Annotated in this window: 60 protein-coding genes and 1 other annotated feature (1 of these 61 cut by a window edge); of the genes, 35 read left to right on the plus strand and 25 right to left on the minus strand. The window is 60.1% G+C overall.

Going from position 1 to position 55,264, the window contains the following annotated elements; all coding sequences use genetic code 11:
* The 7 genes from istB to NMC31_RS14360 all read right to left on the minus strand — a co-directional run.
* The coding region (gene istB / locus NMC31_RS14330) for an IS21-like element helper ATPase IstB (RefSeq protein ID WP_174330005.1) at nt 1-597 on the minus strand (597 nt) is incomplete at its 3' end.
* The gene (locus NMC31_RS14335) at nt 594-911 is read right to left on the minus strand and encodes a hypothetical protein (protein WP_058656922.1); all 318 of its coding nucleotides are present in this window, start codon (nt 909-911) and stop codon (nt 594-596) included. The genes istB and NMC31_RS14335, both read right to left, overlap by 4 nt.
* Complete coding sequence (locus NMC31_RS14340) at nt 911-1,477, minus strand: TnsD family Tn7-like transposition protein (protein ID WP_077909720.1); 567 nt, start codon at nt 1,475-1,477, stop codon at nt 911-913. The genes NMC31_RS14335 and NMC31_RS14340 overlap by 1 nt, the downstream gene beginning before the upstream one ends.
* A 97-nt stretch (nt 1,478-1,574) precedes the next feature.
* The gene (locus NMC31_RS14345; protein ID WP_000134171.1) at nt 1,575-1,781 is read right to left on the minus strand and encodes a hypothetical protein; all 207 of its coding nucleotides are present in this window, start codon (nt 1,779-1,781) and stop codon (nt 1,575-1,577) included.
* Between the two features lie 60 nt (nt 1,782-1,841).
* A complete protein-coding gene (locus NMC31_RS14350; protein WP_020833804.1) occupies nt 1,842-3,167 on the minus strand; it encodes a type II toxin-antitoxin system HipA family toxin in 1,326 nt (441 codons plus the stop codon).
* A gap of 4 nt (nt 3,168-3,171) precedes the next feature.
* On the minus strand, nt 3,172-3,465 hold the full coding sequence (locus tag NMC31_RS14355; protein ID WP_058656924.1) for a helix-turn-helix transcriptional regulator: 294 nt from the start codon (nt 3,463-3,465) through the stop codon (nt 3,172-3,174).
* Between the two features lie 400 nt (nt 3,466-3,865).
* Nucleotides 3,866-5,134: a hypothetical protein gene (locus NMC31_RS14360; RefSeq protein WP_228288646.1), complete on the minus strand. Its 1,269-nt coding sequence runs from the start codon at nt 5,132-5,134 to the stop codon at nt 3,866-3,868.
* A gap of 165 nt (nt 5,135-5,299) precedes the next feature.
* On the opposite strand from NMC31_RS14360, the gene NMC31_RS14365 reads away from it, so the two are divergent.
* Nucleotides 5,300-6,540, plus strand: a protein-coding gene (locus NMC31_RS14365) for an IS3 family transposase (protein ID WP_165590718.1) whose coding sequence is annotated in 2 segments (ribosomal slippage) — nt 5,300-5,615 and nt 5,615-6,540 — 1,242 coding nt in all. Because the reading frame shifts where the segments join, the coding sequence is not laid out codon by codon here.
* Nucleotides 5,608-5,724 (plus strand) — a sequence feature (AL1L pseudoknot). It overlaps the preceding gene by 117 nt.
* A gap of 57 nt (nt 6,541-6,597) precedes the next feature.
* On the opposite strand, the gene NMC31_RS14370 is transcribed toward NMC31_RS14365, so the two are convergent.
* The 7 genes from NMC31_RS14370 to NMC31_RS14400 form a co-directional block, all read right to left on the minus strand.
* Nucleotides 6,598-7,095 (minus strand): membrane protein, encoded by a 498-nt coding sequence (locus NMC31_RS14370; protein ID WP_000340139.1) that lies wholly within the window; start codon nt 7,093-7,095, stop codon nt 6,598-6,600.
* 202 nt (nt 7,096-7,297) lie between these two features.
* Nucleotides 7,298-7,954 (minus strand): trypsin-like serine protease, encoded by a 657-nt coding sequence (locus NMC31_RS14375; protein WP_059509512.1) that lies wholly within the window; start codon nt 7,952-7,954, stop codon nt 7,298-7,300.
* A gap of 165 nt (nt 7,955-8,119) precedes the next feature.
* Nucleotides 8,120-8,299, minus strand: coding sequence for a hypothetical protein (locus tag NMC31_RS14380; RefSeq protein ID WP_071685142.1), 180 nt, complete (start codon nt 8,297-8,299; stop codon nt 8,120-8,122).
* A 315-nt stretch (nt 8,300-8,614) separates the two neighbouring features.
* Nucleotides 8,615-9,007: a hypothetical protein gene (locus tag NMC31_RS14385; protein WP_022652193.1), complete on the minus strand. Its 393-nt coding sequence runs from the start codon at nt 9,005-9,007 to the stop codon at nt 8,615-8,617.
* Between the two features lie 527 nt (nt 9,008-9,534).
* The gene (locus tag NMC31_RS14390) at nt 9,535-10,608 is read right to left on the minus strand and encodes a competence protein CoiA family protein (protein WP_022652192.1); all 1,074 of its coding nucleotides are present in this window, start codon (nt 10,606-10,608) and stop codon (nt 9,535-9,537) included.
* Nucleotides 10,609-10,899: 291 nt separating this feature from the next.
* Nucleotides 10,900-11,541: a hypothetical protein gene (locus NMC31_RS14395; protein WP_015063153.1), complete on the minus strand. Its 642-nt coding sequence runs from the start codon at nt 11,539-11,541 to the stop codon at nt 10,900-10,902.
* 176 nt (nt 11,542-11,717) lie between these two features.
* Nucleotides 11,718-11,930: an Hha/YmoA family nucleoid-associated regulatory protein gene (locus NMC31_RS14400; protein WP_022652191.1), complete on the minus strand. Its 213-nt coding sequence runs from the start codon at nt 11,928-11,930 to the stop codon at nt 11,718-11,720.
* 313 nt (nt 11,931-12,243) lie between these two features.
* On the opposite strand from NMC31_RS14400, the gene NMC31_RS14405 reads away from it, so the two are divergent.
* The 3 genes from NMC31_RS14405 to radC all read left to right on the plus strand — a co-directional run bounded on the left by NMC31_RS14405 (nt 12,244) and on the right by radC (nt 15,365).
* Complete coding sequence (locus NMC31_RS14405; RefSeq protein WP_014603550.1) at nt 12,244-13,443, plus strand: tyrosine-type recombinase/integrase; 1,200 nt, start codon at nt 12,244-12,246, stop codon at nt 13,441-13,443.
* A complete protein-coding gene (locus NMC31_RS14410; RefSeq protein ID WP_016487843.1) occupies nt 13,440-14,504 on the plus strand; it encodes a PDDEXK nuclease domain-containing protein in 1,065 nt (354 codons plus the stop codon). The genes NMC31_RS14405 and NMC31_RS14410 overlap by 4 nt, the downstream gene beginning before the upstream one ends.
* Before the next feature lie 351 nt (nt 14,505-14,855).
* Nucleotides 14,856-15,365, plus strand: coding sequence for a RadC family protein (radC, locus tag NMC31_RS14415; protein ID WP_016487841.1), 510 nt, complete (start codon nt 14,856-14,858; stop codon nt 15,363-15,365).
* Between the two features lie 66 nt (nt 15,366-15,431).
* Here the strand turns inward: radC and NMC31_RS14420 are convergent, their stop codons facing one another.
* On the minus strand, nt 15,432-17,888 hold the full coding sequence (locus NMC31_RS14420; protein ID WP_016487840.1) for an ATP-binding protein: 2,457 nt from the start codon (nt 17,886-17,888) through the stop codon (nt 15,432-15,434).
* Nucleotides 17,889-18,280: 392 nt separating this feature from the next.
* On the opposite strand from NMC31_RS14420, the gene NMC31_RS14425 reads away from it, so the two are divergent.
* The 4 genes from NMC31_RS14425 to NMC31_RS14440 all read left to right on the plus strand — a co-directional run bounded on the left by NMC31_RS14425 (nt 18,281) and on the right by NMC31_RS14440 (nt 22,614).
* Nucleotides 18,281-19,108, plus strand: a complete 828-nt coding sequence (locus NMC31_RS14425) for a DUF932 domain-containing protein (protein WP_003092327.1) — start codon at nt 18,281-18,283, stop codon at nt 19,106-19,108.
* A gap of 80 nt (nt 19,109-19,188) precedes the next feature.
* On the plus strand, nt 19,189-21,258 hold the full coding sequence (locus tag NMC31_RS14430) for a ParB/RepB/Spo0J family partition protein (protein ID WP_006379606.1): 2,070 nt from the start codon (nt 19,189-19,191) through the stop codon (nt 21,256-21,258).
* A gap of 61 nt (nt 21,259-21,319) precedes the next feature.
* Nucleotides 21,320-21,529 carry a hypothetical protein gene (locus tag NMC31_RS14435; RefSeq protein WP_016487839.1) on the plus strand — a complete coding sequence of 70 codons (210 nt, stop codon included), beginning with the start codon at nt 21,320-21,322 and terminating at the stop codon, nt 21,527-21,529.
* Nucleotides 21,530-22,299: 770 nt separating this feature from the next.
* The gene (locus tag NMC31_RS14440; protein WP_001273857.1) at nt 22,300-22,614 is read left to right on the plus strand and encodes a DUF736 domain-containing protein; all 315 of its coding nucleotides are present in this window, start codon (nt 22,300-22,302) and stop codon (nt 22,612-22,614) included.
* Nucleotides 22,615-22,926: 312 nt separating this feature from the next.
* On the opposite strand, the gene NMC31_RS14445 is transcribed toward NMC31_RS14440, so the two are convergent.
* Complete coding sequence (locus NMC31_RS14445; RefSeq protein WP_006379425.1) at nt 22,927-23,220, minus strand: helix-turn-helix domain-containing protein; 294 nt, start codon at nt 23,218-23,220, stop codon at nt 22,927-22,929.
* Between the two features lie 287 nt (nt 23,221-23,507).
* Between NMC31_RS14445 and NMC31_RS14450 the strand changes: the two genes are divergently transcribed.
* From NMC31_RS14450 to NMC31_RS14490, 9 genes are all read left to right on the plus strand, one after another.
* On the plus strand, nt 23,508-23,855 hold the full coding sequence (locus NMC31_RS14450) for a DUF2958 domain-containing protein (RefSeq protein WP_016487838.1): 348 nt from the start codon (nt 23,508-23,510) through the stop codon (nt 23,853-23,855).
* A gap of 342 nt (nt 23,856-24,197) precedes the next feature.
* The gene (locus NMC31_RS14455) at nt 24,198-24,968 is read left to right on the plus strand and encodes a DUF2285 domain-containing protein (RefSeq protein WP_006379424.1); all 771 of its coding nucleotides are present in this window, start codon (nt 24,198-24,200) and stop codon (nt 24,966-24,968) included.
* Nucleotides 24,969-25,079: 111 nt separating this feature from the next.
* Nucleotides 25,080-25,364: a helix-turn-helix transcriptional regulator gene (locus NMC31_RS14460; RefSeq protein WP_001247107.1), complete on the plus strand. Its 285-nt coding sequence runs from the start codon at nt 25,080-25,082 to the stop codon at nt 25,362-25,364.
* Between the two features lie 26 nt (nt 25,365-25,390).
* Nucleotides 25,391-26,236: a replication initiator protein A gene (locus NMC31_RS14465; RefSeq protein WP_022652188.1), complete on the plus strand. Its 846-nt coding sequence runs from the start codon at nt 25,391-25,393 to the stop codon at nt 26,234-26,236.
* 241 nt (nt 26,237-26,477) lie between these two features.
* Nucleotides 26,478-27,116 carry a ParA family partition ATPase gene (gene parA / locus NMC31_RS14470; RefSeq protein WP_003092312.1) on the plus strand — a complete coding sequence of 213 codons (639 nt, stop codon included), beginning with the start codon at nt 26,478-26,480 and terminating at the stop codon, nt 27,114-27,116.
* The gene (locus NMC31_RS14475; RefSeq protein ID WP_022652187.1) at nt 27,113-27,376 is read left to right on the plus strand and encodes a hypothetical protein; all 264 of its coding nucleotides are present in this window, start codon (nt 27,113-27,115) and stop codon (nt 27,374-27,376) included. The genes parA and NMC31_RS14475 overlap by 4 nt, the downstream gene beginning before the upstream one ends.
* A complete protein-coding gene (locus NMC31_RS14480; protein ID WP_006379346.1) occupies nt 27,373-27,930 on the plus strand; it encodes a DUF2840 domain-containing protein in 558 nt (185 codons plus the stop codon). The genes NMC31_RS14475 and NMC31_RS14480 overlap by 4 nt, the downstream gene beginning before the upstream one ends.
* Nucleotides 27,927-28,514: a S26 family signal peptidase gene (locus NMC31_RS14485; RefSeq protein ID WP_006379345.1), complete on the plus strand. Its 588-nt coding sequence runs from the start codon at nt 27,927-27,929 to the stop codon at nt 28,512-28,514. The genes NMC31_RS14480 and NMC31_RS14485 overlap by 4 nt, the downstream gene beginning before the upstream one ends.
* A 448-nt stretch (nt 28,515-28,962) precedes the next feature.
* Nucleotides 28,963-30,957: a relaxase/mobilization nuclease and DUF3363 domain-containing protein gene (locus NMC31_RS14490; RefSeq protein WP_016487835.1), complete on the plus strand. Its 1,995-nt coding sequence runs from the start codon at nt 28,963-28,965 to the stop codon at nt 30,955-30,957.
* A 75-nt stretch (nt 30,958-31,032) separates the two neighbouring features.
* Here NMC31_RS14490 and NMC31_RS14495 read toward each other — a convergent pair whose 3' ends face one another.
* From NMC31_RS14495 to NMC31_RS14520, 6 genes are all read right to left on the minus strand, one after another.
* Nucleotides 31,033-31,638, minus strand: coding sequence for an ABC-type transport auxiliary lipoprotein family protein (locus NMC31_RS14495; protein ID WP_223231737.1), 606 nt, complete (start codon nt 31,636-31,638; stop codon nt 31,033-31,035).
* Between the two features lie 92 nt (nt 31,639-31,730).
* The gene (locus tag NMC31_RS14500) at nt 31,731-32,660 is read right to left on the minus strand and encodes an MlaD family protein (protein ID WP_016487833.1); all 930 of its coding nucleotides are present in this window, start codon (nt 32,658-32,660) and stop codon (nt 31,731-31,733) included.
* A 91-nt stretch (nt 32,661-32,751) separates the two neighbouring features.
* Nucleotides 32,752-33,573 (minus strand): ABC transporter ATP-binding protein, encoded by an 822-nt coding sequence (locus NMC31_RS14505; RefSeq protein ID WP_016487832.1) that lies wholly within the window; start codon nt 33,571-33,573, stop codon nt 32,752-32,754.
* On the minus strand, nt 33,570-34,727 hold the full coding sequence (locus NMC31_RS14510; protein ID WP_016487831.1) for an MlaE family ABC transporter permease: 1,158 nt from the start codon (nt 34,725-34,727) through the stop codon (nt 33,570-33,572). The genes NMC31_RS14505 and NMC31_RS14510 overlap by 4 nt, the downstream gene beginning before the upstream one ends.
* A complete protein-coding gene (locus tag NMC31_RS14515) occupies nt 34,724-35,344 on the minus strand; it encodes a DUF3313 family protein (protein ID WP_016487830.1) in 621 nt (206 codons plus the stop codon). The genes NMC31_RS14510 and NMC31_RS14515 overlap by 4 nt, the downstream gene beginning before the upstream one ends.
* A gap of 15 nt (nt 35,345-35,359) precedes the next feature.
* On the minus strand, nt 35,360-35,848 hold the full coding sequence (locus NMC31_RS14520; RefSeq protein ID WP_022652185.1) for a TetR family transcriptional regulator: 489 nt from the start codon (nt 35,846-35,848) through the stop codon (nt 35,360-35,362).
* Nucleotides 35,849-35,949: 101 nt separating this feature from the next.
* Here NMC31_RS14520 and NMC31_RS14525 point away from each other — a divergent pair, with 101 nt between their 5' ends.
* The 4 genes from NMC31_RS14525 to NMC31_RS14540 all read left to right on the plus strand — a co-directional run bounded on the left by NMC31_RS14525 (nt 35,950) and on the right by NMC31_RS14540 (nt 39,020).
* A complete protein-coding gene (locus tag NMC31_RS14525; RefSeq protein WP_016487825.1) occupies nt 35,950-37,353 on the plus strand; it encodes an efflux transporter outer membrane subunit in 1,404 nt (467 codons plus the stop codon).
* An 89-nt stretch (nt 37,354-37,442) separates the two neighbouring features.
* The gene (locus NMC31_RS14530) at nt 37,443-38,348 is read left to right on the plus strand and encodes a LysR family transcriptional regulator (RefSeq protein ID WP_006378999.1); all 906 of its coding nucleotides are present in this window, start codon (nt 37,443-37,445) and stop codon (nt 38,346-38,348) included.
* Between the two features lie 32 nt (nt 38,349-38,380).
* A complete protein-coding gene (locus NMC31_RS14535; protein ID WP_016487824.1) occupies nt 38,381-38,644 on the plus strand; it encodes an EexN family lipoprotein in 264 nt (87 codons plus the stop codon).
* A gap of 58 nt (nt 38,645-38,702) precedes the next feature.
* Nucleotides 38,703-39,020, plus strand: a complete 318-nt coding sequence (locus NMC31_RS14540; RefSeq protein ID WP_000539741.1) for a DMT family transporter — start codon at nt 38,703-38,705, stop codon at nt 39,018-39,020.
* Between the two features lie 335 nt (nt 39,021-39,355).
* Here the strand turns inward: NMC31_RS14540 and NMC31_RS14545 are convergent, their stop codons facing one another.
* From NMC31_RS14545 to NMC31_RS14555, 3 genes are all read right to left on the minus strand, one after another.
* The gene (locus NMC31_RS14545; protein ID WP_006378996.1) at nt 39,356-39,862 is read right to left on the minus strand and encodes a type 1 glutamine amidotransferase family protein; all 507 of its coding nucleotides are present in this window, start codon (nt 39,860-39,862) and stop codon (nt 39,356-39,358) included.
* 44 nt (nt 39,863-39,906) lie between these two features.
* Entirely contained in the window at nt 39,907-40,437 is a 531-nt protein-coding gene (locus NMC31_RS14550) for an SRPBCC family protein (protein ID WP_016487823.1), read from the minus strand.
* A gap of 280 nt (nt 40,438-40,717) precedes the next feature.
* Nucleotides 40,718-41,623 carry a LysR family transcriptional regulator gene (locus NMC31_RS14555; RefSeq protein WP_006378991.1) on the minus strand — a complete coding sequence of 302 codons (906 nt, stop codon included), beginning with the start codon at nt 41,621-41,623 and terminating at the stop codon, nt 40,718-40,720.
* Between the two features lie 306 nt (nt 41,624-41,929).
* Between NMC31_RS14555 and NMC31_RS14560 the strand changes: the two genes are divergently transcribed.
* The 14 genes from NMC31_RS14560 to NMC31_RS14625 all read left to right on the plus strand — a co-directional run.
* Nucleotides 41,930-43,927, plus strand: a complete 1,998-nt coding sequence (locus NMC31_RS14560; RefSeq protein ID WP_016487822.1) for a conjugal transfer protein TraG — start codon at nt 41,930-41,932, stop codon at nt 43,925-43,927.
* Nucleotides 43,924-44,400: a CopG family transcriptional regulator gene (locus NMC31_RS14565; protein ID WP_006378865.1), complete on the plus strand. Its 477-nt coding sequence runs from the start codon at nt 43,924-43,926 to the stop codon at nt 44,398-44,400. Before NMC31_RS14560 ends, NMC31_RS14565 begins: the two co-directional genes overlap by 4 nt.
* Nucleotides 44,397-45,476, plus strand: coding sequence for a P-type conjugative transfer ATPase TrbB (gene trbB / locus NMC31_RS14570; RefSeq protein WP_022652184.1), 1,080 nt, complete (start codon nt 44,397-44,399; stop codon nt 45,474-45,476). Before NMC31_RS14565 ends, trbB begins: the two co-directional genes overlap by 4 nt.
* Nucleotides 45,463-45,849: a TrbC/VirB2 family type IV secretion system protein gene (locus NMC31_RS14575; protein WP_006378803.1), complete on the plus strand. Its 387-nt coding sequence runs from the start codon at nt 45,463-45,465 to the stop codon at nt 45,847-45,849. Before trbB ends, NMC31_RS14575 begins: the two co-directional genes overlap by 14 nt.
* The gene (locus NMC31_RS14580) at nt 45,846-46,115 is read left to right on the plus strand and encodes a VirB3 family type IV secretion system protein (protein WP_006378802.1); all 270 of its coding nucleotides are present in this window, start codon (nt 45,846-45,848) and stop codon (nt 46,113-46,115) included. Before NMC31_RS14575 ends, NMC31_RS14580 begins: the two co-directional genes overlap by 4 nt.
* 12 nt (nt 46,116-46,127) lie before the next feature.
* Complete coding sequence (gene trbE, locus NMC31_RS14585) at nt 46,128-48,578, plus strand: conjugal transfer protein TrbE (RefSeq protein WP_006378801.1); 2,451 nt, start codon at nt 46,128-46,130, stop codon at nt 48,576-48,578.
* Nucleotides 48,575-49,318 carry a P-type conjugative transfer protein TrbJ gene (gene trbJ, locus NMC31_RS14590; protein WP_006378800.1) on the plus strand — a complete coding sequence of 248 codons (744 nt, stop codon included), beginning with the start codon at nt 48,575-48,577 and terminating at the stop codon, nt 49,316-49,318. Before trbE ends, trbJ begins: the two co-directional genes overlap by 4 nt.
* A 12-nt stretch (nt 49,319-49,330) precedes the next feature.
* Nucleotides 49,331-49,657, plus strand: a complete 327-nt coding sequence (locus tag NMC31_RS14595) for a hypothetical protein (protein ID WP_006378798.1) — start codon at nt 49,331-49,333, stop codon at nt 49,655-49,657.
* Entirely contained in the window at nt 49,654-51,021 is a 1,368-nt protein-coding gene (trbL, locus tag NMC31_RS14600) for a P-type conjugative transfer protein TrbL (RefSeq protein ID WP_006378795.1), read from the plus strand. The genes NMC31_RS14595 and trbL overlap by 4 nt, the downstream gene beginning before the upstream one ends.
* 18 nt (nt 51,022-51,039) lie before the next feature.
* Entirely contained in the window at nt 51,040-51,744 is a 705-nt protein-coding gene (gene trbF / locus NMC31_RS14605) for a conjugal transfer protein TrbF (protein WP_006378793.1), read from the plus strand.
* Nucleotides 51,741-52,733, plus strand: a complete 993-nt coding sequence (trbG, locus tag NMC31_RS14610) for a P-type conjugative transfer protein TrbG (RefSeq protein ID WP_016487821.1) — start codon at nt 51,741-51,743, stop codon at nt 52,731-52,733. Before trbF ends, trbG begins: the two co-directional genes overlap by 4 nt.
* Before the next feature lie 2 nt (nt 52,734-52,735).
* Entirely contained in the window at nt 52,736-54,019 is a 1,284-nt protein-coding gene (locus tag NMC31_RS14615) for a TraB/TrbI/VirB10 family type IV secretion system protein (RefSeq protein ID WP_253898343.1), read from the plus strand.
* Nucleotides 54,016-54,261, plus strand: a complete 246-nt coding sequence (locus tag NMC31_RS14620; RefSeq protein ID WP_006378741.1) for a DUF2274 domain-containing protein — start codon at nt 54,016-54,018, stop codon at nt 54,259-54,261. Before NMC31_RS14615 ends, NMC31_RS14620 begins: the two co-directional genes overlap by 4 nt.
* A 374-nt stretch (nt 54,262-54,635) precedes the next feature.
* Nucleotides 54,636-55,264, plus strand: partial view of a tyrosine-type recombinase/integrase gene (locus NMC31_RS14625; RefSeq protein WP_015063151.1) — the 5' portion only. Its footprint extends 553 nt past the window's final position; only the first 629 of its 1,182 coding nucleotides appear in the window; its start codon is at nt 54,636-54,638; its stop codon lies beyond the right edge, outside the window.

The following is a 55,264-nucleotide window of genomic DNA, read 5'->3' on the forward strand; positions in this document are numbered from 1 at the left end:
GCTGATCACCACGGTCGAATGGCGGCCGTGACGGTCGTCCATGATCTCCAGCAGATCGTGGCGCTGGGCGGGTAGCAGCGGCTCCAGCCCCCAGTCATCGAGGATCAGCAGCTCGACCTTGGCCAACTGGGCCAATAGCCGGCCGTAGCTACCGTCGGCCTTGGCCTGGGTCAGGCTCTGCAGCAGCCGTGACAGGCGGTGGTAGTGGGTGCCGTAGCCCTGCAGACAGGCCTGATAGCCCAAGGCGCAGGCCAGATAGGTCTTGCCGCTGCCGCAGGGGCCGGTGATCAGCAGGTTCTGCCCGCGTTGCAGCCAGTCGCCCTGGGCCAGCCGGGCGATCTGGGCTCGGTCGATGTTGCGCGGGTGCTGGTAGTCGATCTCTTGGGTGGTGGCGCTCAGCTTGAGGCGAGCGTGGCGCACCAGCCGCGCCTGTTTGCGTTGCTCGCGCGCCAGATGTTCTTGCTCGACCAAGAGTCCCAGCCGTTCGATAAACGACAGGCCGTCGTAGGTCGCGACCTGTTCTTGTTGCTGCTGCAGGGCAGCGGCCATGCCGCCGAGTCTGAGCTCGCGCAGGCGGTTGAGGGTCTGTTGGCTCATGCTGTTCTCCGCTTATCCATGGCGCGAATGGCCAAGGGAACAGGGAAATCACCTAAATATCTGCGTTGCCAAGTAGCCGAGCTCTCGATGGTAAAAGAGAGCCGAAAACCGGCAGACTTATGCTTCTGTGTCGGATTCAACACCCGCTTACGAGCCAAAACAGGAAGATTCGAAACCCGCAGCGACCCGATTTCAGCTTGAGGAGCCAGATCCAGATTGATGCCCCACTGTGTGTGATTAACTCGCCGGAACAGAGAACCGATTGCCAAAATGGTTGTATCGTCAGATACCTTTTCAAAACGGATATCCTGCATCAAGCCCCCAATACATCTCGCAATAGGTCATCAGCCAGCGAGGTTAATCGCTCATCACTCAATCCAGCCAGGCGAAGAAGTCGCCATCGGCGCAATGAATTACCAGTCTGCACCAGCAATCCGGCAGCAAGAGCCAAACGACGAATCTGATAACCTGTTATATCTTCACAATATCGTTGAAAAAACAAGCGAGTAAGAGGCATAGAGCGCAAGTTTTTCTCAATCATGGCTCCCGATAGAAGTTTCGATAGATACCAGTTCCTCGACAGCCGAGGGGAATCAAGCATCAACTCATGTTGATCGAGGATATGGAGTAATTGACGACAAACCATGCGATCCCGCTTTGGCCAATCGACACGGAGATTGTCTCTAGCATGGCCCTGATGGTGTTGCCGGTTAAATTGCAGAAACCAGCTTCGATCATGCCGATACAGCCAGGCGTATAACGCCTGATGAGATAAACGGGCCTGCTTCACCCCATGGCTTTCCAGCAACTGCTGCCATCTGACTCGATACTCTGCCGATAGGCCGCTCTTTTTATCTGGAGGACAAAAATAGCCATTTATTTTCTCTTACGTTACTGCGGCCGCCGCTTTAGTCTTAATGTGAAGCCTGGGAATTCGCTGAATGAAGAATACGTTTTCACCCCCAGACCGACAGCTGTTAAGGCGCGATCCCAACACTCCATTTGTAAGTATCAGGCCCATCTTCTCCGCTGGTGGCATCAGCTACTATCTGTGCATAACGTTCTCCAGCAAGTTCTCTTACCATCTGATCCACGACCCATTGCAGATGATGCATTTCATCGGTTCCGCCGTAACGACAAGCCAACTCAATAGCCCGCTCTATTCTTTTTTGTTCTTCAGTCATACTGAATCCTCACGCTTACACCAGCTATTCTGAAAACATGCACACTATAAATTGCGGCTGTCATTTCTCAGCCAGGCGCCTGCATTGCTGCCTCATTCCATCAAAAATACTTTCCGCAAGCTGCTGGGGGAACTGGTCCGGAAGAAGCCCGCTAACACGTTCAATGACACCCGGGGTTCTGGCGATGATTTCCTCTATCATCGCCTCTGTCTGCTGTTTACTCAGGCCGGTTATCTCACCATGCCTGATCCAGTGGCGTCGTTGTATTCGATATATCTGGTAATAGTTGCTACTGCCACGTACGGCCATCGCCAGTTTGCACTTCTGCCAAGATATCTGATTGTTCCCATGACCGATCACCGGCCATGCCGACAACACATCATAGTTTGGTGTAAGGTGATAACGTCCCTGTGGCCCAATAGAAATACTGAAATTTTTAGCGTGGCCATCTGTTGCGGCCATCATCCAGAAAATTATCTGCGTCATAAAAAACTGCGCTTTGTCACGCTCAGCACGGTCTGAATTACTCAGAACCTCCATAATTTCCGATATACCTGGCCCGCCGTCCGCCTGATATTTTCGTAATGGCGAAACGCCCAGGGCCTGACACATATCCTCCTGGGGTAAACGAATGATCCATTGTCCGTCTCCTGACCATTTTCGGTCAAAACGTTCTACCACCAGCGCTTTCTGATCTTCAAAGTGAGCAATCTGCGTTCTTGCCACGGGGAGCCCGTACTGGTCGAGAAGTACCGAGCAGAGCCATTCATTTTCAACCGACGAGCTCATGTCGGCTTTCATGTTCCCCACAAGTCCGAGCGGTAGCTTGAATATATGCGTCGTTGGTGTATTACCCTCCGGCATACACCACCGATCTTCATGCCACAGTAGGGCTGTTTTCTCCTGAGCACCGGCAATAGATAAACGTAAGTCGTCGTTATCTTCTGGCCTGCCCGGTAGCAATGTCTCCGTGGTATTACGCAAAGTTGCCGCAATTTCTGATTCAGTAAGCGGGTGATACTTCACGGAATATAAATCAGTGGGTTCATCTCCGTCATGAAGCAGCTGTATCGCGCCCACGCAGTCTTTTCCCAGCTCCGTCAGCAGATCAAAAGGCTCCAGGCTATCGGCCTTGTAACGCATTGCCAGACGTCTGCGTATGCCTTCGCTGTCCGGGAGTAAATTATCAAAATAGTCACGTACCACATTTCCACGCCAGACCTGGTTCCCGGGAGTAAAAGGAAGGGATAATGACAGCGGCCTTCCCTGTTCGTCAGCAACCCATTCAGGAAGGTATTCTAAGCTGTCTACCCCTTTGCTTTTTTCCCAGTACCCGACTTTGATGCCGTTCATCCAAATTACCAGACGTTGCTGTTTCCGGCTCATATCGTTACCAATCCTCCTGTCGTGCAGGTGAATTAAATTTATATATTTCTTCCGTCTGCTTCCTCTCTGAAGAAGTGGTTGCCGAGGAGAAGCTGATTTTTACACCCAGGACAGAAAACACCTTGAATAGCCGTTCAATGCTCGCACTGGCAGGGTTGGCTTCCAGACGTGAGTATGTCTGTTGAGTGACACCTAACCTTTCGGACAGGTCTTTTTGCGTCAGGCCATTCGCCTTGCGAAAACCAATGAGCAAGGGACGCAACTGGTTGAGCGTGTTTAACGGGTAATCATTATTGATCATAAGCTGGCCTCAGTAGTTCCTCTGATACACCTTGTACGCTGTTTTCTAAAAATACACCCTAAAAGCTGTAATATCAAATTAACAGCCTAAAAGCTGTTAAATAGAGAGTACAACCTTTAGGCTGTTACCAAGTGGCAGCATAAATCTTTATGACGTTTGATATGAGAGAACTATCAATAATAAGCCGTTACGCTCGTACAGCATCCGGGAAGAGAGCTGACAGATCAGGATCATCGGTAAACGAGAAGCGGAGTATCTTATGGCCCTGTTGTGAGCTGTATAAATAACTACGAGCTACTCTCTGCCTCGGGGAGGAGGCAGAGAGAGCATTAAAAGCAAAGGCAGACATTTTTAGCAGCTGGTGGGCTATGGGGTTCCGGAGGTGCTCCGGTGAATGTTACTTGACTGGCAAGTTTCCTGCTCTGATGGTCAATGCCTCGATGCTGTCTATATTGTTCTGAAGCCGTTCCAGTTCTGCCTTTTCAATACCGGCCCAAAGCTTTAAGTGTCGCTGATAAAGGGACCACTTGAGTGAGTGAAAACCATTCCAGGCCAACCCCATCCAAGAGGCGTAATTCGCATTGAGAATATTGCCGGTGATATACATTTTACCTGCGTTAACAGCACTGGAAGTTCCATAACCCAGGGCAAGCATCATCCGGAAGCGTGGATTTAGCCGCAACGGCATGGTATCCAGTAAGGTCTCCCCAAAAGCTCCTTTTCCCAGCGATACCTGTTTCACCACATAGAAAACCCGCATCAAAACTTCCATTATGGTCATCGGAATACTTGTCACGATAAACTGACGAAAGTCATATCCGTTGACATACATGTACTCTATTTGTTTGCCGAAGTTAGAACTCCCCACAGGGATCCCCTCAAGCATACGAAGTAGCCCCATAAAAGGAGCCGGTAAACCCATGCCACGGTTTCCTTTTGCTGAGGGGGCATTAACATCCGATGCCAGGTGTCCAAACATTCTGGCGATGAGCCTGAAAATATTGGTTTCGTCAGTAACGCCTTTACTGGAAGGATAAACCACGATCTGTCCATTCTGAACCACCGTACAGGTCCCGTTCAGCATATCCTTTATACCGAAAATAATGCCCAGTATGGGATCGTGTGACAAAGCTCTTAAGCGGTGATTTGTGGGAGACAAAACGCCACCGGCCGCACCCACTAAATCGCTGCTGATCGAACTGTCTGGTGCCCCTATAGGGAACAAATCTGAGAGTTTTGTACTCAGGTCCTCCGGCAAAATGGCATTGAAGGCTTTCTGCACCTGTTTATTGAAAATACCATCCACTTCTGCCGTAAAGCTCACCGTAGGTTTTGGCGGGGCTCTGACGCAAAGTAAATCCAGCATGGATGCTATGAGCCCGCATCCGCAGGCAATAGCATAATCCCAGGCGTCGAGTGCGTAGCGATCATTAAATTCTTTAATATGATTCTGGATCCGGGCATCTACAACAGCCAGGTCATCCGTGGAGAGTATTGTGGCCAGTCCAATATCACCGCATACACGCTGGTTAGCCTCGCTATATATAGTCTTGAGACCAGTAGAATGCATGGCAGTATCTGAAGGGGTCATTTCTCGCAGATGATGTTCTTTAAGCGCCAGATGCTCCGCTTCATCAAGTTCAGTGCCGCTGATTAGCCCGGTCAACTGTGCCTTAAGGCTCTCTATATCACTGTTAATTGTCTCGTGAGCGTTCGCGATATCCTGACCACGGAGCTGAATATAACGGATGGCCCTGAACTCATCATCATAAGGAGACTGAACCGTACCGGGTTTCTTGGAGACTAAACTCTCAGTGAAAGGAGACCCAAAATGAAATCACAATCCGCCAAACGCTATCCCCCTGAACTGCGTGAGCGCGCTGTCAGAATGTTGTTGGAACACCGTGATGAGTATGACTCTGAGCCGGATGCCATTCGTGCCATATCGTCAAAAATCGGGTGCCATTACGACACCCTACGAGCCTGGTTGCGTCAGCATAAAAATGATGTCCGTGGTGGTGTCAGCCCCGTCAGCACTGATGATGGTGGACTGAGCACCAATGAGCGCCAGCGTTTAAAAGAACTGGAGCGTGAAAATCGGGAGCTACGCCGCAGCAATGATATATTGCGCCAGGCCTCAGCTTATTTTGCTCAGGCGGAGCTCGACCGCCACTGGAAAAAATAATGCCACTTATGCAGCGTCTGAGTGGTACACACGGGGTCGGGCCGGTATGTCGCGAACTGGATATTGCCCCGTCGACATATTACTGGCATCAGCAACGCCAGCTACATCCTGAGAAATGTAGCCAACGAGAAAAGTGCGATGCTCAAATCATCCAGGAGATAAAACGCGTTTACGGAGAAAATTACAGTGTCTATGGGGCACGAAAAGTCTGGCGTCAGTTGCTCCGCGAGGGCTTTAGCGTCGCCCGGTGTACTGTTGAACGCCTGATGAAAATAATAGGTCTTCGGGGCGTACTCCGTGGCAAAGTCATCAAGACCACGATCGGTCGTAAAACAGCGGCAGCAGCGGATCTGGTAAACCGCCAGTTTGTGGCAGAACGTCCCAATCAGCTTTGGTGTGCAGATTTTACGTACGTTAGCACCTGGCATGGCTTCGCCTATGTGGCGTTCATCATCGATGTGTTCGCAGGCACGATCGTTGGCTGGCGGGTCTCATCGTCGATGGAAGCAAGGTTCGTGCTGGATGCTCTGGAACAAGCTCTGTGGGCACGTCGCCCCTCAGGTACAATCCATCACTCGGACAAGGGCTCCCAATACGTGTCACTGGCGTACACCCAGCGGCTGCAGGAGGCGGAGCTGTTGGCGTCGACAGGCAGTACAGGCGACTCTTACGATAATGCCCTGGCCGAGAGTATCAATGGCCTTTACAAAGCGGAAGTGATCCACCGTAAAAGCTGGAAAAACCACACGGAAGTGGAGCTTGCGACACTGGCGTGGGTGGACTGGTTCAACAATCGAAGGTTACTGGAACGGCTAGGACACATACCGCCGGTAGAAGCCGAAAAAGCTTATTATGCTACCAGTACAAATAATGATCTGGCAGCCTGAGCTTCCGGACTAAACACTCTCCAAAAAAACCGGGGCGGTTCAGACTGACTCATGTGTTTACCTCACCGCGACCAGGCTACCTTTTGGAGCTTTCTTAGTAAGCATGTCGATTGTTGCCTTGATGCCAGCAATTTCTGCCTTAAAATATTCCGCATTCGACATCAACCTTTCCTGAACTTCGTAGAGCTTTTGGATGGCCTGACTAAGGGCGGCTGTCAGTTTCGCATTTTTTTTGTGTTTCACTATCGCGTACCCGCCAATCCCTAACACAGCTACAGGTGCGGCCAATACCGCAATGCCTGCAACCATACCGCCACCGACGATAGACCCTGCTGTAGCGAGCCCGGAGGTTATGCCTGCTGCTGACACTCCCGTTGTACCAAGCGTATAGAGAGCACCGAAGGAAGCCGCTGCGCCTACGCCTGACCCCGCCAAAGCTGCTGCGCCCTCAGTAATACCCGGGAACTTATTTTCAAGCGCCTGAAGAGCACTTGTAACTTCATCCATTGCCTTCTTGCGAATTTTTTCGAGCTCTTCAGTTTCGGTAGCGTCCATTACAGGCCTCGTATTCATAACTTGCTGTGTGATAGGTGAAAAAGAGCACCATAAAAGTGATGAAGAAATCATGACTTACTATTGTGGCACTTTCCAGTTCATGTTTGTCAGTTTCAATGCTGTTGCTGTTAGTAAGGGCAGACGCCATATCTGGCATACCCAAAATAACTATCGTGCCAGCGTCATTTTGGAACTGACTTTGCTAAAAATCAGTAGCGGACTGAACAGACATGTGTGGATTTGAATCTGGGCAGGTTCCAGACATTATTCCAACCAGACTTCCAATGACAAAATGCTCGTCCTTCTCGGAGACGACATAGGGTCCACCAGAGCAACCATCGGTGTTGAAATGTGCTATTACAAAGCGAGTTGTGAGATGTTGGGGAGAATGATTTGAGCAATTTAAAGGCCAAATTCCTGAAACTTCACCAGGGAATGCCGAAATTGTTGTCTCATTCATTGGATATCCGACACCCAATGTATCCATGCCAGCTGCGGGTGCTAGGACCTTAAAGTAACTACTTACAGGCTGTTGTATTCCAGCTGGTAATACGATTTCTGCACTGTCAACAAACGGAATGCCGTCTTTAAAGTCTGCCCTGTCATTAGCCTCATTGAGAATGAAATCGACTAGAACAGGCTCTTCGTTCACCAGTCCTTGATGGTTAAGAAATTTGACGTAAAGTTTAAGTGTATTGCTGACGGGATAAATTTTTCCAAGAGCATTGGTAACAACATGGGCTGCGGTGAGAATCTTTTGCTGCTGACCATTATCGAAACCAAACGCAGTTGCTTCGAGATGGCTACTAAAATGAGGATCATTGCTTACATAGATTTTACAAACGTAGTTTTCAAACATTATTTCCTCCTTTTGCCGGTACCTAATCAGTTACACGGCTGCATGTTATAAACAACTAAACTCGCTTCCTGATATTTGAGTTTGTATGTTTTGCCAGGCAACAGCTCACCTCTGAAACACGGTTAGTCTCCTCCATGACATGGTTATGGCGATGGTCAGAAACTGTTATCGACGAAAGGCTGGAATTTCTTTAATGGCATTATCCATTTCAAGTCGTATGTCCTGAACGGGAGCGTATATTTTTATGATTCCAGATCTTAACCCTGAAACATTCCCCGTATCAAAAAACTGACCCGTTACAGATAAGCCACCACCGGTGCTGGCGATTAATTTAGTAAATTGCATGTCCTCATCCCATAAAGGGTAGGGCCTACCCCCGGCATCGAGCAAACCTGACCACCCTGCCCTTATTAAGACCCCACATGCGGCAATGGTGCCCTGTCCACGCCGCCCGCGAACTTTGAGGAAATGGGGAGAAAATAAAAAGAAAACAAAAAGTTATCGGCTGAAGTACGTGCAAAGGTCGGGAATCAGGCGAAGCCTGACAGCACGTTGGGGCCTGGCAGGGGGCTTGAGGGATGAGGACATGCAATTGTGTTATCACGTCCGCACCAGCTGTCGTGGAAATCATCCCCGGCCGGTTAACCCGGTTTCGGATGTTCACCAGTTTTCCGGGTAGCAAGGCCAGCTCATCCAGACATCGAGCACCTCGGTATCACTGACCGCCGCAGCGTAAATCCCGGCACCCGGGAAGAAATAGACAGGCAGGCTGGCGGCGGGTGACGTGCTGTCATCCGTCAGGGAGCCGACAACCTCATGCGGCCCCCGGAGTAAATCACCCAGGTAGTCATCCGGCCTGATGCCGTTGCGGGATGCAGCCATCTCCACAAACTCCGCCAGCGGATGGCGGGTCGGATAACCCCTGAACACTTCATACGATGGCGAAACACATTCGCCGCTGGTGGACCGCCCCCAGTACCCGGCCAGTTGTTCCGGACCGAGTCCACAGGCATGTTGGGTGACCTGTGCTTTAAACTGTTCGAACGTATTCATTCCTGAAGTCCCTGTAGGGTATATTTGGCAAACCTCCCTGCCAGCGTCACTACCGGCAGGACACCGCATTGTCAGACGCGACCACCGGCTATGAACCGGCAAGACGTCAGTCGCCCGCCAGCCCGGGTGAGGTGGAATACAGTTTACCAGTTCCGGCCGACTGACTTTGCCGCCAGGAGACGCTAATTACACTATTATTGAATCTTTGCATCTTCGATGACCAATATCGCCCCGACGCTGAACGCTACTGGAATGCATCTCTTGCCACGATTGAAAGGATCAAACACACCTACCGCGCAAAAATCCGGAACTCCTGATCCAGTCTTTCGGCCATAACAGCCCAACGCTAATGTATGTCCATTAGCGTTGGGCTGTTATGATGGCTGTGCCAGTTTATATTACCGGACTGATCATGATAGGTACTCTGAGACCATGTAAGAAATGAACAACCCATTACTGCTTAAGGCGAGCAAGTAGATTTTGTTTACGTTTCCATGCCCGCCAGGCCCGTAACTCACCAGCCCCCTTCAGAGCAATGAGAAATTTGTTGGTCCTTCAGTTGTTGCCACCTTACTGTCTTCGCAGGCCGTCAGGCAGACACTTTTAAGTCGGTGGTTGTAGAGGCCAATACGGGCGATTTCCTGGAGATAATCCCGTTCCTCCATCGTTAGCGACTGCCCTTCCTGTGATTTTGTGATCATGTCCTGCCAGTTCAGCAATTTCTCGTAATTCACATGCTCACTGGTGTCGAGACAATGCAGACGGAAGTAACGTATAAACAGCGGAAATTCATCAGTCTGGGCTATATTGGATGCTCTGACGGTGAGCCGACACAAACAAACGATGGTGTCCTGCTGCATTCTTATCAGCGTATTCATGCTCTGGGGTAAGATGTCCGGCAGCTTCATGTAGCAGTCGGAAAGACGCTGGAGAAGTGGTCCTGCTTCCGCAGGCTCACGGCCCTGATAAACCTTCAGGGGTTCAGTCCCCAGTTCCTGCATCATGGGATGATACAACCACTCTCGTGACTCCGTCTCATCAATGATAATTTTCTCGATACGTTCGCTGTAGGTTCCATCTCGCCTGCCAAGTTGTACCTGACTGATTTCGTATTCTATATCCGGCAGATCGATACGTAATGCTGCTACCATTTCCGAGGGATGGAGATGGTCGAACGTCAGCTTCCCGGCCACGCTGCGATCGGTATCAAGAAACACGGCGACACAGAGGTCGTTAACCTTCACAAACAGATCTGCCGTGGCGCCGAACATGCTTCCGCTGCCGCTTACCTCATCAAGTGGCACCTTCCCGCCTTCATAACCGGCCAGAAGATGCGGGAAACCGAGAAGATGTCTTTCCCGGACAACTTCAATAATTTTTCCCCGAATCGCCTCCATCAAGCCGTCACAATCACCGAAGAGGTCCGTGGTGTGGCTATAGTGCCAGAGTTTGACCTCACCCTGCCTGGCGATCAAATCCGTACGACACCCGGGGCAGATACAGTTGCATGCACTCCCTCTGCTTACTTCCGTGATGTCCAGATACCGTCCAGTTTCGCGATGGAGTCCGAAAGGAATCCCATAGGTATAGCTCTTTCGCATGTTATTTCCCCCGCAGCATACAGACATTCACTATATCGGACGAAAGCAGTATGACATTTCGATAAGAGGTCTTTTTTCATGAGTTTTTAAGTTGCTTTTATTACTGTGGCAGGGGCAAATGGATAAAGCGATGGCAATTCTATGCTGGTAAAAAGCTACTTTTCCGGTTGCCCGTCCCTCCACCAGCAGTGAGACTTATTAATACGGACGGAACCGGAATTAGTGAGCATTCCAACAGTGGGCTCACTTTCAGGACGAAAGCTGATTTAATATAAATACTGGACCCTACATTCAATGCAGTTTGTGTTGATCAATATAACCCATCATAAATTGCATAAGTTCCGGGTCACTCCGGGCAGAAAAAAGTACAGTCACTACGTTTTTCATCGCACTTGTCGCATTGCTGGCGTCAATAGCATTCTTGTCATTTATAATTGCATTATTCCCAATTTTATTAATCTGATTAATTACTTCATCCTCACTGATGCTTGTACTCCGGATTGAATCAAAAATCGGGTAGGCCTGCGCCGCATATTCAGTGAAGCGGACAGCATCAAGGCTCGATGCCAACGCCGCCTTTTCCTGTCGGGAATATACCGCCAAAGCGGTCTGACTCAGCAACTCCGAAGGCGTCTCGCAGGCCGCAGTACTGGTGTTCCCCTGGATCATGCCCATTCTGAAAAAATTCGAGACAACCTTGTTTATTTCATCATTCATTATCTGGCTGAAACCAACTTTTGGGTCTGAGGTAGTGAAATTTGCCCTGTAGTTCTCAAGCGCCAGAGAGGCAACCTCTGCGTTGCCCGTCTGAGTTGCGTTACAGGCGTAACGGTAACCTTCATCCAGTTTTTGACTGAACTCGTTTAGGCTCGCCGCGTTTAAATAAAAGGAGATGAATGGAAGAGTTAAAATTAATAAAGGTTTAATTCCCATGCGTTTTACCACAACAGAGCAAGTAAAGCATTTTAAGTGAAGTTATTACTTTTCTGATTAAACTAATTCCCAGAGGTGGTAATAAATAATTTAATAAATTTATATGTTCAACAGACGATTTCATAAACCTCTTTTTGTTAAACGTCGGCTGTATAATGGTTCCCGGGATTTTCATTTTACTGACGAACCAGGGTCCATACACTGGCGGGGACTTTATCGTAGAGTTTTTTCATTGTCAGTTCAGCTTTTCGATGGTCATATGCCCCGGAAATTTCTAGTGAAACTATACCAACATTCTTTTCACAGAGTCGTTCAAATACTTTTTCCAGTGTGTCAAATGAAGAGCACTTACGAAATTTCATCAAATACGCCTGTTTAGTTTCGGACATGGTCAACCTTAAGTTATTTTCAGCAAAAGTACAGTATCCCAATCTTATGTGGATTTGTTCCGGGAATCTAATTTTTTTTGCAACTATTTGACGTATAACTCCGGCTCGTTGCTGAACTGGCGGGCCCCCTTTTTTTGTTTCACGATGACTCCAGCCCGGTAGTTCGCTGGACTGCGACGTAGCCCGATACAACAGGTTTATCAATAGCTTACGCGCGTCCATCATATGCCGGTGCTTTCTGAAACTTGACCCGGTTCTCCCTCGCGCCGCTCCTATCTGGCTCCTGGAATCCGGGTCGTTCCAAGGAGTCATCATGGCAAAGATCAAGCTCACCAAGACCGCCGTAGAGTCGGCGCAACCCCAGGCGAAGGACATCGAACTACGGGATACCGTCGTGCCCGGCTTCCTTTGCAAGATTACCCCGACGGGACGCCGGGTGTTCATGCTCCAGTACCGCACGAACTCTGGCCAGCCCCGCAAGCCCTCGCTGGGACTCTACGGGGAGCTAACCGTCGAACAGGCGCGGGTCAAAGCGCAGGACTGGCTGGCCGAGGTTCGCCGGGGTGGTGATCCCGGCGGTGCCAAGGCCGAGGCGCGCAAGGCGCCCACGATGGCCGAGTTGTGCAAAAAGTTCATGGAGGACTACTCCAAGAAGCGCAACAAGGTCAGCACGCAGGACGGCTACCAGGGCGTCATCGACCGCAACATCATCCCGCTGCTGGGCCGCAAGAAGGTGCATGACGTGAAGCGGCCCGACATTGCGGGGCTCATGGAAAAGCTGGCCTACAAGCCGACCGAGGCCAACAAGACCTTCGGCGTGCTGCGCAAGATGTTCAACTTGGCCGAAGTCTGGGGCTTCCGCCCGGACGGTACGAATCCGTGCCGCCACGTCCCGATGTACCCGCCGGGCAAGGAAACCCGGCTCATCGTGGACGAGGAAATGGTGCGGATCTTCCGCCAGTTGGAGAAACTGGAGGCGGAGGGGCTGGAGAACTACGTCATCCCGTTGGCGATCCGGCTGCAATTCGAGTTTGCGGCGCGGCGCTCCGAAATCTGCCCGCTCGAATGGAGCTGGCTGGACTTCGAGAACCGGCGCGTGGTGTGGCCCGACAGCAAGGTTGGCGGCATTTCCAAGCCCATGAGCGAGGAAGCCTATCGGCTGCTTTCGACGGCGCCGCGTCTGGAAGGCTGCCCTTACGTCCTGCCGTCGCCGAACGACCCGGCCAAGCACCTGACCTTTGGCGAGCACTATGGCGGCTGGTGCCGGACGCTCAAGGCCGCCAGCGTGCCGCACGTAGGCACGCACGGCATCCGTCATCGCTCGACCACCGACATTGCCAATTCCGGTGTGCCGACCAAAGTGGGAATGAAGCTGACGGGCCACAAGACCGTGGCGATGTTCATGCACTACGTCCACACCGAGGACAAGCCGGTGCGCGAGGCGGCCGAGCTGGTGGCCAGCCGCCGCCAAGCCATCACGGGCGCGCGGCAGCTTGCGGAGGCGGTGGCATGAACGGGCGCCGGCCATCAGCAGCATCGCTCGCAGCGCCCGCGGCGCTGCTGGGCGACATTCGGGCACTGATCGAGGCGGCGCGCAAGCGCGCCGCCTCGACGGTGAATAGCGAGCTTACGATGCTCTACTGGCGCATCGGCCAACGCATCCACACGCAGGTCTTGGACAGGCGCCGGGGCGCCTACGGCAAGGAAGTTCTGCCCACCTTGGCTGCGCAGTTGGTGGAGGAGTACGGCAGCAGCTTTGCAGAGCAGAACTTGCGCCGCATGGTGCAGTTCGCCGCCACCTTCCCCGACGAGCGAATTCTCGTATCACTGATACGAGAATTGAGCTGGACGCACTTCATCGCCCTGATGCCGCTGAAAGACCCGCTCCAGCGGGACTACTACGCACAGATGGCCAGCACCCAACGCTGGAGCGTGCGGACGCTGCGCGAGCGTATCGACTCGATGCTGTACGAGCGCACGGCGCTTTCCCAAAAGCCGGAAGAAACCATAGCGCAGGAGTTGGCGACCCTGCGCGATGCGCAGCGCATGTCGCCGGCCCTGGTCATGCGCGACCCGTACATCCTCGACTTCCTGGGCCTGCGGGACACTTGGCAGGAAGGCGACTTGGAAGCGGCGATCATCCGTGAAATGGAGTCCTTCCTGCTGGAGCTGGGCGCGGGCTTCTCATTCGTCGCCCGGCAGAAGCGCATTCCGATCGACGACGAGGATTTCCACCTTGACCTTCTGTTCTACAACCGCAAGCTGCGGCGGCTGGTTGCGGTGGAGTTGAAGGTAGGTGACTTCAAGGCGGCCTACAAAGGGCAGATGGAGCTTTACCTTCGGTGGCTAGACAAGCACGAACGGGAGCCGGAGGAAGCCTCGCCGCTCGGGATCATCCTTTGCACCGGCAAGAAGCGCGAGCAGATCGAATTGCTGGAGCTGGACAAGTCCGGCATCCACGTTGCCGAGTATCTGACCGCCTTGCCGCCGAGGGGCGTGCTGGTGGAGCGGCTGCAACAGGCAACGCAACGGGCGCAGTTGCAAATCGAGCAGCGCAAGACGGACAACGAGTAGTCCTGTCCCAAGCAGTCGGGCGTCCCGGCGTGCCGCCGTCGCGCTGTCGTGCTGCGCATCGAGCTTCGCTGCGCGAGTCTCGCCCCTGTCGGGCTTCCATCACTGACGCCTCCGTCCCGGCTCGTTGATCCGGGCCTGCGCGCTCCGCTTGCCAAAAATCGACTCTGTGCAGTGGGCGGGTGTGGGCGGTCTTGCTGTTCCCTTCACCGTATCACGGCGTTCTCGCCGTCAAGGGCGGCGCGCGCCATGCGCGCTTGCGTCCTGGCGGCCGTCTGCGACCCCTGACTGCTTGCGCTGCGCCGTGCTGCCGCCGGTTCCGGGCAATTCCGCCCGAGCAACCGGAGCACGATCATGTCGCAACTGTCCTTTCCCTCGTTCGATTCCTGTCTGCTGGTGCGCGACGCGCACGGGCGCTATCTACCGGCATCGGCCGACGACATTCTGGAAGCTGCGCGCCAGGTCATTGACCGGAAAATGCAGCGCGGAGCAGAGTTCACTTCGCCGGCGGCGGTCAAGGAATACTTGCGTACAAAGTTGGCCAGCTTCGAGCATGAGGTGTTCGTAGTGCTGTTCATGGATACGCGCCATCGTCTGATCGAATACAGGGAGATGTTCCACGGCACTATTGACGGTGCGTCGGTGTATCCGCGCGAAGTGGTCAAGGAGGCGCTGCGGCTCAATGCGGCGGCGGTCGTCGTTTCGCACAACCATCCGAGCGGAAACCCCGAGCCGAGCGCGGCTGACCGGGCGCTGACCCAGCGGCTCAAGGAAGCGTTGGGTCTGGTGGACGTGCGCGTGCTCGATCACATCATCGTTGCGGGCAACGAAACGGCATCGTTCGCCGAGCATGGGCTGATCTAGCCCAAGGGGCTTCGGCCCCTTTTTGCTGCGCCTGGTGGCATAGCTATGGCCCTCGCGGCCTGATGCTCAGGCCGTCGCAACCTGAATCATCTCGTCGTAATGTTTCTTGTCCACCTCTTCCAGCCACTGGAAGATGTTCCCGATGACGCTGTGGCTTTCGCCTGCCAAGTTTTCTGCGGATTCCTCTGTTATCTCAATAACGTCGCTATGTGAATACTTATTGATAAAGCGGTAGATTTTTTCTTTAAGCTCTGGTGTCGTGATGGTGCAATCTTTTAGGCCAGCCTCCATCAATTGACTAATGTCGCTTCGCCGCCTTGGATATTTGAAGGTAAAAAACGATTCAACAAGCTTTCGGGCGAGGTTGGCGGTCAAGAACGCCTCATCTCGATTGAGTGTCGTGTGCGCCCTATATTCGTAAAGCTTCTTGAAGATATAGTGGTACTCGGAACCGTAGTTCTTGAGTGAGTCGTCGGCATCCACAAGTAGGGAGTGACGAGGGGAGCCAGGTGGCGCATCCAGGCGATAAAAGAAGCAATTCTCGGCGTTGCCTTTTTTGACTCGATTCCTATTGGTGCCAGTGAACCAGTCTCTCACTAGCTTAAAGTAAGTGAAGTTGTGAGTCAGCACAAAAAGTTGCTTGGCTTCAGTGCATTGCGTTCTCAAAAACGAGTAGGCGTGAAACAAGTGATTAGAATCAAAGCTTGAGACCGGATCGTCAACGACGACGATCGTATCCTTGATGTTATTTCCATTTTCTTTGAGCTTCGTGATGAAATAGACAAATGCAATCGCAGTCTTCTCACCTTCGCTCAAATTCCCATCGTGCTCACCAACCCCGTTTCTGATGATCTCATAGCCTTTCTTCTTCTGATTGAAGTTCAGGCAAAGCTCAGAGCGGCCAATGAAGCGATGCAGGATGTCATTGAACTCCTTTGCCCCGACCGTTTCATTCGAGAGCGCCGCTTCTATGGCTCCGACCTCTAGACTAATTTTTTCAATTTCCTTATGGTCGTTCTTTGCTTCTGACTCAAGGTCATTGCACTTCTTCTCACTTCCAGCATAGTCAAACTCTTGCACCTCAGCCGCAGCAAAGTGAAGCTCCAGTGCCACCTTGCTTTTTGAGGTCTCAGATTTGAAATTTGAAGTCTTATTGTTGTGCTTTCCAACGAGAGCAACAATCGACTTCAGGATGTCATTGAAATTGGTGACATCGTCTTCAACCACATCCGAGATCTGAATGTCTGTCTTCCCAGGGTCTGTGATCTTGGCCTTCAGGGCTTCCCGCCAGGCGTCCATTTGCTGGTCGATCTTTTCAGCAGCAGTTGCGTAGTCCTTTTGAAGCTTTTCTGCCTCGGCCGATAGTTCTTTATAAAACTCGGTCGATGCGGGAAACTGATTAGCTGGAGCGCCTTGAGATTCAATCCATGTCGCCGCATTCTGAAGTCGGCTCTGAAACTCCGTGAACTCCTTGCTGAAGTGGGCAGCAAGCGCCTCGGCACGAAGCTGGGCGAACGGAGAGCCGCAGAACTCGCAGGATTGCGAGTCGTGGTTTTTATGGATTTCCAAGCCTGCTTGAACCCATTCGCGGATGTCCGGGTTATCGGTAAGCCGCTGGATTGCTTGATTGACCGCCGTAGTCCCAATCAAATCTCTGATGCGGCCCGCCGCTTTCTTAAAGTAGTCCGGCTCAATGGCCGTTGAGGCGAAAGCAATGCTTGGAAGCTGATCTGGCTTGGCGGCATTCGTAAGGTCGATAACCCTCTCATCTGGAAGAACCGACTCCGCCTTGATAATTGTCTCGCCGTTATTCTGTATGAAGTTGGAGAGCTTGCGGCGGTCGTAATTCAAGTAATAACTGTCGCTCGTATCAATCGCCTGAAGTCCAAGCTTCATTTTCTTGGCAGCATTGGTCAGGAACTTCTCTAATGCCTCACGCTGCTTCTTGATATCGCTTTGCTTGTCGTCGTGAGCCTTCTTTTTCGACTGAAGCTCGCTCTTCAGCTTCTCCAGCTTCTGCAAGTCATCAATCTTCTCTTTCGCAATAAGAAGGATGCTCTTTACGGATTTGTCCCAATCAATGTTCTCATGCACGAAGCGTTGATTGAAAACATGAATATTCAATTGGGATGAGTGGAGTGTGGATTCCGTGATCGTTGAGCCATCCTCCAGAACTACTGAAAATTGGCCCGTGCTGAAGCGGGGAACCATCGAGCGAAGCTCAAAGCAAGAGAATAGATTCGATAACGTTGACTTGCCTGTTCCATTCCAACCATAGACCAGGTTGTACCGGCCGAACTTTTGGATCTTCGTTCCATTGAAGTCGCTGAAGATTCCGAACTGTTTGAGGCGGTTGATGCAGACAATCATCTCTAGATCTCCGTGTTCTTGCTTTCCCATCATTAGCTTGCGAAACAAATGGTAAACGAAGAGTCCTCTTGCGTCTCCGCTTCGCGGATCGCGCTGCTCCAGGTTCGCTAGTCGCTCATCCCTGGCGGGACTGGCTTCGCCAGCCTTCCGCATCGCTGACGCCTACGGCCCGGCTTCCAGCTTCGGGCCTGCGCGCTTCGCTTGCGTGCGGTCAGCACAAAGGGATGGCCGTTGCCTTGTCCAGCCGTCTCCCCTGACTTCATCACCTTACCCGCGACCGTAGCCCGCGCCCGTGTGCCGTCAAGGCGCGCAGGGCCGTGTCCTCGGCTGCGCCTGCGGGCCGCACCCACCCTGCGCTTGGCTCCTTGACGGCCCCCGTCCGCGCGCTCCTTTGGCCGCGGGCGATGAACTCAGGAAAGACGGTGGCAACAGGGCCAACCGGGTTCCTCGTGCCGACCGCACCAAACAGCCGAAAGGCTGGGCTCCGAATCTAGAAATCCGGTGTGCGGTGTGAACAGCAAACCTCTTTTGTCAGGAGAAAGACCATGCAACTCGCATCCCGTTTCGCTTTCCGCTCCCCCTCGCTGCGCAGCGATTACCCGCTGTCCGACGACCAGATTCACCGCGTGGCCCCGTCCATCTTCGCGGATGCCCCGCACGAGAGCCGTTCGCAGCGGTACGCCTATATCCCCACCGCCGCCGTGCTGACCGAGCTTCGCAAAGAAGGCTTCCAGCCTTTCATGGTGACGCAAACCCGCGTGCGCGACGAAGGCAAGCGCGAGCACACCAAACACATGATTCGCTTGCGCCATGCCAGCCAGATCAACGGCGCGGAGGCCAACGAAATCGTGCTGCTGAACTCGCACGACGGCACCAGCAGCTATCAGATGCTGGCCGGAATGTTCCGGTTCGTGTGCAGCAATGGCCTTGTTTGCGGCAACACCGTGGCCGATGTGCGAGTGCCCCATAAAGGCGACGTGGCCGGTCTGGTCATTGAGGGCGCTTACGAAGTCTTGAGCGGTTTCGATCGGGTGAAGGAATCGCGCGATGCCATGCGCGGCATCACCTTGGACGATGGCGAATCCGAAGTGTTCGCCCGCGCCGCGCTCGCCCTCAAGTACGACGACCCCGACAAGCCCGCGCCCATCACGGAATCGCAAATCCTGATGCCGCGCCGCTTCGACGACCGCCGCCCCGACCTGTGGAGCGTGTTCAACCGCACCCAAGAAAACCTGACCCAAGGCGGGCTGCGTGGCCGCAGCGCCAACGGGCGCCGACAGCAAACCCGCCCGGTGCAGGGCATCGACCAAAACATCCGACTGAATCGCGCCCTCTGGCTGCTGGCCGATGGCATGCGCCAGTTGAAAGCCTGAATCCCCACGCGGCAGGGGCAGGCAGCAGCCCTTGTCGCTTTCTTCGCTGCTGCATTCCTGAACCGATAGGAGTTATCACCATGAACGCCGTTACCCAAACCGAAGCCCGCGCCATCAACACCGCCGCCGCTATCCCGCTGGAAGCCGCTGACCCGACCAAGAACCTGATTCTGGTTCCGCTGTCGCGGCTGGTGTCGCGCCCCACTGGCCGCAACGTGCGCAAGACCCCGCGCATGTCCATTCCCGAACTCGCCGCCAGCATCCAGCGTGTCGGCCTGCTGCAAAACCTCATCGTGATTGCCGCCGCCGACGGCGAGCATTACGAAGTCGTGGCCGGTGGCCGTCGCCTCGCAGCGTTGAAGCTGCTGGCGAAGAAGCACCGCATCAGCAAGGAATGGGAGGTGCCTTGCCTGCAGGTGGCCGATGGCACCGCACGCACGGCCAGCCTGACCGAGAACGTGCAGCGCGAAGCCATGCACCCCGCCGACCAGTTCGAGGCGTTCGCCGCGCTGGTGGCCGAAGGCCGCAGCATCGAGGATATCGCAGCGGATTTTTCCGTCACGCCGCTGGTGGTGCAGCGCCGCTTGAAACTCGCCAACGTCTCGCCGCGCCTGCTGGCCGACTATCGCGCCGAGGCCGTGAGCCTTGACCAGTTGATGGCCCTTGCCATCACCGACGACCACGCCGCGCAGGAAGCCGCGTTCTACGATGCGCCGACATGGCAGCGCAGCCCGCACAACCTGCGCGACCGTCTGACCGAACGCGAAATCGACGCCTACCGGCATCCGCTGGTGCGCTTTGTCGGGCTGGACGGCTACGAGCAGGAAGGCGGTGGCATCCGCCGCGACCTGTTCGCGGAGGGCGACAAAGGCGTGTATCTGACCGATGCCGCACTGCTGGAACGGCTGGCGCAGGACAAGCTGGCAGGTATCGCCGCCAAGGTGCAGGCCGAGGGCTGGGCGTGGGTGGATGCCACGCCGGGCATGACCCATGCCGATCTGCAAGCCTTCCAGCGTGCGCCAAGGGAACGCCGCAGTCCGAACAAGCGCGACGCGCAGCGCATCGAGAAGCTGCAAACCAAGCTGCACGAACTGGCCGAAGCCGTGGATGCCGCGCTGGACGACGAAGACGAAGAAAAGGCCGATGCCTTGCAGGAAGAAGGCGAACGCCTGGGCGAGCAGTTGCAGGCGCTGGAAGAAGGCTTGCTGGACTATGCGGCCAATGTGAAGGCCGCAGCCGGTGCCATCGTCACCATCGACCGCGACGGGCAGGCCGCGATTCATCGCGGGCTGCTGCGCGAAGCCGAAGCCAAGGCGCTGCGCACGCTGGAACGACTGCGGCAGGGTTTCGGCAGCGAAGGCGAAGCCGCAAACGAGGACGAAGGCGAGGACGACGAGCAGCCCAAGACCGCCACCATGTCCGACCGACTGGCGCAGCGGTTGAGCGCGCACCGTACCGCCGCGCTGCAAATCGAAGTGGCCCGGCATCCGCAAGCCGCGCTGGCCGCCGTGGTGCATGGCATGGTGCAGACCGTCTTGCAGGAAAGCCACTACGGCCACGACCTGCCGCTGGGCGTGCGCCTCACGGTGCAAGACCGGCTGGAAGGCATGGCCCCGGACTGGCCGGAATCACCCGCCGCCGTGGCGCTGCGCGAACTGCAACAGGTGGCAGGCGAAACCTTGCCGGAGGACAGCGCCGAACTGTTCGCCGCGCTGCTGGCGAAATCACAGGATGAACTGGTGCGGCTGCTGGCCGTGTGCTTAGCTTCCACGGTGGACGTGGTGACGCCTCGCGCCACGCCGCACCAGCCCGGCGCGGAACTGGCGCAGGCCGTGGGGCTGGATATGGCCGCGTGGTGGCAGCCCACCAATGAGGGTTACTTCCGGCATGTGCCGAAGGCCGCGATTCTGGAAGCCGTTGGCGGGTTCGCGCCCTCGCACGTCACCCGACTGGCGAAGTTGAAGAAGGGCGACATTGCCAGCGAAGCCGAACGGCTCGCCGCTGGCACCGGCTGGATGCCCGCCATCTTCCGCACCGAAGGCCCGCAGCAGGCCGGGCAGGACGCGCCGGCGGATGGCGAAGCCGAAGCACAGGAAGAAGCGGCCGCCGTGGCGGATGTCCAGCCGCAGGCCGAGGCTTTGGCCGCGTGACTTCGCACCGTAGATAGCGCCCCGGTTCCGGCCGGGGCGCTTCATATTGAGGATGCCTGCCATGACCCACCAACCCGCAAACCGCCCCCGTATGGCTGCGACCTATGCCTCCGGCACGGTGCGCGCCCGCCGCTGGCACGGCGACGGCGACGTGCGCGGCTACCGTCCGCCGCGTGGCTGGACGGCCCGCGCCGACCTGACCGATCTGCATCCCCTCACGGGCCGCGCCTTGCCGCGCGCCGTGTGGTGGATCATCGAAACCAAGAAATAACGAGCCGCACCGGCCCCAAGCCGTGCCGCCTTGGGGCCGGTGGTCGAAAACTCCGGGCGCGGCGGTGGCCGCGCCCGGTTTCACTGCTAAAAAAAAGCCCCATCGCCGCCTTCGGTCGGCGGCGATGGGGCCACGCACAAGGGCGCTCGTGCGCGAAATCCACGAAGCCAGCAAGTGTGGCGGCGCATCGCGCCGCCAACGATTCGACCGAGCCCCGCCGCAATGGGCGGGGCTGGTGTGGCTACGCCCCGGCTTGCTGCGGCAGGTTGCACGAAAGCGTGCCGTCCCCGACGCTGGCGGTTCGTTGTCTGTACGTCACGAAAGACGGTTCACCGACACGCCGCCCAGCCTCGCTTCTATGGAGCTTCCACACCACGCCTCAGTATGTGGCCGTGAGCTGCGGCAGGGGCGCTCTGGCCTTGTCGTCGGGGCATTGACCTGGCCCGCGTCAGGGCGCAAGCCGGTGCAGCCGTCACGCGGGGATGCCGAGTTGGCCACGTCTCCATTCGGGAGCGGGCGGCCTGTGCGTCCTTGTCTTGTTGTGAATCCTGGCGGTGGCGCGGCTGCGCCTTGGGCTTCATGGCCGCAACCTTGCAGCGAAAACAATTTCCCCTGCGCTGCGCGCATTCCTCGCGGGACAAATTCTTTTCGCTTCCAGGTTCTCCACGTTGTTGCGACCGCTGCGCGGTGCGACCAGCCCATCCCCCGCCGGCCGGATCACAACAAGGACGCACTGGCGCGACCTTGTTCAACCCGAAAGGAGAAACATCATGGCTAACATCGGCACCTTCACCGCAGAGAAAGACGGCTTCACCGGCACGCTTCGCACCCTGACGCTCAACGTCAAGGTCAAGCTGGTTCCCAACGACAAGGGCGACACCGAGAACGCCCCCGACTTCCACCTGCAAGCGGCTGGCCACGAAGTCGGCGCAGCGTGGAAGAAGACCAGCGAGGCCGGGCGGGAATACCTGTCCGTATCCATCGACGACCCTTCGTTCCCGGCGACGGTCTATGCCCGCCTGATCGAGAACGAGGACGGCACGCACGACCTGATCTGGTCGCGCAACAAGCCGAAGGCGGCCTGACAGCCGCTTACCGCGTCCCGCCCACTGCGGCGGGGCGCGATGCTGCTGATCGCAGCACCGCACGCGCAGGATTTCTGCTGCTGCCGCGTGCTGGATACGCCCGTCACCGCGGGCCTGCATGCGTGCCTTGTGGCTCGCAATCCGTGTCAACGAGCGGTGTGTGGCGTGTCGGCGCTGTAAGCGCCGCCGGGCTTTCGGGCTTCGCCCCGTGCCGGCAAGCCGTCACGGCCATCCGGCTTCAATCCCTCACGCCTTCGCGCCTGCGGCGCTGCGCGCTCCGCTTGCTGCAATTCAGTACCACACGCCAACGCGCTACGGCGTGTCGGGCTCTTCCAATATCGCCCTGAGTTCCTGGCGCACCTGTGCCAGCAATTCATCAGCTTCGCGGGTGCTGTCACCGGCATAAGCCAATGTGAGCAGCGTGAGCGGATGCACTTCCATGACCTCGCACAGATCGGCCAGCTTCTGGATGGTTGGGCTTTTCAGGTCGCGCTCCAGCGTGCTCATGTAGGTGCGACTGGACACGTTGGAGAACGCTTCCTGGCTCAAACCACGCGCCTTCCTTACCGTCCGAATCGCCGCTGCCAATGAGTTCTTCGCTGCCACCTATGGTTTCCCCAAAAAACCAAGATGACAGCCCATTGCGCCCTATAGGACTACAATCTATAGTGTTCATTTGGTGGTGATGTTTTCCTTTTCCGTGCTTTTACGGAGATCCGCATCTGCGGATTTCCTCAGACCCAGGGAACCGCGTCCGTGTCTTTCCTGACTTCCACCAATACGCCTTCGTGCCTCTCCGCTTTTGCGGCTTCGTGCGCTTGCGCATACGTGCATCCGTCCGCAGGCACAGATGCGCCTCGGCGATTGCGTGTGTTCGTGGAAGGGGCGCGGCCTTGACCACGCTTGTCACCGAGGAAGACCGGGTGCACCTACTGGCCCACGGCCTCACCCGCGCCGCAGGCCAGGAATGTGACCCGCTGCCCGTGGTGCGCCTGTTCACACCGGACGCACATGCGACCTGGCTATTGGCCGCGCTCGATCCGACCGATGGCGATACGGCCTACGGCCTGATCGACCTCGGGATCGGGATGCCTGCCCTGGCGACGGTGAAGCTGTCCGATCTGGCGTCCATCGTCGGGCCGCTCAAGCAGCCCGTGATACGAGATCGGTACTTCCAGCCGACGCGGCCGCTGTCGGAATACGTTCGACTGGCTCAGGAAAACGGTTCGATCACCGATTGACGCATTCCAGCGCGACCAGGCAAAAAGTATCGCATTGTGACTATTTCGGTCTTAGCCAAGACCTGGCAAGTCTTGATCCGCATGCTTGCACCAGGGTGGTGCGCTCCTGACCAAAACAGTCATGATGCCAGGCGCGAGATTCGGCACGGTGTTCAATGCTGCACCCCATTTCCGGGCGGTGCAGTCGTCGCATTTAGACGATTTCGGCAATGCACTGGAGCGAATCTGTCTTGACACCAGCAGTTAAAGCGTAACCCGAGTTTGATGACCACTTGATGGCGATTCGATAGCTCCCGCACAGCGGAATTGTGGCGACGTTCCCAGAAACAGGGAGGTTTCGCCATGACTGACCGCAGCAGCCAACACTGGTATCCCACGGCCGCGTATCTCTACACGCTGCACCTCGATGGCCCAGCGCTGGCTTGGGAGTATTTGCGCAGGAATGCAAGCTACCGGCGCGACTGGCTACGCCGGCGTCGCAAGCCAGATGCGGCGCAGGCCTGGGGCCTGCGCCTGCTGGAAGATCCCGGCCTGGATGCGCGCGATGCACATCCTGCTTGGTTCCCCGATCACGACGGCGTGGTGCAGCTATACCCCGACGCCGACCCACCACCCGATGCGCATACCTTCGAGTTCTGGCGCATTCCTGGGCGCAAGCAACTGACCCACGACGGCAAGCGCCTGGTGCTTGTATCGCATTGGCCAGGCTGCTGCGTTCGGCTCGCACTCGCACCCGACCTAGAAGATGGCTCGGCCTATCTCTACGCCACACGCGCCTGCGCCACGCCCTGTGCGCGCTACCGCACGCTCGCTGCGAAGCTGGATGCGCTATCTGCCGCAACCGTGGCCGCGCCTGTGGCAACAGCCCGCTCTCGCCCCACGCCCGCCGCGCTGCTGGAACTGCATACCTTGCAAGCGCTCGACGCGACCCTCGCGGGAGCCTCTTTGCGCGAAGTGGCCGAAGGTCTGTTCGGCGCGGATGCCGTCGCGGCCGACTGGCACAAAGACAGTGCATTGCGTGCCCGCGTGCGGCGGCTGGTACGCCGCGGCGATGAGCTGATGCACGGCGGCTACCGCCGACTAGCGCAGCTTCCAATGTTCCCGTCGCATTAGGGGGGACGTTTCTCGACCCGTGCGAATCGTCCCTTAGCAAGAAGCCTTGCTTTCTTGAGAGTGCCTCTATCCGGCCGCGTGGTGTGGCCGGGCTTGATGGAGGTACATCCCATGCGACCTGCTCCCTCGCGGCCTGCCGCCGCTGCCGTCACTGCGACCTCGCAGCCTCAACGCTACCTGACAAACGACGAAGCCGCCGACTACCTGCGGCTGTCGCCGCGCACGCTGGAGAAGCAGCGGGTGATCGGCGGCGGCCCCAAGTTCCGCAAGTTCGGCCGCCGCGTCATGTACGCGGTGTCCGACCTCGATGCCTGGGCCGACCAGCGCAGCTACGAGGCCACGTCCGATCCCGAATACGCCGAGCGCCACGCGGGCGACTACCGTGATGGCCGCTGATCGTCGGCGCGTGGGTGGCCTTCGCCATGTCCAGCCCGCCAGGGCAAGCCTTGCCGCAGCGCGAACAGCTCGATCTGTTCCGAGCGCTGCCGGGCGACATGGCGCCACGCGATTCCCAGGACTTGATGGCCTTTCCGTTCTTCTCGCTTGCCAAGTCGCGGCGCACGGCGCCGATCGACTTCCGCAGCGGGAACGTCACCATTCGCGTGGAAGGCACGCAGGAGCACGGCATCGCAACGATATGGGATGCCGACGTGCTGATATGGGCCGCCTCGCAGATCGTGGAGGCGCGCGACGCGGGCCTGCGCCCGTCGCGCTGGATACGCGCCACGCCTTACGAGATTTTGCGCTTCATCGGGCGCGGCACGTCCCTCAACGACTACCAGCGCCTGAAGGCCGCCCTCGACCGGCTGCAATCGACCACGGTGGCCACGTCCATCCGCGAAACCACGGGAAGGCGCTTGCATCGCTTCTCGTGGATCAACGAGTGGAAGGAACTCGCCGACGCCAGCGGCACCCCGCTGGGCATCGAGCTGATCTTGCCGGACTGGTTCTATGCCGGCGTGCTCGACGCCGCCCTGGTGCTGACCATCGACCCGGCCTATTTCCGCTTGAAAGGCGGTATCGAACGCTGGCTGTACCGCCTGGTGCGCAAGCATGGCGGGCGGCAGGAGCACGGCTGGCAATTCGACTTCCGACACCTGTACCGCAAATCCGGCAGCGCGGCCCGCTTCTCGGACTTCGCCTACGACGTGCGCGCCCTGGTGGCGCGGCAGTCGTTGCCCGGCTACGTCCTCGGCATCGAGCGGATGCCGGACGACAACACCGAGCTGCTGACCTTCCGGCCCGTGCCGCACGCGGCACGGGGATAACTGCGGGAGAACCTGTGGACGGCCTCGTGCTATCAGGAGTACCGGGTATCGTGCTATCAGGAGTACGACCCTCGTGCTATCAGGAGTACGAAAACGCCGGAAAGCCAACAACGGCGCGGGTTTGCGTTCCCTCTAACTTACCTAACAAGAAATACATAACTTTTAGTAGAAGCGCGCCGTTTCGGTGGACAACCACGAAATGGCACGCCCAGGCCGGCTTTCCAGCTCGGAGGGCCGCGCCATGATCTTCGCGTTTCTCAACCAGAAAGGCGGCGTCGGCAAGACCACGCTCGCCACGCACATCGCCGGCGAACTGGCGATGCGCGGCCTGCATGTCATCCTGCTGGATGCCGACCCGCAGGGGTCATCGCTCGACTGGACGCAGCGGCGTAGCCAGCAGGGCCTGCCCCGTCTGTTCAGCGCCGTGGGCCTTGCCCGCGAAACGCTGCATCAGGAAGCGCCAGAACTCGCCAGGCGGGCCGATCACATCATCATCGACGGCCCGCCGCGCATCGCCGCCCTCGCGCGCTCCGCGCTGCTGGCGGCCGAGCGCGTGCTGATCCCCGTGCAGCCCAGCCCCTACGACGTATGGGCTTCTGCCGAGATGGTCGCACTGATCCGCGAAGCACAGGTGTTCCGGCCAGCGCTACGCGCGGCCTTCGTCATCAACCGGCGCGTCAGCACCACCATCATCGGCAGGGAGGCACGGCAATCGCTGGCCGAACAGCCGCTGCCCGCGCTGCGCTCGGAGATCCACCAGCGCATCGTCTTTGCCGACAGCGTAGCCGCTGGCCGGCTCGCCCGCGAAACCGCGCCCGACAGCGCCGCTGCCCGCGAGATCGCCGCGCTCACCGACGAACTGCTGCGGTGGCCGACATGACTGGAAAGCCATCACCACGCAGCAAGCGCGTCGGCATCGGTGTACGTCCCCCAGCGAATCCGCACGCCGAAGCGTGGATTCGCCAGGGCGACGCAGATGCCTTGCAGAAAGGCGACCTCTACACCGCTCGACTGACGCTTGACATCACGCCCGCCATGCGGGCGCGCATCAAGGTGTCGGCCTTCACGCGAGGCGTGACCGTAGCCGAACTGCTGCGCAGCCTGCTGGAGCGGGAGTTTCCCCCGGAGGGCACGCCGTGAACGCATCCGCTTCGACCGCCCACACCCCCAAAGCAAGTGCGCCCACGGCTGCACCGCCGCCGGCGCCTTCGACACTCGCCGGCCAGGCCGGCAACGTGCCGCTGACGCGCGTGGCGCTGACCTACATCGAACCCCGCTTCAAGCTCTACCTGCGCTTCGGCGAACCGGCGCGCACGCTCCAGCTCGACCGCTGGCGGCGCTGCGCCGTGTTCCTGCCGAACGCGGTTCTGTGCCGCATCCGTTGGCAGGCCAACGACTACGGCACGATCCGCTGGCAGCTCATGGTGATGCAGACCGCCACGCCGCTGGACGCCGTGCAACGCATCCCCGGCGTGCAGCCGGGCGCGCGTCTGCTGTTGCACGCCGAAGGCGATGCCAACGTTCGCGCCGTGCTGGAACGCATCGACGACATCGAGGCGCTGGGCATCGCAGCCGCAGACACATCGCCCGCGTACTGGCGCACGCTCGCGAACCGGCTCGCAGCGCGCTCGGCGTTACCCACATACACCACAGAACGGCACGCCGCCTGGCTGGCAGGGAGGGCATTGCCATGACCACGATTTCCACGACCGGCCCCGTGCCGCATCCTCGCTCGCGCCTGCGCACTCGCCTCGTGCTGGCAGGCTTCGCCACCGTCGGCCTCGCTGCGCTGGCCTGGGCTGCGTTCGTGCAGCCCCTGCCGCGAATGGCCTACAACCCGTCCGACAGCGTGGCGGTCGGTTGGTATCGCATCGAACCGTTCGACCCGCGCACCGCCTCGCGGCCACGTCCGCTGTCCGTGGACAGCATCGTGCTGGTGCCGCTGCCCGACAGGGCCGCCATGCTGGCTGCGCAGCGCAGTTACCTACCGACCCGCGTTCCGCTGCTCAAACGTGTGGGCGCAGTCGCGCCACAACACGTCTGCATCGTCGCCGGCCAGGTTCGCATCGACGGCGTGCCGGTGGCCGCCGCCCTGCCTGCCGACCGGCAGGGCCGACCGCTGCCATCCTTGCAGCTTTGCCGCCGTCTCGAACCGGGCGAACTGTTCCTCTTGAGCGTGACCAACCCAGCGTCGTTCGACAGCCGCTATTTCGGGCCGGTCAGTGCATCCACCGCGATCGGCGTTGCGCATCCGATCTGGCTGGAGACACGTCCATGATGGCCGCCGATTCGCTGCACTTTGCCGCGCCTCTCATCGTGCCATCGGGCATGTCGTTCTACTGTTCGTCGCCTTGTCATCGCACGTGCAGTGCGGGTGCATTCGCACCGCACTTCGCGCTGCCTTCGGCGCAGCCGTCCAACGTGCAGGCGTCTTGCCTCGAACGCGCCTGGCCTGCGGCCATTGGCGTGTTCGCCGGCGGGCTGGCTGCTGGTGCAGCAGCGCCGCCGGGCCGCCGATGCCCGGAGCGGGAGCGAGGGGCAAAGGCGGAAGGCAAGACAAAAGGACGCGGCACCGGGCCGCGTCGAAGGCCTGTCTGCACATGGGGGTGGCGCGGCACGGAGCGGCTTTGCCGCCGTGCCGCGTGGGGCGCGAGGCCCGCGCCAATGCAGGCATGTCCGCGTGCTTCGCACGCCCGGAGACGCCGGAGCTTGCCAGGGGCGCTGCCATGACCGACCGCCGCGACGACGATTTCCGGGTGCGCCCTGGCGCGCCGAAGAACCGAGGCAAAGGCCAGGGCCAGAGCTTCGTTTCCAAGGTGCTCAAGCGGGCTGGCAAAGCCAGCGGCGGCAAGTCGGCGGTGCGCCGTCCTGTCGCTGGCGGGAGCGGCCAGCACGCGGGCCAGCGGCCCGGCTCACGGCTTGGGCGCGGCCATACGGCAGCGCGCTTCGCAGGTGCAAAGCTGACACCCATGTCACGGCGCGTGACCGTCAAGACGCTGCTGGTCAACCAGCGCAACGCCAGCCCGCAGTCGCTCGCCAAGCACCTGCGCTACATCGAGCGCGACGGTGCCGGCCGGGACGGCGAGCCGGGCCGTGCCTACGGGCCGCAGACCGACCATGCCGACCTCGATGCCTTCAAGGAACGCTGCCAGGACGACCGACACCATTTCCGTTTCATTGTTTCCCCGGAAGACGGAGCCGAGCTGGACGACCTGCGCACCTACACCCGGCACCTGATGAACCGCATGGAGGCCGACCTGGGAACGCGGCTGGATTGGGTGGCGGTCGATCACTGGAACACCGACAACCCGCACACGCACCTGATCGTGCGCGGACGCGACGATACCGGCAGAGACCTCGTCATCGCGGGCGACTACATCGCCCACGGCTTCCGCCATCGCGCCGCCGAGCTGGCGACGGAATGGCTGGGGCCGCGCACCGAACTGGAGATCCAGCAGACCTGGCAGCGCGAGGTGAAGCAAGAGCGGTGGACGAGCCTCGACCGCACGTTGCAGCGCGAGGTCGGCGAGGATGACCGGGTGCGGATCGAACGCTTCAACGAACCGACGTTGCAACGCCAGCGCCTGCTACTGATCGGCCGGCTGCAACGCTTGCAGCGGCTCGGCCTGGCCGACGAGGTGCAGCCCAGCACCTGGGCCATCCATGCCGACGCTGAGAAGACCCTGCGTGCCCTGGGCGAGCGTGGCGACATCATCCGCACCATGCAGCGCGCCATGAGCGGCCAGCCGCGCGAGCTGGCGGTATTCGAGCCGGCCGACGACGGCCGTACCCTCGTCGGCCGCGTGGCCGCCAAGGGGCTGGCCGACGAGCTGCACGACCGCGGCTATCTGGTCATCGACGGCGTGGACGGCAAGGCCCACTACGTCGCTTTGAACGCCCGCGACGAACTGGCGAGCTACCCCACCGGCGCGGTGGTGGAGGTGCGTGGTTCTGCCGAGGTACGGGCGGCGGACAAGAACATCGCCGCACTGGCGAGCGATGGCCTGTACCGTACCGATCATCACCTGGCGATCGAGCAAGGCCGAGCCAAGCCCGGCCGCGACCCGCAGGAAGTCGTCGCGGCCCACGTCCGACGGCTGGAAGCCCTGCGCCGGGCCGGCATCGTGGAGCGCGTGGCGGAAGGGCTATGGAAAGTGCCGGACGACCTATCCGAGCGTGGGCGCCAGTACGATGCGCAGCGACTGGGCGGCGTGGCCGTGGACCTGAAATCTCACCTGCCGATCGAGCGGCAGGCCCGCGTGATCGGCGCCACCTGGCTCGACCAGCAACTGATCGGCGGCGGCCGGGGATTGGGCGACCTGGGCTTTGGTGGCGATGCCAAGCAAGCCTTGCAGCAGCGCGCCGACTTCCTCGAAGAACAGGGGCTGGCCCAGCGGCGTGGGCAGCGGGTGATTCTCTCCCGGAATCTGCTGGAAACGCTGCGCAATCGGGAGCTGGCGCAGGCCGCCCAGCACATTGCCGCCGATAGTGGGTTGGAGCATCGGCACGTCACAGACGGGCAGCGCGTAGCCGGCATCTACCGGCGCTCGGTCATTCTCGCCAGCGGTCGCTATGCGCTGCTCGATGACGGCATGGGGTTCAGTCTGGTGCCTTGGCGGCCGATAATCGAGCCACGACTGGGGCAGCAGATCGCCGCGACTGTACGCGGCGGCGGTGTGTCATGGGAGGTTGGACGGCAACGAGGTCCTGGGATTGGATAGGGGCCGTAGGCTGTCGTACCGAGTTAAGGTGTCGAGCAGCGTTCTGGCCCTAGCTTCTGTGCTCCGTTAAGGCGACTAGTCTGTGCTTATCGCCGACGCTGTGGGTGCATGGTTGCTTGCCGATTCCGGTGCAACTCGCAAACGCGCTGCCCCGACCTGAACTGCCCATTCAACGATCTGCCCGGCCAACACGTCCGTCGCGACACCGAACGCGCTCACCACATCTGCCTCTCGCTTGCTGCCTGTAGCTTGGATTGCTTCGAAGCGTCTACTGGCAATAGCAGTCCGTTTGGCCGGATCGACCAGTTGCACATCGAGCCGAACCCGAACCGCGGCGATCGCTTCAGTGCCGCGGTATTCGAGCTGGAACGCCCGTAGCGTACTGCGCAACTCCATATCGGCGCTCATTGGCGTGCTATCGGTAATCACCGAAGTCGACCGCCCATCGCGCATGAAGGCTTCGACGATTCGGTCGCGTAGCAGCACCGGTGCGGGGTCGGCCCAACGCACTCCTTGCCAAGCCGACAAGCGACCATCGGGCTGCGCAATGAAAAGCCGCTCCGAATCCAGGACGCGACTACTCTCAGGGGCGTAGACGCGCAGCGCCCCAGGTCCAGGAACGGCGCGTGGCGTACTCTCCGCCTGGGCGATGTGATAGTCGGGCAGTTTGTAGGTGACCATTGGAGCTGTTTTGGGAAGCACACTGCACGCGGACAAGCCGAGTACTAGCGTCATAGTCGCGGCAGCGACGGGAATCATCCTGGCGGAAGTGTTCACGGCTTGGTTTCCTCAATGTTCTCTCCACCGAGCAGGTATTGCGCCGGATTGCGATCCAGTCGGCGCAGCACGGTGTTTAGATTGGCCAGCGCCTGCTGGAGTTCGTGCATGGCAGGGCCTGTGGCGGCCATGCCTTGGTTCAGCGATTCCTGATTGTTTTGCAGTAGCGTCTCAACCCTGAAAGCGGCGCGTTCGAGGGATGCCGTTGCATCACGCGTGTTCACCATGATTTGCTTACCATCGTTATTTAGTAGCAGGTTGGCATCGCGAAGAGTGCTATTTGCTTGGCGCACGGCAGCTGTCGATTCTCTGCTTGCTTCGGTCAGATTGCTGATTAACGTCGCGATCTCGGCCCTCTGGTCAGCGACCGCGCCCGTAGTCTGTTCGAGATTCACTAGACTGCGGTGCACAAGAGCCAAATTCTCCTTCGACAGTAACTCCTGCGTGCGCAGCAAGATGCCGTTGAGTGTCGTCATGCTGTTACCCTCGCCGGAGACCAGGGATGCCATCGCCGAACGTGGCGCGAGGATCAACGGTTCCTCGTCCTCTTTCCGATCCAGCAATGGCACGTTTGGCCCACCGTCGCTCAACTCGATCACCGCGTTGCCGGTAATTCCCGTGATGACCAATTCAGCGCGGGTATCCTGCCGGACCGGGATGGTGGCATTGATACGCACGCGCGCTATCGCCCGCCTTGGGTCAGGCGGCGAAAGAGAAAGTGCAACGACTTCGCCAATCGTGATTCCGCTGTACTGAACCTGGCTGCCGGGCGTAAGCCCGGTCACTGGCTCATCGAACATGATCCGGTAATACTGGTAATCGTGGTCGGAACGTGTGTCGCTGAGCCAGAGCGCGAAGCCGATACCAATCGCACCGAGCAGCACGACGAACAGACCAATGAATACATGATGGGCACGTGGCTCCATGATCAGACCACCTCGTTTTCAGAGTGTAAATATTGCGTGCGCCCAGCCCAATGCGTGCGCGACGGAAGAATGATGCAGATGCGGAAGGGTTTCATGGCTGCGTCTCTTGGCTGGAAGCACCAGTGGCCTGTGCGGCCGCACGGCCACGGGGGCCGTGAAAGTATTCCTGTATCCACGGGTGCTTGAATCGCTCGACTGCCTCGATGCCGTCGTTGATGAGTACCTTCTGGTTCGCCAGGACCGCGACACGGTCGCATATGGTGTACAGCGTATCGAGGTCGTGGGTTACCAGAAACACCGTGAGACCCAGTGCATTGCGCAGGGTCAGAATCAATTGGTCGAAAGATGCAGCCCCGATTGGATCCAGTCCTGCGGTGGGTTCGTCAAGAAACAGGATGTTCGCATCAAGCGCCAAGGCTCTCGCCAGTGCTGCTCGTTTCACCATGCCTCCGGACAACGAGGCCGGATATTTGTCTCCCGCTCCGGCAGGCAACCCCACCAAGCCCAGCTTGCTTCTTGCCAAACGCTCGGCAAGAGGCCGCGCCAGACCGACATGCTCGATTAAAGGAAGAGCGACGTTCTCCAAGACGGTCAGCGATGAATACAACGCGCCCTTCTGGAACAGAATGCCGAACCTTCGCTCCATACGCGCGCGTGCAAGCCATTGGGCTCGCAGTAGGTCGCGCCCCCCGATACGGACCACGCCCGAATGCGGCTTCTGCAGCCCGACGATGCTACGCAAGAGCACGGATTTCCCGGTGCCTGATCCTCCCACCACGCCAAGGATTTCCCCGCGTCGCACGTCCAGGTCCAGGTCCTGATGGACCTGCTGGGTTCCAAACCTGTTGTCTAGGCCGCGCACTTCAATAGCGTGTCGCACACCGTTGTCGGTGTCTTCCTTCACCGCGCTCACCAGCCCATCTCCATGAAGAACAGTGCAGCGATGGCATCGATCAGGATCACCATGAAGATTGATTGCACAACACTAGAAGTCGTGTGGTCGCCTACCGACTCAGCGCTACCGGCGACCTTGAACCCTTCATGGCAGCCGATAGCGGCGATCATCACCGCGAAGAGCGGGGACTTGCTCATTCCGACAAGAAAATGGCGCACCTCGATTTTTTCCTGCACGATGGCAAGGAACTGTGCAGGAGGAATCTCCAAGCTCAGTGCGCATACAGTGGCGCCGCCCACAATGCCAGCCAAGATGCCTACTAATGTGAGCAGTGGCAAGGACACAAGAAGCGCCAGCACGCGTGGCAGCACCAGCAACTCGATGGGGTCGAGCGCGTTGGAGCGAAGCGCATCGATCTCTTCATTTGCCTTCATCGAACCGATTTGGGCGGTATACGCGCTTGCGGTACGGCCTGCAATCAATATGGCCGGGAGCAGCACTCCGAACTCGCGCATGAACGAGAAGGCGACCAGATGCACCGAGAAGATGCTCGCACCGAAGTTGGCCAGCACCGTTGCGCCCAGGAACGCCACCACCATTCCTACCATGAAGCTCAGTAGCGCCACGATGGGAATGGCGTCCACCGCTGACCGCTGGATTTGAGCGATCACCGAGGTCGTGCGCCAGCGACGCGGGTGACGAACGGTACGGCTCCATGTTTCGATGATCTGACCCACGAACCCGGCCAGACCAAGACACGCACGACAGCCCTGTTCCACGGTCAGGCCTATGCGTCCCAGACCGCGGAGCAGAGGATTCCCGCTCACCGCTGCTTTGTCCGTCTTCTGCTGAGCGGTAGCAGCGGCGGCAAGCGCTTTCATTAGGGCGAGGCGATCCGGGGACAGATTTGGAGCTGCCTCCGGCCGGTCGAGTATCGAGTCTGGCCCGAGAATTTCCACCAGCAGAGCCGCGCCGGCGGTGTCCAGTCTCTGGACTTGCGTCCAGTCGAGCAAGGGAGTGGCGTACCCCTCGGCATGGCTGATGCGGGCGGCGGACACGGATTTTGCCAGACTGGCGTAGTGCTCTATCGTCCAGTCGCCACCCGCCAGCCATTTGTGATCACCGCCGACCATGGCATCCTGCCGGAGCCAAGCCTGTGAAGCGTTGCTCATGGCTGCGTGTCCCGCCAAGCGCTGTCGATGCGCTCGATGCAGTTCGTGATCGCCGCTTTGGCATGACCCAGCAATGTGTACGAACCGGCGAACTCTTTAATGACGTTGCCGCGCTCGAAGCAACTGGCGGCAGCAACGCGTCGTCCCGTACTTACATCGACTGCTTCGAACTCTAGGCTGGCACCGCCCGTCGTCACGGGTCCAACCAGCAGGGTCGTCATTGCATTGACTGCCCGATTCGGTGTCTGCAGTTCGGTGACCGCTACACGCACCCGAACCTGTCCCGTGCCACCTGGGGTGGCGGGACTTTTGCCTTCCTGGCGTTTCAGTTCGCTCGTCACATGGTCTAGCACTTCACGCTGCTGCGCGTCATCGAGCCCATCGATGCGACCCGAGGCGGTCTTGATCTGCGCATCTTCCACCACGACAGCGGCATAACGCTTGGGCTCGAATCCCGCTGCGCGGTACATCAGTACGTTCTCGTATCGTGTCGGCGATAACTTCTCGTAGTCGCCGAGAAATCCGGAGCGCGTCATGCTGTTGGTCGCGCATCCAGAGAGCGCGGCTGCTACGCAAAAAAAAATGCCGCCGCGGATCAATGCAGTTTTGCTCTTCATAATGGGTCTCCTTGATCAAACGAAACTAAGACAGGCAATGCCTGCTGCGATGAGGGCGGTGCCAGACCAGCGCGTCACTGATGCGAGATCGCCTAGCAAGAGGGCGCCGATACCCAAGTTTCCAAGTAGCCCGATTCCTGCCCAGGCTGCAGAGGCCGCGCTGATCGGAATCCGCTTGAGCGCGAGCCACAAATCTCCGGCAAACCTGCGCTCGTGATTGGCTTGTACCGCGTCGAACGCCCGGATCATCTCGTCGATCAGTGTCACGAACAAATCGCGTTTGGTCTTGAAATGATAGAGAAACGCCCCTTTGCTCAACCCGGCCCGCACGACGACGGCGTCCAGCGTCAGACGACTGGCGCCTTCCTCCAGCACCAGTTCGCGAGCGGCCTGCAGGATGCGCTCGCGAGTTAGCTGGGCTCCTTGCTGGAGAACGGGCTGCGCATCGGTGCTGCTATGGGCGGTGGACGGGGGGGGCAACTTTGTTTTCGCGCGAGGCGGCATGGTCGTGCTCCAAAAAAAGCTTGAGTCATATACAGTCCAGTCGGTATAGTAGAAGGCGTAAAACAGTCCGTCAAGACTTTTTCGGAATGCAAGGACCTGCCATGTCTCAAATTCTTGAACGCTATCGCCTCATGGCCATGATTTCGCCGCTAATGCTTCTTGCGGCTTGCAGCCATGCTCCGCACTCTGCCGATCCGCCTCGCCTGGATGTACCGGCCCATTTCTCAAATGAAGAGGGAGGTGAAGGCATCCTGGACAAATCATCCCGCCGTACTCTTCCCGTCGACTGGTGGACGGCCTACGGCGATCCACAGCTCAATGTCCTAGTCCGGGCGGCGCTGGAGCGCAACACCGAACTGTCGATTGCGCGCGCGCGCGTCGACGAGGCCTCGGCCGCCACGCGGCGAGCACGGGCCTCCCTGCTCCCCTCGTTGTCCGCGGGCACGCAGGCAACTCGAGGACGCGACTATTCAGAGAACGTTGCGATCGGCAATGATGGCCGCGCCACGTTGTCTGCATCGTGGGAGGCAGACCTGTCGGGGCGGCTTTCGCAGGCAGCAGAAGGTGCGCGCCTGGATGCGGTGGCAGCCGAACAAGCGTGGGTTGCCACGCGTTGGCAGGTCGCGTTTGAAACAGTGTCGGCGGCTGTGCAGCAGCGCCAAGCCAGTGAACTCGAAGCGCTCGCCACGGCGCGGCTGGCATCCGCCGAGCGACTCGTCTTGCTGACACAACGGAAGTTCGAGGCCGGACAAGCTACCGGCTTCGACATCGAGCGAACCCGCTCCGGCGTCGTCGCACTGCGTGTGGAGCAAGAGCAACTTCGGCGTGCGCGCGGCGAGGCGACGCATGCACTTGATGTACTAGCGGGACAAACGCCCGGAGCGTCTGCAGCTTCTCCGACTCTTGCTTCACTCGCCGCCCCCAATTGGACACCGACACGCATACCTGCGGACCTGCTGAGTGAGCGGCCCGACGTGCGCGCCGCCGAAGCGAAGTTCGCAGCCGAAACCGCGCGCTGGAACGCAGCCGAAGGCGAACGCTTCCCTAAGCTGGTGTTGGACCTGAGCGGCGGACGGCAGCGCGTTGAGAGTGCGGGGACGCGCATTACCGGCAACATTTTTTCACTTGGGGCCGGGGTTTCGTTGCCGATCTTCGATGGTGGCGCGATCCGTGCCGGCATCGAGACCGGAGAGGCGCGCAGCCGAGCTGCGCGCGCGGAGTTCGAGCGCACTTTGTTGAGTGCATTGCAGGACGTAGAGAACGCATACCTCGGTTGGCATACGCAGCACGCCGCACTGGAGCATCAGACCGAGGGGGTCGCAGTCGCGGAGCGTCAGCTCGATCGCAGCCGCCGTCTGTTTGAGGCGGGACAAGTGGACGCCACGGTGGTGGCCGAGGCTGAGGCGGGGGTGATGTCAGCGCAGGCTTCGCTGATCCGCACGCGGGCCGAGACAGCCGTGCAATGGGGTGTGCTGGCAAAAGCACTATCCGGCCCACCTGTTTGATCGGGGAAGCTTGCTGGAGCAGCTTGCGAAGGCTAGATAGCGTGGCGCAAGGCGAAGGTGGTGAGGCCTAAGTGAGGAGGAATGCGAACATGGAAATTCGGCATCTGCGCTACTTTCTAGCGGTGGCAGAGGAACTGCACTTTGCCCGAGCCGCAGAGCGCCTCCACATCGAGACATCGCCGCTGTCGCGCGCCATCAAAGAGCTTGAAGAGGAGTTGGGCGTAGCGCTATTTGCGAGAACCACTCGGAGCACCCGCTTGACTCGTGCAGGCAGACTCTTCTTTGAGAGCGTACCCCGTGTCTTCGCAGCTTTGCAGCAGGCGCGCGACAGTGTGAACGCCGCAGCCAATGGCTTTCATTGCCAGCTCCGTATTGCATTGTCTGATGGAATCACGCCATCGCGCCTGCCTGCGTTGTTGGCGCTCTGCCGGCAGGAAGAGCCGGAAGTGGAAGTTCGCTTCTTCGAAGTGCCTTTGTCACAGCAAATCAAGGGATTGTGTGGCGAACTGTACGATCTCGGCTTCGCTCAATCGGATGAAGTCGGCGAAGGCATCATCGCCGTGCCGGTGTGGAGTGACCCTCTGATGGTAGCTGTGCCCGCACGGCACCCCTTGCTATCCCACAAACAGATTCCCCTGGAAGAGCTGTTGCGGTATCCGCTGGTGCTCTGCGACGCGGTGGCGTGTGAGGGCCATGCTCGGCAAGTTGAACGGGTGCTACGTCGCGTGGACATTGAGCCTCTAATTGCCGAACGCGTGACTTCCAGCGATCTAATGATGGTCCTGGTTTCGGCGGGACTTGCACTAGGCCTCACAGGAGGTGCGCATATTACTGCCAGCAGGGAACAGGGTGTGGTCGCACGGCCGCTGACTGGAGGTTCGCCCATGCTCACGACCTATCTGCTACGACCGGCCAGCGAGCCGTCAGAAATACTGACTCGCTTCATGGAACGCGTTCATTCGATCAAATCTCCAGACGCCAAAAGTCGGCGGTAAACCATCACACAATCTCCCAAGGAAACTTAACCATGAAGAAGATTGCTCTCATATTGCTTTCCTCGACACTGGCAGCCTGCAGCCCATCCGGGAAACCAGATAAAGGCAACCTTCCGACGGTCGATGAATTAGCGCTCAATCCTGAGCGGCTGAAAAAGTTGCGCCAGCAATGCAAGTTGGATCGTCCTATGCTGGGCGACCAACTATGTAACCGGGTTGCCGAGGCTACGCGAAAGCGCTTTTACGAAGATGGCGATGTGCCCTACACCACACCTAAAGAGCCGCCGAAGTTCTAAGCTGGTGGTCACGCTGGAGTATGTATGCCGGATATGAAAAACTTGAAGGAGAATTGCAATGGGCTGGATCTATCTTGTTTTGGCTGGATTGTTTGAAATCGGATGGCCGGTCGGGCTGAAAATGGCGCAAGAGCCAACATCGCGTTGGAGTGGGGTCGCAGTAGCCGTCTCTTTCATGACAATTAGCGGCGCCTTCCTATGGCTTGCTCAGCGTCAGATACCGATTGGGACTGCTTATGCGGTGTGGACGGGTATCGGAGCGGCGGGAACGTTCTTAGTCGGAATTCATTTCTATGGCGACCCAACCTCCCTGATGCGATACCTTGGCGTGGCGCTGATCATCCTGGGCGTTATCACGCTCAAGTTATCGAGTTGAGTACTAGCTCCTTTGATAGCGTAGTCACTGGGACACCCTGCGACACAGACTGGATCGGGTTCTGGGAACTCGCACGGTCACCTCCTCCTAGTCGTTATATGTGGTGAGCTTGCCGCAGCCTCGGGAGAGTTCGAGCCAGTGCGCGTAAGGCGGTGGAGCAGCCATTCCGGGTGCTCCACCTTCAGCTCCTGCAAAGGTGGAGAAAGAGTGTGGGTTGGCTAGCATGGCGCGGCCAAGAATCACCAAACCCATCTACCTGCCAGCGATCACGTGCTCGGCCATTCGCGGATCGTCGATGCCCCAACTCACTGCCACAGGTAGCCCAGTCTCGCGGCTCATGCGTTTGGCAAAGGGGCTGACGCGACGGCCGGCAACCAGCGGCTGGCCATTCGCTTCCTTGACATTAACCAGTCCGGCTCGGCCGTGGCAGGCCGCCGCGACCACCCTGCCGTCAGCCCAAGCGCCCGACAGCAGATTGACGAGCGCCCCGCTCCGGGTAAGTCCCACATGGTGCCATGGCCGCCGGGCAGGAACATCACCGCACCCCCTTCCGGGGCGATGCTGTCGATCTTCAGCGAGCCTTCGAGCTTGTCCATCGACACCTTGTCATCGAGGAAGCATTCCACGCTCGGCGGGTTCATGCCTTCGCTCGCTATGGAATGAGGATCCACCGGAATCTCGCCGCCGGCGATTGACGCAATATCCACATTGGCACCTGCATCGACCAAGGCGTAGTACGGGGTGGACTGTTCCTCGAACCACACGCCGGTCAGGCGCGGGTCGTCGCCCATCGTTGCCTGCGAAGTCAAAACCAGCAGAATCTCGAGGGGAGTTCCCATCATGGTTTTCTCAGTTCAGACGCTTGGGATCAAGCGGCCAGCGACCATTACGCCTGCTTGGCTTTGCGCGCTGTCTCGACCAAGCTGTCGAGCCAGTCCTGATGGCCGTTGATCATCGGGTTGGGTTTGGCGTTGTGCAGCTCCTCGGCCGGCTTGCCCTTCTGCGTTTCCTGCGTGAGGATGCGCACGCGCCCGCCGTCCAGGTTCTCGACCAGCCAGGCGTGATGCACATCCAGGCGCGTATCTGTGCCTTCCTCGCCGGACCAGCCGTGCCAGGCCACGCGGCCGGGTTGCCCATCCGCAGGTGCCACGTACTCGTTGCACTGCCCCTCTACCGGGAAGCCGAAGGTCTCGAAATAAAATCGATCGCCGTCGGCCAGTACCGGGCCTTTGCCGCCATGAAAGCGCACGTTAGCCGAGTTGGCGTAGTAGCTTGGCCACAGCGATGGTGTGACGAGTAGCGGCCATACGTCGGCCGCGCTCAAGCCGGCGGCGATGATCTCATTAGAGGCGAAATTCTCAGTAAAGCCCGGCGTGTAGCCTTCGGGCCAGAGGATGGCGTTCTGTTGCTTGCTCATATCGAAGCTCCTTCACAAAATGTCAATGACGCAACAGGGGTGGCTGCGTCATTCAAGTGGTCATAGAGCAATCATGAGCCTCCCTGTGAAATAAGTGAAATCCTAATTTTTTATTTTTGAAATCATATAATTTGATATCAGCGTCTAGGTTCTGCCATCCGCCGACAAGGCTATCTCGCAGCGGTGCTACGAAAGGGTCCGTCTCCAATTGAGCCGGCTGATTGCATATTTGTAGTGCGAGGCAGAGTTGTGCTGAGCATGACGATGAGAGCCATCTTGCCTACTTGTTGTTAGCACAGGAAGTGAACAGCAGTGCTCGTATCCAGCGATGTGCTGGATCGTGATGGGTGCGTTCGTGCCAAGCAGCCGTCTTGGTGAACCCCGGTATCTTCATCGGCGGCAGGGAGATAGCCAGCTTGTCCATACCGGCGACCAAGCGGCTCGGCAAGATCGCGACCATGTCACTGGCACGCAGGATGTCTGGCAAGATCAGAAAGCTCTTGACCGACAGTGTGACGCTTCGTTGTTTGCCCAACTGTTCTAGCGCATCGTCGGTGACGCCGCGGAAACCTCCACCATCGTAGGAAACAAGCGCATGGTCGAGAGCACAGAACTGCTTAACTGTCAGCTTGCGCCCCATAGCCGCTGGATGGTCTTCCCGCAGGACACACACGTAGTGCTCCTTGAATAGCTCTCGGGCATGCAGATTTGGCGGAGTGATCTCTGGCGTCAGGAGGGCTAGATCGATTTGACCGCGCTCAAGCTGGTTCTGTAGCAGTCCGCTCTCGACTGGCACTAATGAGACTCGAACGCGCGGTGCGTGCTGTTTGAGTGCCGATAGAAATGGGACAGCAATGGCACGCAGCGCATAGTCCGTCGCGGCGATGGAGAAGGTCAGTTGTGCGGTGGCCGGGTCGAAAGAAGGTGGCTGGAGCAGCGCGTCGATTTCCGCTAGCACCTGTTTGACAGATATCCCTATGTCTAGCGCCCGCTGCGTCGGAACGATGCCCCGCTGCGCACGCGCGAACAGCGGGTCGCCGAAGCTTTCACGCAGCCGCGCAAGCATGCCGCTCAAGGCCGGTTGGGTTAGTCCAAGACGTGCTGCCGCCCGTGTCACGTTGCGTTCGTCCAACAATACGTCCAGCGCCTTGAGTAAGTTGAGATCCATGCTCTTGATATCTTTCATTCTTATCCAGATTTCAATAAATAATTCTTTCCCATGATATCTAGATTCTGCTCATGAGGGGAGCGAGACCCAGCGAGAATTTTTTTCTGGGCAACCTCTTGGAAACTCCAAATGCGCCATAGGGTGCTTTAGTTTGCGGCGTTTGTCTTCGACTCGCCCCGCCGCTCATTCTTTCTTTTCCCTCGACCGTTGTGCTCAAAACGGTCTTTGACGGGCACCCACGCGGCACCGATCCTCGCTCTATGCGGCACGTTCCTGTGCCGCTTTTGAACGAGGAATCAGTGCAGGGAAATCGGAGGCCAGTCAATGCAAGCTCAGGGCGTACTGTTCGGGCAGATCGCCGCCGTATTCGGCATCGTGATCGCCGGCGTGTGGGGTGCAACGCAATGGACAGCCGCCGCCCTGGGCTATCAACTACGCCTTGGCTCGCCATGGTTCGACTTCTTTGGAACCCCGGTCTATCACCCTTGGCGGCTGTTCGAGTGGTGGTTCTTCTTTGATGCCTACGCGCCGCACGTCTTCGATATCGGCGGGGCCATCGCGGGTGGAAGTGGTCTGGTGGCCGTGGTGGTCGCCATCGCCATGTCGGTGTGGCGCTCGCGGCAAGCGCGCCTTGTCACCACCTACGGTTCGGCACGCTGGGCCGATGCGGAAGACATACGCAAAGCTGGGCTGATCCAGCCCGACGGGGTTTTCCTCGGGCTGCATCGCGGCCAGTACCTCCGCCATGAAGGCCCGGAACACGTCCTGACCTTCGCACCAACGCGCTCGGGCAAGGGTGTGGGCCTGGTCGTTCCCACCTTGTTGAGTTGGCCCGCATCCGTCGTCGTTCACGACATCAAAGGCGAGAACTGGACGCTCACCGCAGGCTGGCGTTCGCGGTTTAGCCACTGCCTCCTGTTCAACCCCACGGATGCGCAGTCGGCAGCCTACAACCCGCTGCTGGAAGTGAGGCGCGGCGCGCACGAAGTGCGCGACGTGCAGAACGTGGCCGACATTCTTGTCGATCCCGATGGCGCACTCGAACGCCGGAACCATTGGGAAAAGACCAGTCACGCGCTGTTGGTCGGCGCCATCCTGCATGTGCTGTACGCAGGCGAGGACAAGACGCTGCGCGGCGTCGCCAACTTCCTCAGCGACCCGGCGTGTCCGTTCGAGCTGACGCTGCACCGGATGATGACGACGAAGCACCTGGGCGATGCGCCTCACCCGGTTGTCGCATCCGCTGCCCGCGAAGTGCTTAACAAGTCGGACAACGAGCGATCGGGCGTGCTCTCCACCGCCATGTCGTTTCTCGGCCTGTACCGCGACCCGACCGTGGCCGAAGTCACATCGCGCTGCGATTGGCGCATCGCCGACCTGATTTCCGCCGAGCACCCGGTATCGCTCTATCTGGTGGTGCCGCCCTCCGACATAAGCCGCACCAAGCCGCTGATCCGGCTCATCTTGAACCAGATCGGGCGGCGGCTGACCGAATCGCTCGACGGCAGCGATGGCATCGCGCGCCGGCACAAGCTGCTGCTGATGCTGGACGAGTTTCCGGCGCTGGGCCGCCTCGATTTTTTCGAGTCCGCGCTTGCCTTCATGGCCGGGTACGGCATCCGCAGCTTTCTCATCGCTCAAAGCCTGAACCAGATCGACAAGGCGTATGGGCAGAACCATTCCATCCTCGACAACTGCCATGTCCGGGTGACTTTCGCCACCAACGACGAAAGGACGGCGAAAAGGATTTCAGAAACCCTCGGCACCGCCACCGAGCTTCGCGCGCAGCGCAACTACGCCGGCCACCGGCTCGCTCCGTGGCTGGGGCACCTGATGGTGTCGCGTCAGGAAACTGCACGGCCGCTGTTGACGCCCGGCGAGGTGATGCAGCTTCCACCTGATGACGCCGTGGTCATGGTGTCCAGCGTCGCCCCGATCCGCGCGAAGAAGCTGCGCTACTACGCCGACGCCAATTTCAAGAATCGCGTCCTGCCACCGCCCGCGCTCGTAGCCGGGAGGTACGCCGACGCGCCGCCAGCCCGCCCCGACGACTGGAGCGGCTTGGCGATCCCGGCCGTACCTGCGGCGCCGGCCTCGGCATCCGCCGATGGCCTGGGCGGCACCGATGACGGCGGCCCACGCCGCCAGCCCGAACTCTCCGAAACCGTCGCCTACGACCCCGAGCCGGACGCACATGCGAACGACCTGGCGCTGCTCGATGACGACGACCTGGCGCTGCCGCTTCCCGGCCAGCTCGACCCGGCCATGCAGCGCACGGCCCGGCTGGCTTCCCTCGACCCCAACGACGGAATCGACCTATGAGCCAATACCGCCTCAATCTTTTCATCCAGCCCGAGCACGCCCAGCGCCTGGACGAACTGGCCGCCAAGAAAGGCGTGTCCAAGTCGTCCATCGTCGCAGCGGCCTTGGCGTCCTGGCTGTCGCCCGATGCTGGCGACCAGCGCGAGGCCGCCATTGCCAAGCGGTTGGATCGACTGTCGCGGCAGACCGAACGCCTGGAGCGCGACCAGAACATCCAGATCGAAACGCTGGCGCTGTTCATCCGCTACTTCCTGACCGTCAGCACGCCGGTGCCCGAAGCCCATCAGGATGCGGCACGCGCCCAGGGCAAGGTGCGCTTCGAGCAGTTCGTCGAACAGTTGGGTCGCCACCTTCTGCGTGGCCGCAGTCTGGTGCGCGACGTGGTGGAGGAACTGCACCCCGATCCGATGCAGATGGATGACGCAGCAGCGATGGCCTCCGCCCATGAACGAACTGCGGAGCGTGCGTCATGAGTGCCGTTCCACAGATCCAGCCCGAACCTCGCTCATCCGCAGCAGCGTCCCAGGATCGCCGCATCCAGATGCTGCGCACTGCAATGGGGCCGCTGATCGCCGCTGCGCTCGAAGACCCGGATGTGGTGGAAATCATGCTCAACCCCGATCGCACCCTGTGGGTGGATCGGCTGTCGTCGGGTCGCTCGCCGCTGGGCGTGGAGATGCCCGAGGCCGATGGTGAACGCATCATCCGCCTGGTCGCCGCGCATGTCGGCGCGGAGGTGCATCGCGGCCAGCCGCTCTTGACCGCCGAGTTGCCGGAAACCGGCGAGCGTTTCGAGGGCATCCTGCCTCCGGCCGCCCCGGGGCCAGCCTTCGCGCTACGCAAGCGGGCCGTGAGCATCATCGGCCTGGATCGCTACGTGGCCGACGGCATCCTGACCGCCGGGCAGGCCGAGTTCCTGCGCCGCGCCGTGCGCGAGCGGCAGAACATCCTAATCGCCGGCGGCACCAGCACCGGCAAGACCACGCTGGCGAACGCGCTGCTGGCCGAGATCGCCGCCACAGGCGACCGCGTGCTGGTGCTCGAAGACACCATCGAGCTGCAATGCGCGGCCCGCGACCATGTGCCGCTGCGCACCCGCGCCGGCGTCGTCACCATGACCGAGCTGGTGCGGGCCACGATGCGCCTGCGGCCTGACCGCGTGATCGTCGGCGAGGTGCGCGGCGGCGAAGCCCTCGACCTCATCAAAGTGTGGGGCACCGGCCACCCCGGCGGCATTGCGACCATCCATGCCGGCTCCGCGCTGGGCGCGTTGCTGCGCCTCGAACAGTTGATTCTCGAAGTCGCTGTGAATCCGCCGCGGGCGCTGATCGCCGAGGCGGTCAACGTCGTCATCAACATCGCCGGACGCGGCCGCAAGCGCCACGTCGAAACCATCGCCCGTGTCGTCGGCTTCGACGGCACCGGCTATCGCCTGGCGGACGCACTGGAAACGCCGTTTCCCGAGCTGACGCCGGTTCCTCTCGCAGCCGACGCCGCTGCACATTCCCGTCCCCCAACCAACTTGGAGAACTGCCATGACGCACGTTGATTCTTTCCGCTTTTCCGTAAATCCGCTTCCTCGCCTGTCCGGCCTGGCGCGGCTGCGCAGCCTCACCCGCCCTGCGAGGCAGGGGCTGCTGCTGGCCGCGCTGCTGCTGTTGCTGGCCGGAACGGCGCAAGCCGCCGGTTCCTCGATGCCGTGGGAGGGGCCCTTGCAGTCGATTCTGGAGTCGATCCAGGGGCCGGTGGCACGCATCGTCGCGGTCATCATCATCATCGCCACGGGCCTGGCGCTGGCCTTCGGCGACACCAGCGGCGGCTTTCGCAAGCTGATCCAGATCGTGTTCGGGTTGAGCATCGCGTTCGCCGCTTCCTCGTTCTTCCTGTCGTTCTTCTCGTTCTCCGGCGGGGCCGTCGTATGAGTACGGCCAGCGACCTTCCAGGCTTCGAGGTGCCGCTGCATCGCTCGCTGACCGAGCCAATCCTGCTGGGCGGCGCGCCGCGCACCGTGGCAATTGCCAACGGCACGCTGGCCGCCGCCGTCGGGCTGGGCCTGCAACTGTGGATTCCCGGCGTGGTGCTCTGGATCGTCGGCCACTCGCTGGCCGTATGGGGTGCGCGCGTCGATCCGCAGTTCATGCAGGTCTTCGCGCGGCATATCAAACACCGCCCGCTTCTGGACGTGTGAGGGGAGGACGCCATGCTGAACCTTGCCGAATATCGTCAGCGCCCGGCCTTGCTTGCCGACTGGCTGCCCTGGGCCGGGCTGGTCGCGCCGGGCGTTGTGCTGAACAAAGATGGTTCGTTTCAACGCACGTTCCAGTTTCGCGGCCCCGACTTGGACAGTGCGACACAGGGCGAGCTGATTGCCACGTCGGCGCGGCAGAACAACGCGCTTCGCCGTACCGGGTCTGGCTGGGCCTTCTATATCGAGGCCGAGCGGATGCGGGCATCGAGCTATCCGCAATCCTCCTTTCCCGAACCACTGTCCTGGCTGGTGGATGAGGAGCGACGCGCGGCGTTCGAGGAGTCGGATGGCCATTTCGAGAGCGTCTATCACTTCACGTTGCAACACCTACCGCCGCAAGAGTCTCGCGCCCGTGCGGCTGGGATGCTGTACGAGAACCGGCCCACTGAGGGTGTGGACTGGCGTGGTCGGCTTGATTCCTTCGTGGCAGAGACCGATCGCGTGTTCGACCTGCTCGATGGTGTGATGCCGGAGATTGCCTGGCTGGACGATAGCCAGACGCTGACCTACCTGCATGCCACAGTCTCCACCCGGCGCTATCGCGTCGGCGTGCCCGACGTGCCGTTCCATATCGACGCACTGCTTGCCGATGCCGCGCTGGTCGGCGGCCTGGCGCCCATGCTGGGCGATCAGCACCTGCGCGTGGTGTCGGTACGAGGCTTCCCGACCTCGACCTGGCCGGGGATCTTGGACGACCTCAACCGCCTGGGCTTTGCGTATCGCTGGAGTACGCGCTTCCTGTGCCTGGACAAAGCCGAGGCGGAACGGGAATTGGGGCGCTTGCGGCGCCAATGGTTCGCCAAGCGCAAGAACGTCATCGCGCTGCTGCGCGAAACGATCTTTCAGCAGGAAAGCCCGCTGGTCGATACCGATGCCAGCAACAAGGCCGCCGACGCCGATGCCGCCTTGCAGGAGCTGGGCAGCGATCAAGTCGCCTTCGGCTACCTCACCGCCACGGTGACGGTGCTCGACGCCGACCCGGCCGTGGCCGACGAGAAGCTGCGCATGGTGGAGCGCGTCATCCAGGGCCGGGGTTTCGTGACCATCCCCGAAACCCTCAACGCAGTCGATGCCTGGCTGTCGTCCGTCCCCGGCAACGCATACGCGAACGTGCGTCAGCCCATCGTTTCGACGCTGAACCTGGCGCACATGATGCCGATGTCAGCGGTATGGGCTGGGCCGGAGAAGAACGAACACCTCGATGGCCCGCCGCTGATCGTCACCCGCACCGATGGCGCGACGCCGTTCCGGCTGGTGACGCACATCGGCGACGTGGGGCACACCCTTGTCGCCGGGCCGACCGGCATGGGCAAGTCGGTGCTGCTCGCCATCTTGGCCATGCAGTTCCGGCGCTACTTCGGCTCGCGGATCTTCGCCTTCGACATGGGCCGCTCGATGCGCGCCACCATCTTCGGCCTTGGCGGTGAGCACTATGACCTCGGCGCCGATGGCGGCATCGCCTTCCAGCCACTCGCGCGAATTGCCCACGAGGGCTACCGCACCTGGGCCGCCGAATGGGTGGAGGGCCGGCTGCTGCACGAAGGCGTGACGGTCGGCCCGGACGAGAAGGCTGCCATCTGGTCGGCGCTGAGAAGCCTTGCCGGTGCGCCGGTGGAGCAGCGCACCATGACCGGCTTGTCGGTGTTATTGCAGTTTAACGCGCTGCGCCAAGCGCTCGCGCCCTATGTGCTGGGCGGCGCACACGGCAAGCTGCTGGACGCTGACCACGACCGGCTGGGCATGGCCGACGTGCAGGGCTTCGAGATGGAAGAACTGATGCACAGCCCGGCCGCCGTGCAAGCGGTGCTGCGCTACCTGTTCGCCCGCTTCGACGAACGTTTCGACGGCGCGCCCACGCTGTTGATCCTCGATGAAGCGTGGCTGTTCCTCAATGAGCCGTCCTTCGCGGCCCGCATCCGGCAATGGCTCAAGACGCTCAGAAAAAAGAACGTCAGCGTCATCTTCGCCACGCAGTCGCTGGCCGACATCAAGGACTCGACCATCGCGCCAGCCATCATCGAAAGCTGCGCGAGCAGGATCTTCTTACCTAACCCGCAGGCCACCGAGCCGCAGATTCGCACGATCTACGAAGGCTTCGGCTTGAGCAGCCGCCAGATTGAGATCGTGGCGACCGCCCAGCCCAAGCGCGATTACTACTACCAGTCGCGCCTCGGCAATCGCCTGTTCGACCTCGACCTGGGGCCTGTCGCGCTCGCATTCGCGAGCGCATCCACCCCTCAAGACCAACGCGACATTGACCGCGTGCTGACGCAGGCCGGCGCTCCCGGCTTCGCCGGCGCGTGGCTGCGCCATCGCGGCCTCGGCTGGGCCGCCGACCTGCTGCCGTCCGCTCCGGCGGCAGCTTCCTTTCTCGCTTCTCAACCGCTGGAGGTTTCGCCATGATGACCAAGCCCCGTTTGCTCTCTGTCTCACTCGCTGCTGTGCTGTCGGTATCGCTGTTGGCCGTGCAGCCCGCATCCGCGCTGACGGTGTTCGACCCGTCCAACTTCGTGCAGAACACGCTGACCGCCGTGCGCACGCTGGAACAGATCAACAACCAGATCAACCAGCTCCAGAACGAGGCGCAGATGTTGATGAACCAGGCCAGGAACCTGGCAAATCTCGACTTCAACATCGTCAACCGCCTGCGCTCGACGCTCGCCACCACCGAGCGCCTGATCGCCGAGGCGCGCGGCTTGGCCTACGACGTGCAGAGCATGGATGCCACGTTCGCCCGCCTGTACCCGGAACAGTACGCCTCCACCATCAGCGGCGACCGCATGGCACAGGATGCCCGCGAACGCTGGCAGAACACCTTGAACGGCCTGCACACCGCGATGCGGATGCAGGCGCAGGTGTCGCAGAACCTCGCCCAAGACGAAAGCGCGCTGGCCGACCTCGTGAGCCAGAGCCAGTCGGCCACCGGCGCGCTGCAAGCGATGCAGGCGACGAACCAGCTCCTGGCTTTGCAGGCCAAGCAGTCGATCCAGGCGCAGCAGCTCCAGATCACGCAAGACCGGGCCGCTTCGCTGGAACTGGCGCGGCAAGCGGCGGCTATGGAGCGCGCCCGCGAAGTGCGGCGGCGCTTCCTCGGCACCGGCACGCCGTACACGCCGCAGTCCGTCAACTTCTACAACAACTGACCGGAGGCGGCCATGCGATGCGCTTCCGTCCTGCTGGCCGTGCTGCTGACCGCGTGCGGCCAGCAGCCGGCCGAGAACCTGGCCGACGCCCTGGCCGCAGATCCGGTGCGGCTCAAGGCGTTGCGCGGGCAATGCGCGGTCGACCGGCAGGCCATGGGCGAGGATGCCTGCCGCGCCGCCGCCGAAGCCTTCCGGCGGCGCTTCTTCGCCGGCCATACCGGGCCGGATGAATACAACTCGCTGGCTGAACTCCCGCCGATTCCGCCGAGCTTCGATACGCCCGCAGATGAATTGCCAGAGGGCGCCGTTCCGCTCACTCCGCCCGAGGATTCGCCATGAACGACGTGACCATCATCGACCGTTTCCTCGATACGTTCTCGCGCTACATCGACTCGGGCTTCGGCTTATTGCAGGGCGAAGTGGCATTTCTCACCGCCACGCTCATCGTCATCGACATGACGATCGCTGGCCTGTATTGGGCCATGAGCCACGCCACCGGCCAGGGCGACGACGTGATCGCCAAGCTGCTGCGCAAGGTGCTCTATGTCGGCGCGTTCGCCTACATCATCGGCAACTTCAACTGGCTGGCGAGCATCGTGTTCCGCTCGTTCGCCGGCTTGGGAATCACCGCTACCGGCTCGGCCATCACGATGGAGAACTTTCTTCAGCCGGGCCGGCTGGCGAAGACCGGCATCGACGCAGCCGCGCCGATTCTGGAACAGATCGGGGACATGGCTGGGTTCCCCGAGGTGTTCGTGAACATCGACCCTATCGTGGTTCTGTTCATCGCCTGGCTGGTGGTGATCCTCTGCTTCTTCGTGCTGGCCGTACAGCTTTTCATCACGCTGATCGAGTTCAAACTGACTACGCTCGCCGGCTTCGTCTTGATCCCGTTTGCACTCTGGAACAAGACCTCGTTCCTCGCGGAAAAGGTGCTAGGCAACGTGGTGTCGTCAGGCATCAAGGTCTTGGTGCTGGCCGTCATCGTCGGCATTGGTTCCGGGCTGTTTGCCGAGTTCCAGGTACATCCCGACGAACCATCAATCGACCACGCGCTGGTCGTGATGCTGGCCTCGCTCGCGCTGCTGGCGCTGGGCATTTTCGGCCCCGGTATCGCCACCGGCCTGGTGTCCGGTGCGCCACAGCTTGGTGCGGGCGCGATGGCTGGTGCTGCGGTCGGGGCTGTCGGCACCGGCGTTGCCATCGGAGCCGCCGCAACGGGAGTGGGCGGCGCCGTCATGGCTGGGGCACGAATGGCCCCGGCGGCCGCAAAGCTGGCCGGTGCCGGCGCGCGTGCCGCGACTTCGGCGGCCGGCAGTGCCCGATCGGCGTTCCAGGCCGGTTCCGCTGCGGCCGGCGGCGGTGCCAAGGGCGCGGCGGCTGGCCTCGGCAATGTCGCCAAGACCGGCGCACAAGCCGCAGGCCGCAGCGTCACCTCTGGTGCTTCCGCTGTTGGGCAGAAGGTGGCCGACTCCTTCCGCGCTGGCTGGAACGGCACAGAAGCCGGCAGCGACGGTGCTGGCCGCGGCCAGACCGCAGACGGCACCGCAGGCTCGCAGAAGCAAGAGCAACCGGCCTGGGCCAAGCGGATGCACCGCCGCCAGCAGGCTACCCATGCCGCGACCACTGCCGCCCACACGCTGCGCGGGGGCGACGGCGGCGGCTCCGGGCAAGGCCCGAGCCTGCGGGATTCCGATACCTAACCTTCAAGGAGAACACCCATGCGATTCAAACGACCGCAGGTGCGCTACGCCGATACGCCGCAGCCTGCCACCCCGTATCAAGCCGCCGCCCAGGTGTGGGACGACCGTATCGGCTCCGCCCGCGTGCAGGCGAAGAATTGGCGCCTGATGGCCTTCGGCTGTCTAGTGCTCGCGCTGTTGATGGCCGGCGGCCTGGTGTGGCGCTCGGCGCAGTCCATCGTGACGCCCTATGTCATCGAGGTCGATCAGGCCGGGCAGGTGCGCGCTGTAGGTAAGGCCGCTACGCCGTATCGGCCCGGCGACGCGCAGATCGCGCACCACCTGGCGCGCTTCGTGACGCTGGTTCGCTCGCTGTCCATCGACCCCATCGTGGTGCGGCAGAACTGGCTCGATGCCTACGACTACACCACCGACAAGGGCGCGGCGGTGCTCAACGACTACGCCCGCACCAATGACCCATTCGCCCGCATCGGCAAGGAATCGGTAACGGTGCAAATCACCAGCGTGGTTCGCGCCAGCGACACGTCTTTCAACGTGCGCTGGACAGAGCAGCGCTATGTCAACGGTGCGCCCGCCGGCACCGAACGCTGGAACGCCGTGCTTTCGACCGTCCTGCAAACCCCGCGTACTGAACAGCGCTTGCGCAAGAACCCATTGGGTATCTACGTCAACGGCCTGTCATGGAGCCGCGAACTGGATTCTTCCGAAGGAGCCAAACCATGAAACTTCGTTTCTGCCTTTACGTTTTTCCTTTGACGCTGCTGGCCCTCGCGGGCTGCGCCTCGCAGGGCAAGCCGCCGCCGTCCATCTCGCTCGACGAGCCGGTGCTGGCCCAGCCATTGCCCGAACCGCCCAAGCCCGTCGAAGTCGTCGCCGTCCCTGAACCGCTGGCGCTGCCGGCGCAGTTGAAGCCGCTGCCGGAACTCGATGAGGCCCCCGTTGCGCCGGAGCCGGCCGACGAAAAGGTGCGCGTTTCCCGTGCCAATGCAGAAGCGCGTATCGCGCCTACCCGTGAGGGCTACGTCAACGCGATTCAGGTGTGGCCGTTCACCGATGGCGCGCTTTATCAGGTCTATGCGTCGCCGGGGCGCGTGACGGTGGTTTCGCTTCAACCGGGCGAGGAACTGGTGACGGTCGCCGCCGGCGATACCGTGCGCTGGATCGTGGGCGACACGTCCAGCGGCGGCGGGGCCGATCTGCGCGTCAATGTGCTGGTCAAGCCCATCCGTTCCGGCCTGAAAACCAATCTCGTCATCACCACCAGTCGGCGCACCTACCTGCTGGAGCTGACCTCGACCGAGAAGGCATGGATGGCGTCGGTATCCTGGGACTACCCGAAAGACCGGATGCTCGCGTTGCAGCGCCAGGCGCAGGCTGCGCAGGCGACAACGCCTGTCGATACGGGCCTGTCGCTGGACAAGATCCGCTTCCGCTACGCGGTATCGGGCAGCAACCCGCCGTGGAAGCCGCTACGCGCCTTCGATGATGGAGAGAAGGTCTATATCCAGTTTCCGGCGGGCATCGCCCAGGGCGAGTTGCCGCCGCTGTTTGTCATCGGCGCGCAGGGCGACGGGCAATTGGTGAACTACCGTTTCCGCGCGCCGTACTACGTCGTGGATCGCCTGTTCGGCGCGGCCGAACTGCGGCTGGGCGGCGACGGCGGCGACGTGGTGCGGATCGAGCGCACCGATGGCGTTGCGCGGAGGAACTGACCATGAGCCAGGATGACACTCCCGACCTTGCCGCGCCGCAGGCGGCGGGCAAGATCGCTCCCGAGGCGGTCGCGCTTCGCGCCCAGCCGCGCCCGGTCACGCGCCTGAATCGGCGCACGCTGGCCATCCTCGCCGGCGTCCTGGCGGTGGCCGTGCTCGGCGCGGTGATGTGGTCGCTGCAACCTCAGCGGCGCGGTGCGGGCGAGCAGACCGAGCTTTACAACGTCGATCGTGTCTCGAAGTCTGAAGGACTGGATGCGCTGCCGACGGACTACTCCAAGCTGCCGCCGGCGTTGCCGCCTGCCGTTCCCGAACTGGGGCCGCCGCTGCCGGGCGATCTTGGCCCGGCCATCGTGAAGTCGCAGCAGCCGGCGACGGCCGCCTACGCGGCCCCCGGCCACGACCCGAACGATGCTCTGCGCAAAGAAGCCGAAGCGGCCGCGGCCTCGTCCGTGTTCTTCCGCTCGGGAGGGCAGAATGCGGCGCCGGTGGCGCAGACACAGGTGGCCGCTGCGCCGGGCTTCGCCGCCAATGCGGTGTTTGACCCGCTGGCGGCCGGGCCGGTCTCCACGGCGGCCCAGCCTGCTGACCCGACAGCGGTGCAAAACCGGCAAGACCATAAAGATGCTTTCTTGAAAGGTGGCTCCACTGAAACCCGTAATTCCGGCAATCTGACCCTGCCAACTTCGCCGTATCAGGTCATGGCCGGAACGGTGGTCGCAGGTGCCTTGGTGACGGGGATTAAGTCGGACTTGCCCGGCGACGTGATCGCCACGGTGACGGAGCCGGTCTATGACACAGCCTCCGGGCGCTTCCTGCTGATTCCGCAGGGTTCGCGCATCCTGGGCAAATACAACAGCCAGGTCAGCTACGGGCAGAGCCGCGTTCAAGTCGTCTGGAACCGGATCATCCTGCCGGACACGTCTTCGCTCACGCTCGACAACCTGGCCGGCACCGACCCAGCCGGCTATGCCGGGCTGGAGGACGATGTGGACTACCACTGGGGCCGCATCTTTGCCGGTGCGGCACTCACCACGCTGCTGGGCGTCGGTGCCGAGCTGGCCGCGCCGGAGAACCGGCAGGATGGTGATCGCGTCATCATCGCTGGGCGCGACAGCGCGCAGGACAGCATCAATCAGGTCGGCCAGGAGATGACCCGGCGCAACCTCAACATCCAGCCGACCTTAACGCAACGGCCGGGCCTGCCGGTTCGCATCATCGTCAACCGGGATCTGGTGCTGCGGCGGTACCAGCCGCTGTTCTTCAACCGGGGGACTTCACGATGAGCACGACCAAGAAGCTGCGGCTCGGCCCGCTGCCGAAGACCGAGAGCACCAAGCTGACTTTCGTTTGCCCGACCAGCTTGAAAGCCGACCTCGACCGCTACGCCGCGCTACACGCGCAGGCGTATGGCGAGGCCGTTGATGCGGCGACGCTGATCCCGCATATGCTGGAAGCGTTCATGGCGGGGGATCGAGGATTCAGGAAGGGCACGGCGACCCGCAGCACACCACCGAAGCCGCCATGATTGCACCGCATGCTATTCAACGGCATCCATCGAACGCGCAGCCCAGGCTGCGCGTTCTTCATTCTGGATGCCGCCGAGCCTGTTGGGCTATGATGATGCGACAGGCCCGCCGTTCCTCGGCAATCCAGCACTACACAGTGCGATGCGGCTTTCTCTCCCAACGCTCCTATGTCGCTCCTAGCCGACAACGCCGCTCTTCTTCTAAGCGGCCCCGAAAGGAGCTAACCTACTGTCCCATATACGGTTTCAAGTCCTTCTTGATTTGCGCGAAAGACTTGACACCGGCACTTTTTTGTTGCCCGGAACCTGTTCATAAGCAGGTACCGCAATGCTAAAATGGCTGTAAATAAAAACAGTGTATTCAGGTGGACACAATGAATAGCCAGCCAGTAACCAGACGGTTTGCAGACAACGATCTCCATCAACAATTGTCTACGGTTAAAGTTAATGACAAGCAACTGATGCGCCTCATCCGCTATTTTTCTCACCTGAAATACCATACGGCTAAGACGTATCTCCATTGGCTGCGTTCCTGGAATGAGTGGTATCAGGCAAATGCAGGAAAGGAGGTGAACGAAGATTGGCCCGCCAGCTCTCTCCCGGTGACTGAAACTCCACTGCTGGCCTATTTAGACCATCTTCAGAAGTCACTGTCACGAAGCAGTATTAAAGGGTGCCTGCATGCCCTGAACAGTATCCAAAGGAAAGCACTCGATCAGCCTGGGATCATCACATCTGAAGTGGGTTATATTCTTGCGGCCCTCGAACAGGCTGAAGCCCGAAAGCAGAAAGTTACCCGCCAGGCTACGCCATTCATGGTGACGGATCTAAAGGCATTGATTAAAGCACACAGTACGACGCAGTCGGTGCGCAAACTCCGCGACCTTTGCCTAATTTGGACAGGGTTTGAAACACTGCTTCGCTCAGCGGAGATCAGGCGAATTCGGATGGAAGACCTTGTGCTGGATGAAAAGACCGGCAGCTTTACCTTGACGGTATACCG

Source organism: Pseudocitrobacter vendiensis (genome assembly GCF_943590815.1).
Lineage (GTDB): Bacteria > Pseudomonadota > Gammaproteobacteria > Enterobacterales > Enterobacteriaceae > Pseudocitrobacter > Pseudocitrobacter vendiensis.

Excerpts from the sequence above, each read along its gene's own strand:
- NMC31_RS14335 (WP_058656922.1), bottom strand. The coding sequence starts at position 911 with ATGCAGGATATCCGTTTTGAAAAGGTATCTGACGATACAACCATTTTG.
- NMC31_RS14370 (WP_000340139.1), bottom strand. The coding sequence starts at position 7,095 with ATGGACGCTACCGAAACTGAAGAGCTCGAAAAAATTCGCAAGAAGGCA.
- trbB (WP_022652184.1), top strand. The coding sequence starts at position 44,397 with ATGAGTGCCGTTCCACAGATCCAGCCCGAACCTCGCTCATCCGCAGCA.
- NMC31_RS14375 (WP_059509512.1), bottom strand. The coding sequence starts at position 7,954 with ATGTTTGAAAACTACGTTTGTAAAATCTATGTAAGCAATGATCCTCAT.
- NMC31_RS14385 (WP_022652193.1), bottom strand. The coding sequence starts at position 9,007 with ATGAATACGTTCGAACAGTTTAAAGCACAGGTCACCCAACATGCCTGT.
- trbF (WP_006378793.1), top strand. The coding sequence starts at position 51,040 with ATGCGATTCAAACGACCGCAGGTGCGCTACGCCGATACGCCGCAGCCT.
- NMC31_RS14460 (WP_001247107.1), top strand. The coding sequence starts at position 25,080 with ATGCGACCTGCTCCCTCGCGGCCTGCCGCCGCTGCCGTCACTGCGACC.
- NMC31_RS14545 (WP_006378996.1), bottom strand. The coding sequence starts at position 39,862 with ATGATGGGAACTCCCCTCGAGATTCTGCTGGTTTTGACTTCGCAGGCA.
- trbJ (WP_006378800.1), top strand. The coding sequence starts at position 48,575 with ATGATGACCAAGCCCCGTTTGCTCTCTGTCTCACTCGCTGCTGTGCTG.
- NMC31_RS14495 (WP_223231737.1), bottom strand. The coding sequence starts at position 31,638 with ATGGTCACCTACAAACTGCCCGACTATCACATCGCCCAGGCGGAGAGT.
- NMC31_RS14455 (WP_006379424.1), top strand. The coding sequence starts at position 24,198 with ATGACTGACCGCAGCAGCCAACACTGGTATCCCACGGCCGCGTATCTC.
- NMC31_RS14575 (WP_006378803.1), top strand. The coding sequence starts at position 45,463 with ATGACGCACGTTGATTCTTTCCGCTTTTCCGTAAATCCGCTTCCTCGC.
- NMC31_RS14490 (WP_016487835.1), top strand. The coding sequence starts at position 28,963 with ATGACCGACCGCCGCGACGACGATTTCCGGGTGCGCCCTGGCGCGCCG.
- NMC31_RS14475 (WP_022652187.1), top strand. The coding sequence starts at position 27,113 with ATGACTGGAAAGCCATCACCACGCAGCAAGCGCGTCGGCATCGGTGTA.
- NMC31_RS14485 (WP_006379345.1), top strand. The coding sequence starts at position 27,927 with ATGACCACGATTTCCACGACCGGCCCCGTGCCGCATCCTCGCTCGCGC.
- radC (WP_016487841.1), top strand. The coding sequence starts at position 14,856 with ATGTCGCAACTGTCCTTTCCCTCGTTCGATTCCTGTCTGCTGGTGCGC.
- NMC31_RS14345 (WP_000134171.1), bottom strand. The coding sequence starts at position 1,781 with ATGACTGAAGAACAAAAAAGAATAGAGCGGGCTATTGAGTTGGCTTGT.
- NMC31_RS14425 (WP_003092327.1), top strand. The coding sequence starts at position 18,281 with ATGCAACTCGCATCCCGTTTCGCTTTCCGCTCCCCCTCGCTGCGCAGC.
- NMC31_RS14350 (WP_020833804.1), bottom strand. The coding sequence starts at position 3,167 with ATGAGCCGGAAACAGCAACGTCTGGTAATTTGGATGAACGGCATCAAA.
- NMC31_RS14580 (WP_006378802.1), top strand. The coding sequence starts at position 45,846 with ATGAGTACGGCCAGCGACCTTCCAGGCTTCGAGGTGCCGCTGCATCGC.
- NMC31_RS14535 (WP_016487824.1), top strand. The coding sequence starts at position 38,381 with ATGAAGAAGATTGCTCTCATATTGCTTTCCTCGACACTGGCAGCCTGC.
- NMC31_RS14390 (WP_022652192.1), bottom strand. The coding sequence starts at position 10,608 with ATGCGAAAGAGCTATACCTATGGGATTCCTTTCGGACTCCATCGCGAA.
- NMC31_RS14530 (WP_006378999.1), top strand. The coding sequence starts at position 37,443 with ATGGAAATTCGGCATCTGCGCTACTTTCTAGCGGTGGCAGAGGAACTG.
- NMC31_RS14510 (WP_016487831.1), bottom strand. The coding sequence starts at position 34,727 with ATGAGCAACGCTTCACAGGCTTGGCTCCGGCAGGATGCCATGGTCGGC.
- NMC31_RS14555 (WP_006378991.1), bottom strand. The coding sequence starts at position 41,623 with ATGAAAGATATCAAGAGCATGGATCTCAACTTACTCAAGGCGCTGGAC.
- trbE (WP_006378801.1), top strand. The coding sequence starts at position 46,128 with ATGCTGAACCTTGCCGAATATCGTCAGCGCCCGGCCTTGCTTGCCGAC.
- NMC31_RS14380 (WP_071685142.1), bottom strand. The coding sequence starts at position 8,299 with ATGCAATTTACTAAATTAATCGCCAGCACCGGTGGTGGCTTATCTGTA.
- NMC31_RS14620 (WP_006378741.1), top strand. The coding sequence starts at position 54,016 with ATGAGCACGACCAAGAAGCTGCGGCTCGGCCCGCTGCCGAAGACCGAG.
- NMC31_RS14420 (WP_016487840.1), bottom strand. The coding sequence starts at position 17,888 with ATGCGGAAGGCTGGCGAAGCCAGTCCCGCCAGGGATGAGCGACTAGCG.
- trbL (WP_006378795.1), top strand. The coding sequence starts at position 49,654 with ATGAACGACGTGACCATCATCGACCGTTTCCTCGATACGTTCTCGCGC.
- NMC31_RS14515 (WP_016487830.1), bottom strand. The coding sequence starts at position 35,344 with ATGAAGAGCAAAACTGCATTGATCCGCGGCGGCATTTTTTTTTGCGTA.
- NMC31_RS14465 (WP_022652188.1), top strand. The coding sequence starts at position 25,391 with ATGTCCAGCCCGCCAGGGCAAGCCTTGCCGCAGCGCGAACAGCTCGAT.
- NMC31_RS14440 (WP_001273857.1), top strand. The coding sequence starts at position 22,300 with ATGGCTAACATCGGCACCTTCACCGCAGAGAAAGACGGCTTCACCGGC.
- NMC31_RS14565 (WP_006378865.1), top strand. The coding sequence starts at position 43,924 with ATGAGCCAATACCGCCTCAATCTTTTCATCCAGCCCGAGCACGCCCAG.
- NMC31_RS14400 (WP_022652191.1), bottom strand. The coding sequence starts at position 11,930 with ATGTCCGAAACTAAACAGGCGTATTTGATGAAATTTCGTAAGTGCTCT.
- NMC31_RS14405 (WP_014603550.1), top strand. The coding sequence starts at position 12,244 with ATGGCAAAGATCAAGCTCACCAAGACCGCCGTAGAGTCGGCGCAACCC.
- NMC31_RS14560 (WP_016487822.1), top strand. The coding sequence starts at position 41,930 with ATGCAAGCTCAGGGCGTACTGTTCGGGCAGATCGCCGCCGTATTCGGC.
- NMC31_RS14395 (WP_015063153.1), bottom strand. The coding sequence starts at position 11,541 with ATGGGAATTAAACCTTTATTAATTTTAACTCTTCCATTCATCTCCTTT.
- NMC31_RS14595 (WP_006378798.1), top strand. The coding sequence starts at position 49,331 with ATGCGATGCGCTTCCGTCCTGCTGGCCGTGCTGCTGACCGCGTGCGGC.
- NMC31_RS14500 (WP_016487833.1), bottom strand. The coding sequence starts at position 32,660 with ATGGAGCCACGTGCCCATCATGTATTCATTGGTCTGTTCGTCGTGCTG.
- NMC31_RS14550 (WP_016487823.1), bottom strand. The coding sequence starts at position 40,437 with ATGAGCAAGCAACAGAACGCCATCCTCTGGCCCGAAGGCTACACGCCG.
- parA (WP_003092312.1), top strand. The coding sequence starts at position 26,478 with ATGATCTTCGCGTTTCTCAACCAGAAAGGCGGCGTCGGCAAGACCACG.
- NMC31_RS14540 (WP_000539741.1), top strand. The coding sequence starts at position 38,703 with ATGGGCTGGATCTATCTTGTTTTGGCTGGATTGTTTGAAATCGGATGG.
- trbG (WP_016487821.1), top strand. The coding sequence starts at position 51,741 with ATGAAACTTCGTTTCTGCCTTTACGTTTTTCCTTTGACGCTGCTGGCC.
- NMC31_RS14525 (WP_016487825.1), top strand. The coding sequence starts at position 35,950 with ATGTCTCAAATTCTTGAACGCTATCGCCTCATGGCCATGATTTCGCCG.
- NMC31_RS14615 (WP_253898343.1), top strand. The coding sequence starts at position 52,736 with ATGAGCCAGGATGACACTCCCGACCTTGCCGCGCCGCAGGCGGCGGGC.
- NMC31_RS14520 (WP_022652185.1), bottom strand. The coding sequence starts at position 35,848 with ATGCCGCCTCGCGCGAAAACAAAGTTGCCCCCCCCGTCCACCGCCCAT.
- NMC31_RS14430 (WP_006379606.1), top strand. The coding sequence starts at position 19,189 with ATGAACGCCGTTACCCAAACCGAAGCCCGCGCCATCAACACCGCCGCC.
- NMC31_RS14410 (WP_016487843.1), top strand. The coding sequence starts at position 13,440 with ATGAACGGGCGCCGGCCATCAGCAGCATCGCTCGCAGCGCCCGCGGCG.
- NMC31_RS14435 (WP_016487839.1), top strand. The coding sequence starts at position 21,320 with ATGACCCACCAACCCGCAAACCGCCCCCGTATGGCTGCGACCTATGCC.